Source organism: Lactobacillus sp. ESL0679 (assembly GCF_029433515.1).
Classification (GTDB): Bacteria; Bacillota; Bacilli; order Lactobacillales; family Lactobacillaceae; genus Lactobacillus.
This window is the reverse complement of sequence record NZ_JAQTIG010000005.1, coordinates 1-57,671: the sequence shown is the minus strand read 5'-3', so window position 1 is coordinate 57,671 and position 57,671 is coordinate 1. Positions and strand designations below refer to the sequence as shown.

Below are 57,671 nucleotides of genomic sequence, written 5' to 3'. Positions count from 1 at the left end.
TAATTTTTTAGCTACAATTATAGAAACTGGGATTGTTAGCACCACAACAAAGAAAGATAAAATAAAAATATTCAAGTATGTCAATTTATTGTTCCTTCATTATTTGATAATGATTTCTATAAGGAAGTATAACAAAAAATTTTCAAGAATCTTTTTATTGTTACAAATATGAACGTGCAAATATGAACTTTATTTTTGAACTTTAATTATACATTGTATAATACATTTATTAATGAACTATTTAATTTGGAGAATCTTATGACTATTGGCAAACTACTTAAAAAATATCGTACACAACAACATAAAACACAGGAAAAATGGGTTGGCAACATTATTAGCCGTTCATATTACACAAGAATTGAAAAGGATCTTCATCATCTTTCTGCGGAAGACCTAATAAAATTACTTCATTACAATAATATTTCTGTCATAAATTTTTTTAGTGAATTAGACGAAAGTGATCGACAAAACTATAACCAAGAACAAATATTTAATGAGCTTATCAATAACGCATATTACTTAAATTCCAAAAAAGAATTAGAAAAAGTAAAACTGGATATCAAAAAAAGTAACATCACTAATAAAGACAGACAAATTGCAATTACTGAAGCTGCCATTGCTTTATTAGATAACGACTTAAGCAACTTAAATGATCATACAAAACAATTTATAAAAAATTTGTTATTAGATTTAAGTGTTTTGGACAAAAAATACATAAAATTATATCGAAATTTTATGTTGCTTTATGATATTGATCAAAATATTATAATCGCGCGTAAACTAATTAATCAGTTTAAAAATAATAAAGATATCGAAATTAAAAAATCGCTTTTAGTCGTTATTGCAAATATTCTTTTTCTATGTATTCAAAATAACAAATATAATGAAACAGATTTTTTTGTAAAATCTGCAGAAGTAATCTCAACAAGTCCTGAAGTTTTCTTCTACAAAAATTGTATTTCCCTACTTAAAAATATGATTGCTTATCACTATCAGCCACAAAATTGTTTTTTAGAAAATTGTCGTTGCATTATTAAAATAATCGAAATTAATGGTATGCCTGAATATAGCAATGAACTAGCTAAATTTTTTAAACAAAACATTTAAGTTTTATGATTATTCTACTTTTGACGAAGTTAACTATTAATTAACAAAAAATCCTCTGTCATTACGACAGAGGATTTTTTATGATACCTAAAGTAACCAACTTTAGGACTTACGAGGTTTAACCCAAGAAGCAAAGTAATCTTTAATAATTTTTGCTCTTTATAAATCTGCTTCTGTCATTATTTCTCACCCAATCTTCGTTCACAGAATTTTACAATTTCCACAATTACAATCATGCAAACGCCAGCTAGCAAAACAATCAGCCACTGCACACCGTTTAATTCAGTTACATCAAAGAACTTGGTCATGAATGGCAGTTCTACTGCTGCCATTACTACGGCAGAGATTAATATTGCCCAGTTGAACCACTTATTAGCAAATGTTTGTTTTGTAAAGATTGATCGGTGAATATACTTGGAGTTGAAGGCATGGAACAATTGGATTAGTCCTAAGGTCAAAAAGGCCATCGTTAATGCATCCCCATGCTGCAAACTACTATTACCAAGATGCGGGCCAAAGTTAAGTCCTAATTGGTAAGTTGTCAGCACCAGAATCCCTTCTAAAATACCCTGATAAATGATGGAGCTGGCTACCCCGCCACTAAAAAACGTCGATTTTTTACCTCGCGGGCGCCTGTTCATAATGCCTTTTTCAACTGGTTCAAGTCCCAATGCAATTGCCGGCAGCGTGTCAGTTACCAAATTAATCCACAATAATTGCACGGGAGCTAAAATATCCCAGCCTAACATCGTCATCATGAAGACGGTTAAGACTTCTCCCACATTACAACTCATCAGGTACAAAATTGCCTTCTGAATATTGCTAAAGACTTTCCGACCCTGCTTAACTGCTTCAACGATTGTAGCAAAGTTATCATCAGCCAAGATCATGTCACTGGCACCCTTAGAAACTTCTGTACCAGTAATCCCCATGCCAATCCCAATATCAGCTTGCTTCAAACTTGGCGCATCGTTTACACCATCACCAGTCATCGCCACAATTTTTCCTTGTGACTGCCAAGCTTTGACAATGCGCACCTTATGTTCAGGTGAAACTCGAGCATAGACACTGTAGTCCCCAACATGTTCGTGCAAATAATCATCGCTTAACTCATCAAGTTGGGCTCCCGTAATTACTTGCTGATCTTGTCCCGGCCTGATAATGCCAAGCCGTTGGGCGATTGCCTGCGCCGTTACTTGGAAGTCACCCGTAATCATAATCGTCCGAATACCAGCTTGCTTAGCTTCCTTGATTGCTGCCTTAGCTTCCGGTCTTTCTGGGTCAATCATCCCAACTAAGCCGGCAAAAGCAAGCTCTTGCTCAACATTATTTGTCGATGGCTCATCATAAGGCTGCGCAACTTCCTTATAAGCTAGTCCAAGCACGCGCAATGCTTGTTCAGCCATTGTCTGATTGGCAGCTAAAATAGCTTGTTTTTGAGCAGCAGTAATTGGGACAATTTGACCGTTTTCTTCAATTTTGGTTACTCGCTTTAGCAGTTGGTCCGGTGCACCCTTTACGGCCACTAAGAAATGATCGCCATCCTGATTAACAGTACTCATCAGCTTCCGTTCAGAATCAAATGGCACTTCCTGAACACGGCGATGTTGTGCTAACAACTCTTGAACATTGATTTGATGATCCAGTGCATATTGCACTAGCGCCGTTTCTGTCGGATCACCCAACAACTTTTGTTCATCTGACATTTTAGTATCATTTGCCAGCAGCATTGCCAGTAAGGCAGGATTATTAGCAGTAATTGCTTGTTTAGCCTGATGATTTTGGCCAGCATAATAAATGCGTTCAACTGTCATTTTGTTCTGCGTCAGTGTTCCTGTTTTATCAGAACAAATCACGTCAGTGGCACCTAAAGTCTCAACTGCGGGCAATTTACGCACAATCGACTTGTGCTTAGCCATCACTTGTGTGCCCAATGCCAAAATAATGGTAACAATCGCTGGCAATCCCTCCGGAATCGCCGCTACTGCTAGCGACACAGCCACGAGGAACATATCAATCGCTAACTTATCGGTTGGCTCCGTGCCTTGCTTGGTGAAAAAGCCAACTGCAAATACAATAGCGCAGATTACTAAAATCATAATCGTTAAAGTTTTGCCCAGCTGGTTTAAATTTTGTTTTAGCGGCGTGTCGGTTTCATCAGTGTTATTGAGCAGCGTCGCGATTTTACCAACCTCAGTATTCATTCCCGTTTGGGTAACGATGCCCTCAGCACGGCCATAGGTGACATTCGTATTGGCAAAGGCCATGTTATCTTGATCTGCCAATGCAACTTGCTCTTCTTCCAATTGTCCTGCTTGCTTATCAACAGGTACCGACTCACCAGTTAAAGCTGACTCCTCCACCTTTAAGCTGTTAACACTTGTTAAACGCAAATCAGCTGGTACAACGTCGCCAGCCTCCAGCAGAACGACATCACCAGGAACCAATTCAGTGCTGGGAATTTCTTCGACTTGACCATTACGCCGAACATGCGCACTTGGTGTAGCCATCTTTTTTAACGCGTTAATTGCTTCTTCTGAACGCGCCTCTTGAAAAACACCCAAAATCGCATTTAATAAAACGACAATCATAATAATTGCCGCATCAGTCCACTCTTGAGCGACAAAGCCCGATAATAGCGCCGCAATAATCAAGACAATAATCATAAAATCCTTGAATTGAGCTAAAAAGCGCTGCCAGAGACTGACCTTCTTTTTACCGGCTAAACTGTTAGCACCATATTTTTCTCGGCGCTGCTTTACCTGACTTGCAGTCAATCCTTGAGAAAGTGATGTGCCTAACTCATTCGCTACTTCTTGGGACTGCTGTCTGTAATAATCTTGGGCCATTGTTACCTCCTAATAAAAAAGAGACTTATATGCATACCGCACACAAGTCTCACTAATTAAGATAAGTCCAGAAAGTTTTTTCTTTCGGCTGTTGGGCTTATCGCAAGTAATTGCTGTTACTCCCTTATGATTATGTTCATTATAAATAATTCAGCTTGTTTTAACAAGAAAAATTAATTAAAAACTGGTATTAAATTGCAAAAGTCGCAGCTTGTTCACTATACAAGTCTCATGCTATGGAGTAACAAAAATGATCCTATTGGTAGTAGAATCGTCAGCACTCAGAGTCAGCGCTTGTTAACAGTAGCATTACATTAATTATTTTTGTTTGGTAAAAAATTTTATCAAGCTCGCCAGCAAATTATCAAATCTATATTACTTTTAAAAAAACAAAGAACCTAGTTTCAATCGAAACTAGGTTCTTTATAAGTTATGGAGATACTTTTAAGTTATTTACTTCAAGCCAGTCCATTTCCATTCAGTAACTTCTGGCATATCCTTACCATTATCACGAATGTATTGGTGGTGCTTAGCAAGTAAGTCATCCATCTTGTTAACAAAGCCAGTACTCTTACCAGCTAAGCGTGGAACACTTAAGACAGCATCCTTAGCTAAGTGGAAACGATCGAGTTCATTCACTACCCGCATGTCAAATGGTGTAGTAATGTCGCCTTCTTCTTCGTAGCAGTGAATATGAATGTTGTCACGCTTACGACCGAACCAGATTGATTGCATCATTGCCTTGAAACCATGCCATGCAAAGATTACAGGAACATCACTTGGGAACAAGCGATCAAATTCTTCATCTGAAATTGCATCTGGATTATCCTTAGTGTTCATCAACTTCATAATGTCAATGATGTTAATGTAACGCATCTTCAAATCTGGAAATTCCTTGTGCAAAATATCAATTGCGGCAAGTGATTCCATTGTTGGTTCAGTTTCTGTTGAAGCAAAGACAACATCAGGTTTAGCATTTTGATCAGTTGAAGCCCAATCAATGTATGACAAACCATGTTGAGCAATTTTAGTTGCTTCATCAATTGAGAACCATTGTGGACGAGGTTGCTTAGAAGTTACCAAAATGTTGATACATTCACGATCACTAAAGGCCTTTTGTGAAATTGCTAATAGTGAGTTCGTGTCTGAAGGCAGATATTCATGAACTAAATCTGGACGATTCTTTTCGTACATGTGAGTCAAAATACCTGGGTCTTGGTGTGTGTAACCATTGTGGTCTTGTTGGAATACAGTTGAAGTAGCAACAAAGTTTAACGATGGGTAATCCTTACGCCAATATTGTTCCTTAGCCTTGCGCAACCACTTCATGTGTTGGGTTAACATTGAGTCAACAACACGACCAAAGGCTTCGTATGTTGCAAAGAAGCCATGACGACCAGTTAGGACGTAGCCTTCAAGCCACCCTTCATCTTGGTGTTCTGATAATTGTGAGTCAATAATTCGACCACTTGGTGCCAAGTTTTCATCATTTGGATCATGAATCGGCTCTTCCCATTGCCGCTTTTGCTCATCAAGCAACTTAAACATTCTGTTAGATTTAGTTTCATCTGGACCAAAACCACGGAATGAATCTGGGTTAAGATCAGCAACTTCACTCAAGTATTTTGCCCATTCAGCCATGTCTTGAGCTTCAACTGAACCTGGCTTGTCAAACTTCAAAGCATACTTGCGGTAGTCAGGCAAAGCCAAACGCTTAGGATTCTTACCACCATTAGTAATTGGGTTCATAGCCATTCTTTGGTCACCATGAACCATGTCCTCTTTAACAAGTTCAGTTGGTGCACCATTTTCATCGAATAATTCTTCTGGCTTGTAGCTCTTAAGCCAGTCAACCAACATATCCTTGTGTTCCATATCGTCTTGAGCAACAGGAATTGGAATTTGGTGAGCTCTAAATGAGTTTTCGATTGGGTTACCATCAAGATCAAACTTCGGACCAGTCCAACCCTTAGGTACACGGAAGATAATCATTGGCCAATGTGGCAAAGTAGCGTCATTATTTTCACGAGCATGCTTTTGAATTGCTTTAATTTCTTCAATCACAGTATCCATCAACTTAGCCATTTCTTCGTGAACTTGCATGTGGTCCTTGTAACCATCAAATTCGCCGCCGTCATAAGCAGAAATAATGTATGGGTGCCAGCCCATGCCTTCAAAGTACTTTGTTAGTTCTTCGTCGGTCATTCTGGAAACAATGGTTGGGTTAGAAATCTTGAACCCGTTGATTTGTAAAATTGGTAAGACTGCACCATCTTTAATTGGGTTAATAAACTTGTCACTAAACCAACTAGTTGCAAGTGGGCCGGTTTCTGACTCACCATCACCAACTTCAACAGCAGCAATTACATCAGGATTATCTAAAATTGCACCAGTACCGTGAGAGATAGAATAACCTAACTCTCCACCTTCATGTAATGAACCAGGAGTTTCAGGAGCAGCGTGCGAAGCTGAACCACCAGGAAAACTGAAGCGCTTAAATAATTTAGCCATTCCTTCTTCATTTTGCGGAATGTTCGGGAAGCGTTCGCTGTATGAGCCATCAAGGTAGGCATTTGAAACCATTACTTGACCACCATGACCTGAACCTTCGATATAGAACATATCCAAGTTGTACTTCTTAATTACCCGGTTTAAGTGAGCATAAATGAAGTTTTGTGGTGAAATTGTGCCCCAGTGACCAATTGGCTTTGGCTTAACATCACTAGCCTTCAATTCACGTTTTAATAATGGATTGCTCATTAAGAAAAGCTGTCCAACAGATAAATAATTGGCTGCGCGCCAATATGCATCAACACTCTTTAAAAATTCTTTTGAATCGTAATCAACTGCCATTTTATTTCTCCTTTAGCAATTACTTACTTAATTACTCTTTACACAATATATTATAGCAAGTTTCTCTAAAAGTTCAACCATTTTTATAATTGGTTCGTTCCAATTTTAAAAATCAGCATTTGAAAACTTTAACAGTTGCTACATCAAGGTTATTAGGGGATTACAATTTTCTTTATCAGTGCTTAAATACATAAATACCGATAAATGCTGATAAAAATTCTGACTTTTTAATTAAAATATTTATAATAATCACTAAAGATGATAAATTTATTTTTGGAGGAAGTAGGATGACACAGGAGCAACGATTACATGAAATTAGACAAATGCTCGAGCGGCAAAACCATTTAATTACCCGCGACTTAGCTACACACTTTAATATTTCGTTTGATACCGCTAGACGCGACGTGATTCAGTTAGTTTCGACTGGTCAAGCAATCAGGGTTCATGGCGGCCTAATTAGCAATACCGATGATGAAGGCCGGCCGTTTTTAACACGAAACCAGATTGACTCACCGATTAAAACTAAGATGGCGCAGGTGGCGCAACATTTTATCCATTCCAAGCAATGCGATTTTATTGGGCCATCAACTATCCTTAAAAAATTGTGTCAGCTAATCAGCGGTACCAATTTACAAATCGTTACCAATTCTATTGATAATTCACTTGAACTGATGCGGTCCGAGTTCCCAGAAATCTTACTTTTAGGCGGCAAAGTTAATAAGGAACATCGCTTTAATTACTCCGTTTCAGCACTTGATTCATTAAAAAGAATCAGTTTCAATAACGCTTTCGTTGGTACGGCTAATGTTAAAAGCGATGGTATTTACCTGCCTAAGATTAGCGATGCCGAATTAATCAAAGTAGCGACCTCGCGCGCTAAAAGAATTATCGTTGTTGCCGAAAAGCACAAGTTTAATAATTCGAAAGTTGCCCCTTACATGGCTGTTCCTCTGAGTCAGATTGATGTGCTCATTACCGATGAGCCATTACCTGACCAATTTAAGCAAAATTTTGCGCCAACAACGCGAATTATTTCCGTCCTAAAGAAGTGAACTGATGCATAATTTCCTTCTTTAAACAAAATGTATCCTAACAAAAAGAGCAAGCCTTGGCTTGCTCTTTTGCTATTTATTCAAATTAACAAATGTATTAAAACGCATGTACTGATAATGAACGCGCATCGTTGAAAACTCAAACGGAGTACCATCGTCGAGAAAGAAAATCCCTTCCATTACCCCAACCGGCTCAGTTGGCTTCAGCTGGAGCTGTTTTTGGTCATCCGCACTTGATGGATCAACTGTAATGTTTAAAAAGGCCTTGGTGACTACCTTATTCTGAGTATCTTCCAAATAATTAAACAGTGAGTTCTGCAAATGCTGCGGCTTTAGCTCCGGCACAATCTTGATTGGCAGATAACCAGTCTCAATTAAAAATGGCTGGTCATCCATCAGCCGCAACCGCCGAAATTCATACACAAAATCATTTTTGTTTAAAAATAAGTCCTGCCCGATACTTTCAGAAGCTTTAATAACGTTAAAATCAAGCAACTTAATTTTCTGCGTTTTACCCGGCACTTTCAAACTATCAGTTAACCCCAAATTAGAGCCTTCATAGCGAAATAAGGACTGATTTTTTAAATAAAGGGGATTAATGAAGGTCCCACTGCCACGTTTTTTGAAGACAATCCCTTGCTGTGACAACAATTCCATTGCCCGCTTCATTGATGAGCGGCTAACTTGGTAGTGCTCAGCTAAGCTGCGCTCATCGGGCAGCCGCATCCCATCATACTTATTATTTAAAATATTCTGCTTAATATCATGCATCACGGTCCGATAAACAAAATCTGCCATTTACTGCCTCACTAATTTGCTTGTTTAATTGCCTGAATAATCCAATCAGAAAATACTTTTTGATCTACCTTAACGCCAACTTGGGCATTAGCTGGCTTACCAAAGAAATTGTTAAAGTCCATAATTGATGCTCCATAAGCATGCGGACTTTTGGTATCAACCACAATGTAAGCTGGTTTAAAAGTATACATCTTAGGATTGAGCAGCATCCCTGCAGCTAGCGCATCATAAATCTCACGACCATCAGATTCTGTTTCATCATGGAGATTAGTCAAAATATGGTACAACATGTCACCAGTCTTACCTAAAACCTTGATTTTTTGTAAAGTCTCTTGCGTAATAAAAGCTTGGTGACCTAATTCCAGTGGTGCTACCTTGATTGGCACGCCACCGTCAAAAACAATCTGCGCAGCTTCAGGATCACCTGCAACGTTATATTCACTATATGGTCCCCAGTTACCGCGGCCAATCGCACCACCCATAATTACTAATTCTTCAATTTTAGCAAGGTCATCTGGATATTGTCTAAAGTAGAGAGCAAAATCTGTCGCTGGACCAATTTGCATTAAAGTTACCTTAGTACTACTTTTGGCAACCACTTCATGAATAGCTGACGCAGCTAAACCAGGAAGCAATAACGATTCGTCAGCTTCAGGAAAATCATAGCCAGCCATTCCAGACTTGCCATGAACACTTGAAGCATCGATAGCTGCCCGCAGCAATGGCCTTGTTGCTCCAGCAACAACCGGTATCTTTGTTTGTAAAAAAGTTTCTAACTTTAACGCATTTTGTAAGGTCTTTTCTAGTGTCACATTGCCCCAAGTTGCCGCAATTAGCTTGACGTCTAATTCTTGAGCAAATAATGCAATTGTAATTGCAACTGCATCATCAATTCCGGGATCTGTACTGATAATCAAAGGTTTTTTCGTCATTAAATTTCCTCTTTTAAAAAGTTTATATGTCAATCATACCAAATCTTAGCCCTAGTTGCTTCTTTAAAAAACAAAAAATGAACTGCTAATAGTCACCTCTATCAGCAATTCATCTTGGAATTTTATTTTTTCCGATCCTCAATCTCACCGTTGCGATGCGCGATAATGACTTCATCACACATATCAAGGAACAATCCGTGCTCGACAACACCTACGGTATGATCAAGATAGTCAGCAAGACCGTGTGGAACTGGTATCCGGTCAAGGTCTAAGTCAATAATATAATTACCATAATGAGTTACAAAGCGCTTGCCATCAGCCATTCGCCATTTAGGATTTAACCCCTCAGCAGCAAAGCGGCGGAAATTTTGTTCACAAGAAATTGGTAAAACTTCCACAGGCAACGCAAAGCCACTCAAATGTTCTACAACTTTTGACTCATCAACAATCCACATTACTTTTTTCGAATTAATGGCAACGTTCTTTTCTAGCGTTAAGGCACCGCCGCCACCCTTAATGCCATCAAAGTTTGCTGCAAAACGATCGGCGCCATCAATTGTTAAATCAAGCTGGTCAATCTCGGCAAGTTCGTTAACTTTAAAGCCCCAACTCTCCATTTGCTTCTTACTTCTACTGGAAGTAGTAGCAATGGCGGCTAACTGCAAACCTTCTTCTTGCTTGCGTTTACCCAAGGCATCAATTAGAAAAGCTACTGTTGAACCAGTACCAATTCCTAATCTCATCCCCGATTTAACAAGACTAGCAGCTTTAATTCCAGCTTTTTTCTTTAATTTATCCTGTTCTTCTTTATCCATGGGTTATACTTTCTATTTTTAAATTATCGCCATCTCATAAATCAACCTTATTATAGCAAAGATTAATACATTTGAAGCTAAGAATAACATTACTTAAAGGGTTACTTTACGCTAGTATTTGCCCAATTGCTTGTGCTACACCGGCATGCTCACAATCGGCCGTAATCTGATCAGCTGCCTGTTTAGCTGCTGGTGTCGCATTGCCCATTGCAACACCCAGACCAGCATATTTAATCATTGAAATATCGTTGGCTTCATCACCAATTGCCATGATATTAGCTGCATCCAAGTTTAGATAATTGCACAAAGCGTCAAGTCCAGCAGCCTTATCTAAGCCTTTAGCAACTCCTTCGTAATAAAACGGCTCGGTCTTGGTTAATGAAACCTTATCCTGAACAGCTTGAAATAGTGGGCTAGTCATTGCCTTGTTTAAAAGCTCAGGCTCATCTAAATACATTACTTTATAAATCGGAATATTGGCCATCTCTTCTTTAGTACGATAAGAAATTTCCATTTTAACTACGCGTGAATTATAGACAGTATAATGCCCAATATCACGATCAGCAGTGTAAATTCGTTCAACATCAACAGCTTGAAAATGAAGATGCAACTGGCGTGCAATCTGCTCTAAGCGCAAATAATCATTGTATGGCAAGTGGCGATCAAAAATCACCTGACCACTAGTAGTCTCAACTACTGCACCATTTAGACTAACAATAAACTGATCATCGCAATTAGCCAAACCTAATTCTGTTAGGTACTGCTGCGTTCCCGAAAGCGAACGTCCTGTACAAATAACTACTTTGATTCCTTTCTTCTTAGCAGCTTGAATTGCAGCCTTAACTTGCGGCACTATTTCCTTCTTGGCATTAACCAATGTATTATCAACATCGATTGCTATTAATTTAATCTTTGTCATTTAGACTTAATCTCTTTCTTTTTATTTAAGAATACCGCAGAGTCAGCACCATTCCAAGATAAATTAAAAAGTTTAGCTGCAAGATTTTAACAAACAAAAAAAGCTTGAATCTACTGTATTTTCTCAGTTTAAATTCAAGCTTTTTATTTTAGTATTAATTATTCTGGATCAATTTCTGGTGCCTGATTAATTTCTGCGGACATCATCCAAATTCGCTTTTCAACCTCTGAATGACAAGTCGTAAACATATCATTAGTTGAATAATCACCCTCTGCATCGCTGACTTCCAAGCCCTTTTGATAGTCCTGCTCTAATTGCCGATATCCGGCAATAATCTTGGCATAACGCTCATCAATTGTTTCGTTCCAGTTGGGTTCTTCATCCTTGATTTTAGTCATTTTAGCAATGTCACTAAGAGTTGAAACTGGTGAACCATCTAAGGTAATCAACCGTTCTGCTACTAAATCTTGTTGATCAGCTAATTCATCCATTACCTTATCAAGATATGGGTGCAGCTTCAAAAAGCGCTCACCACGCATGTACCAATGATGTTGGTGCACAATCATGTGCATCTGCGTCAAGTCAGCTACTAATTGATTTAAAACTTCTTTAGTCTTAGGATATTTCATAATAAAATTCCTCCTATTCAAACACTTTTGGTTACATTTGTATCATACCAAAAAGCTAGTTAGATTACTTAAAAGTTGTTTGTGAAAAGAGCATAAAAAACAAGCAGCTTCAAAAAACTGATTGCCTTAATTACAATATGGCCATTAATACCTTGCAAACAAAACTTTATTGTCTAGGGCATTAATGTTAATAACTGTCACTTCATTCAACAAGCGATTATAGCTAGCCTTATCAGCTAAAATTTTGTCAAAATATTCAGACGGGCTTTCTTTATTATCATAGTTATTAACCAACAAATTTGCTAATGGATGTTTGGCGGATAAGCCAATTATCAATATCTGCCCATTAGTATCAAGAAGAATAAAATCATTTAAACTTCTTAAATAACCGATTGGTGCTTGAGGATTAAGTTTGCCTAGTATCAATAGACCACCTTCTGCAAATAATTTATCAATCGTAGCTCTTAAATCATCAGAGTAAGGCATTATTTTTTCGTCAAATTTATAATAATTCCATGCTTTCAAATTTGCAGATTCGGGAATAAATATATTTTGAGGCAAAACTTCACGATTACTGTAATATTGAATATCTTTAGTCCTCTCATTGTTATTAATCAAATAATTATCATTATTGAGATTATTTATTTTTCTTAGCAACAATATAAAATATGATAAGTAATAATTGAAGCCAACGGTATTCATATTAATCAGTATTCGCTTAACTGCACAAAATTGTGCTTCCAGTTTATACCGATCCGTACTATTTGCTATTAAATCTTCATAAGCTTTAAAAATTTGAAATAAGCGCGGATTAGTATACGCCGATGTTGTGCTATCTGAATGTTTATAATAATAATAATAAAGTGCCTGATGAACATACGATATTTTTTTACATCTGCTCATAATGGGAATTAGAATATCTAAATCTTCATACACCATCTTAGGGAACTTATTTGTCTGCCAAATTTCTCTGCGATACAACTTATTCCATGAATAAGAATTACTCTGTCCCTCTGTAATGTATGCAGCTATATCGATCAAGCCATCATCACATTTCATTGACCTAATATCAGCTTCGGCTTTTTCTTCAACAAAAATTTTATGTACATCACATACAGAAATATCGCTTTGGTATTTCGTAATACTGTCAAATAATTCTGAAAGATAGTTAGCTTCTACCCAATCATCAGCATCAGTAAAGCCAATATAGCTTCCTTTAGCAATACTAATACCATTATTTCTTGCCATTCCCTGACCAAGATTTTTTTGTTTTACTGAAATAAATATATCAGGATATGCATCCCTGAATTTTTGAATAATATCAGCAGTACCGTCTGTACTGCCATCATCAACAACTACTACTTCGTACTTACCCGTAAACGTTTGACTGGCCAAAGATTGTAAACAACGCGCTAAATACTTCTCCTCATTAAAGACAGCAACGATAATTGAAACATCTATCATTATTTTATTCTTTCCACAATTATACTTTCGACTTATCCTCTATCATGCCAATATCTATAACTAAAAAGCAACTAGTCATAACCAACTAGTTGCTTTGTTTCAAATTAACTTTTAACCTTGTGCTGCAGCTTCTTTTTCTTGCTTCAGTAAAACATTGTCATAGTGCTTGATAAATGGATACCAAACTAAGAATGCTGCAATTGCACAAACAATTGACAACACTGTACCTTGCCAACTAGCCGTCGCAATAAGTCCGCTCAAACCAATTGGGGTTGGCCATGGCTGTTGCGCAATAATTTTTGGTACTAAGTGAGTTGCAATTCCCAAATATGCAATAAGTCCTGAAACCAATGGAGCCCCAACGAACGGAATTAATAAGTTGGCATTATAAACAATTGGCAAACCAAAGATCAACGGTTCATTAATATTAAAAATTGCAGGAACAATTTCTACTTTACCGATTTCCTTTAATTGTGCCGAACGAGCACGTAATAATAGCCAAATAGCAACACCAAAGGTTGCGCCAGACCCACCAATATTGATAAATGCATTTACTGGATCCCCAGCAAAAACATGATAGGCACCTTTTACATTCTCTGCCAAATTTGCCAAAACAATTGGTGTATAGAAGGAACTAATAATAGTTGCACCATGAATCCCAAACCACCATAAGAAGTGAATTAGGAAAATAATAATTAAAAATCCCCACCAAGTATCCGCAATATTACTAATAAACGAAAATGGAATAAATAAGATCTTAAATAGATCCGTTCCAGCCATAACTAAGGCTACATTGATTGCAGCAACGACTACTGCAATACAAGCAGCCGGAATTAAGGCACTAAACGAGTTCGATACCCCAGACGGAACTGAAGCTGGCATTTTAATCTGCCAATTATGTTTAATAGTATAACGATAAATTTGGACAGTTAGCCAAGCAAGAACTAATCCGATAAAAATACCAACGGCACCAATTCGATAAATACCAGATGTAGAAGCTTCATAACCACCAGCAACCATCTTTGTTTTGGTAAAGGTAGTTAAGAATTGAACTGTACCATTTTGCCAAACAAGTTCTGGAACCGTAATAAAGAAGGCCATTAAGAACATCATTAAGCCATTGACTGGAATTAAATTAACGTGCTCCTCATCACGATATATCTTGGTATATGAATAAGCAAAAGTTCCTGAAAAGACTAATGCCAAAATCCCCATCGTAGCGTTATAAACAGCCTGATATAAATTGTCAAAACGACCAATCGTACTATTATAAAAGCTGGTAAATCCAGGATTTCTAATTACAGTTGGTAAAACTGTCAAAATCAGAAAAAACGCACCGACAATTGAAAACGAAATTACACTATAACCAGCATCCATGATTGCCCGCACAAATCTTGTGCTGGCAAACTTACCGACTATTTTGGTAATTTTATCCTTCATTGGCTTTTTTCCTTCTTCAGCCATAAAGTTTTCCTCCTAACAGTAAAGCCCTTATTTGGCCTTAATTATTCTTTTTAAATGTTGTGATTACCTTGGCATATCGATCTTTTCCTTTAATGATGTTTTTAATTCGTACTTCACAACAACAAGCAAGGACTATCCCAACTAGTAAAATGGTAAGAATTAGTACCTTGCTGCTTTGATCAGAAACAAACGGGAAAAAATACTTTCCTATTGGAAGCTCTAACAAAACAATCAGCAAGACATTTACAATGATTTGAATCCAAAAATAGACTCTGGTTATCGGCACATCTAAGTCATGATTATGCATTTTACTTAGCTGTTCAATAGCCGCTATCGCCACAAAAATTGTCATTATTGCGGCAGTGATAATTCCAACTAGCTTTTTATATGGTAATGAAAAAATCAGCCAAAATATGTTTGTAAACAAATATGCAGTGACCGAATATCTTAACATTAGATACCGACTAAAATAAAGATATTTCAAATTATCTTCATATTTTTTACGAGCTATTTCATCCTTTTCATTGGCCATCCTATCTAAACCTCTAACCGTTAATCAAGTCTTCGGCTTGCTTAAGAACTTTTTCACCATTCATCATGCCATAAGCTTGCATATCAATTACAGCAACAGGAACATCCTTGCCATCTTTGCCCTTGCCTTTAACCTTGCCTTTCATGTCATCTTCCATATAACGAACTTGCGGCCCTAACAATAAGCAATCAATAGTTTCTTGGTCTAAATGCTGAGGTGCTTCTGATGCTGGACATGCAAAAATTTTTGCATCAATGCCCTGCTTTTTTGCTGCTTCCTGCATCTTAGTTACCAACAATGATGTACTCATTCCTGCTGCACAATTCAGCATAATAGTTTGTTCTGCCATAATATTTCCCCCTAAAATGTATCCTATAGATATTGTTCTATGCAATATATTATAAAACGTTTTCAAAAAAGTGCAAATAAATATTAATTTTTTATTTATCTTAAAAGATAATCTTGAAAACATAAGCCTTTATTATACAATGCTAATTGTAAGCGTTATTAACTGATTAAAATTATTAAGTGAGGTTTCTTATGTATTCAGCAAAAATGCCAGATGACTTTTTATGGGGTGGCGCAGTTGCCGCTCACCAATTAGAAGGTGCTTGGAATGAGGATAATAAAGGCGTATCGATGGCCGATGTCATGACTGTCGGCTCTGCGACTAAGCCTAGAGAAATAACCGATGGTGTTATTCCAGGTAAGAATTATCCTAACCACAGCGCAATTGATTTTTACCATCATTATGATGAAGATATTAAGTTGATGGCTGAAATGGGCTTTAAGGCCTTTAGAACTTCAATTGCTTGGACACGGATTTTCCCTAATGGTGATGATCAGGAACCAAACGAAGCAGGACTAAGGTTTTACGATAAGTTATTCGACACTTGCCACAAATACGGCGTTGAACCGGTTGTTACCTTGTCCCACTTTGAAATGCCATTCCATTTGGCTAAAAAGTATAACGGCTTCACTAATCGAAAAGTAATCGACTTCTTCTTACGTTTTGCAACAGTTTGCTTCAAGCGTTATCAAGATAAAGTTAAATATTGGATGACTTTTAACGAAATCGATAATCAATCAGACTATGGCAATGACTTTTCAATGGCCACTAATTCAGGTATCTTATTTAAAAAAGGCATGTCAGATCAAGAAAAAGAAGCTGCAATGTTCCAAGCAGCTCATTATGAATTAGTTGCTTCAGCCTTAGCTGTAAATGTTGGTCATAAAATTAATCCTAACTTTCAGATCGGCTGCATGATTAATTACTCACCAGTTAGACCATTAACACCATCTTCTGATGATGTATTATTAGCCGATAAGTTTGAACAAAGACGTGATTGGTTCTCAGATGTTCATGCTTTTGGTGAATATCCTAAGGAAGTTGAAGCCTACATTGAACGTCATGGCTATCGTCCTGATATTACTGATGAAGATCGGGTTATTTTAAAAGAAGGTACAGTTGACTATATTGGCTTTAGCTACTACCAAACCACAACTGTTTCTGCTAAAAAGGTTAAGCCTGATGAATTAAGCGATCTTGCTCAAGCAATTGACGTTAACCCAACACTAGAACGCAGTGACTGGGGCTGGGAAATTGATCCAGAAGGTTTGCGAATTGCCTTAAATCACTTAACAGACCGCTATCATCTCCCACTATTTATTGTAGAAAATGGTCTTGGGGCTTATGACAAGGTTGAAGCAGACGGCTCAATCCATGATGACTACCGTGTTAACTACTTGCGTAAACATATTTCTGAAATGGAAAAGGCTGTTGCTCTTGATGGCGTAGACTTAATGGGCTACTTACCTTGGGGACCAATTGACTTGGTATCTGCCGGAACAGGTCAGATGGATAAGCGTTATGGCTTTATCTACGTTGACAAAAATGATGCAGGTGAAGGAACTCTAAAGCGGTCACGCAAGGATTCATTCTACTGGTACCAAAAAGTAATTAAGTCAAACGGTCAAGACTTAGATTAGTTATTTAAATAAAAAATAGGATTTACGTACTCATATGTAAATCCTATTTTTTATCGTTATTTTTTACCACATACCCAAAACTTTCATCCATAATGTGCCAATTACACCAAAGATTACTAAATAGACAAGACCAATGATAAAGTTATTCTTCCACCATTCTCCCTGAGTAACATAGCCTGTTGTTGCTAAAATTGATGCTGATGGATTAGCATAATGCGTCGATGAATTGTTAATTACCGTCGTAAAAGCCAATAACATTGCAGCTAGTGGCAATGGTGCGCCAGTTGCAACTGCTACTGACAAGAACGGTAAATACAAAGCTGTCACATGAGCTGTACCGCTGGCAAAGAAATAATGTGTATAGAACATTACTAAAACCAAGATAACTAGGACAACGCCCCAACTAATTCCATGTAAACTCATTTGAATGCTCTTCGAAAACCAGGCAATAAAACCAAATGAAATTAATTTTCCTGCCATAAAGACTAAGATGGACAACCAGACCAGAATATTCCAAGCACCTGCTTGATTAAAAATATCTTGCGCCGTTAAAACACCGGTTAACAACAATAATGTAACTGCTAAAAAGGCAACAAAAGTTGCATCTAATTGTGGAACCTTGATAATTCCTGATAAAATCCATAATAAGATTGACAAAGCAAAAACAGCAGCCATAATTTTTTCAGGAACTGTTACCTTACCCATTTTTATCAAATTATCTTTAGCCCATTGTTTAGCATTCGGTGTTTCTTTAATTTCTGGTGGGTATATCTTATATAAAAGCCACGGAACAATAATTGCTGCAATTGCTACTGGAACAATTGCAACAATAAACCAACTAGCCCAGGTCATTTGGTAGCCTTTTTGTGCCGCCATTTGCTGTGCAACCACATTTGCTGCCGCACCTGTTAAAAATAATGCCGTAGATAAAATATTGGCATGAAAAGCAACCAAATCAATATACGAGCCTATCTTCTTACGTGACGAATCATTTGGCTTAGAATCATAGCTTTCCGAAATTGATTTTGTTAGCGGCCAAACAACACCACCAGTTCTTGCACTATTTGATGGAATCAAAGCACCCAAAATTAATTCTAGACCCGTAATTGCATAACCAATACCCAATGACTTTTTACCAAAGCGTTCAATCATCCAATAGGCAATGCGGTTACCCAAACCAGTCTTAGTAATACCATAAGCCATAATAAAGGCCATAGCAATTAACCACGCTGCTGAATTACTAAAAGCACTCAAAATACCTTTAGTTATTACGCCAGTTTTGGGATTAACCACATTATTAATTGGGGCTAAACCAGCTAACACCATAACTACCAAACCAGTCAAAGTAGTCCCACCAATTGGCAGAGGTTTAGTAATACAACCAACAATTGTTGCCACAAAAATAGCAAACATTTCCCAAGCTTGCGGCGTTAATCCTGTTGGTCGCCACGGCGTAATACACCACAAGATAACGCCAACAATTAAGGGCCAAATAAATCCTTGATAATGTACTTTTTCTAAAGTTTTCATAGTTCCTCTCTTTAAAATTGTGAGTAAATTAATTTCTAACGTAAAATATTATATATTCTTAGCAAGCTATTTACAACAGTAAAAAAATACTTTATTTTTAGAAGAATTATAAATGCTTTAGCTTTATTTAAAGTGAAAACTGTACTTACTACTGTAGACTCTAAATTATCACCAACTACAAATAACCAATGAATACTTGTGATTTTTGCAAATTATATATCAACACTCTCACCTTAATTCAAACTGCTAAATAATGCTATTTATCTAACAGATCTAAAAAGGCTGTAAACCTCAATTTTAGTTTACAGTCTTTTATTATTTTTCTATTACTTCCTGTTGTTTATACAACATATCTAAATCTACTTTCCTAATAAACAAATAGCAAAAACTAGAAAAATCTTTGCAATCATTGAAAATGTTCTTTTCTTGCAGCTCTTAGAAATAGTTATATTATCATACAAAAAAGACCTGCTAGGCCTCTTTTGTATCAAGATTATTCACCATCTTTTTCTAACGCATTAGCTTTGTACAACTTTTCATACAAATCTACCATTTCTCCTGCCAAATCTCTAAAAGTAATGGCATTCATCAAGTGGTCTTGTGAATGGACAACTAGCAAAGTAACATGTGTATGCTTGCCTTGTGCTTCCTTAGTTAACATATCTGTTTGTGAATTATGCGCCTGAAGTAAGGAATCATCAGCTTCCTTTAACTTCGATCTGGCAGTATCAATATCACCTTTTTTAGCAGCGCGAATTGCTTCAAATGCTAAACTTTTGGCATTACCACCATTAGCAATCAAGCCCATCGCTGCCATTAACGTTGCTTGTTCCTGGTCTTCTGGGGTTTCTTCTTTAGCAGTATTTTTTTCTTCAGCCATCTCATTAGTCTCCTAAAATGTATTAAATATTAAGTTTTATGTTTTAATTATAGCGCTTGCAAAAAATAAGTAAACTGTTCATTAATAACATATATCATTATTCACAAGCAAGCTATTTAATCCATTATACCCTTTAAGAAGATTGCTAAAGTTTAAATTCTTTATAAAATATATTTTAGTCTTAAGCTAATACTGAACCAATCAGCATTACAATACCGCCAACGATGAATACGATACTAAAGACTAGCTCCATCCAGTAAGACCACAGCAAAAATGACGAAGTCTCTTTGCTAGCATGAGTTTTATTAAAACCAATATTTTTATGCATTGCAAAAGCTTCCCAAACGCCAGCACAAAGTAACAATATACCAAAAACGATTCCTATCAACATATTATTCATAAATATCACCTTCAACTTTTATTAAAAATATTTTTATACATACATTATAGGTACATTTATCAAAAAGGCAATATATTTTTGATGAAAATACTACTCTTTTAACAAGCGTTTAGCCAAGGCAAAATTACCCACTGTTGCCGAGCCATTACCAGCAATTGCCGGCATTACAATATACTTATCCAAATCTGGCACATTAACATACCCATTTAGCATTTGGGCAAAATCACGGCGGACTTTTTGCAAAAATGCTTCGCTAGTTACCCCGCCACCAAAGACTACCTTATCTGGTCGTAAGATTAACGTCACCTGCAAAACCGCTTGCGCCACGTAATAACTCATAATGTCCCATACGGGATCGGTTAATGGCACATCCTTGCCTTTTTTATTTAAGCGTGCTTCAAATGTTGGCCCAGAAACAAGTCCCTCAAGGCAATCATGATGATATGGGCATACACCCTTAAATTCTAAATCATTAGGATGGCGCTTAAGTAAAACGTGGCCCATTTCAGGATGCCCCAAAGAACCAACTAGTTTACCATCAATAATCGCACCACCGCCAACACCAGTTCCAATCGTGTAATAAACCAATGAATCAATATCTTCATTAGATAATAGCGACATGACATATTCTCCGTATGCTGAGCCGTTAACATCAGTTGTGAAAAAGATTGGTACATCTATTTGCTCTTTTATAAAGCCGACGAAATCTGTATTCTGCCAGCCCTTTTTGGGAGTGGTTGTAATATAACCATAATTAGCTGCCGTTTGCCGAATTTCAACCGGCCCAAAAGATGCAATACTAATAGCTGCTATGTCAAATTGTTTAAAATAATCGGCTGCTTTTTGCAATGTTTCTTGCGGGGTTGTTGTCGGAAACGAAATTGAATCTTTAACCTGATAATTTTCATTACCTACTGCACAGACAAACTTTGTTCCGCCACCTTCAATTGAGCCAAATAACATTTTTATCTCCTTGATACTTAACATTTTAATAACTTTATTATTTTAACTATTTAAGTTTAACTCAATCAGGTTCAAAAATAAAAGTTACATTCAAAAAATCTCGAAGTTTTACCTTCGAGATTTAGAAAATAAATTTATTGCTCTTTAAAAATCTTCATCATTAGTATCAGGTTTAGCAGCCTGATAGCGATATACACCTACTTTGCCTGCATCAACAATTGAATCAACCAGTTCAGATACTGCCATCTGTCCGCGATTAATAAATAATTGTAACAACATTGGAATGTTTACACCGGTGACTATCTCCATTTGTGGATATTTTTGAGTTAACCTAACTAAGGTATTAAATGGCGTGCCACCTTTTAGATCTGTTAAACAAAGAACTGTATCATCTAGCAAACTAATTTTTTCATCAAGCTCTGCCTGCAATTTATCTAATGACTCACCAACTGCAAATTTAACAGTTTCACAATTCTTTTGTTCACCACAAATCATCTCGGCTGATTTAAGTAACTCCTGAGCAGAATTACCATGGGTACAAATTAATACTCCGACCATCTTCGCCTCCAATTAGTATGGTAAGGCGCGATAGTAACGACGAATATCCATTGGGTGACGATTAATATGCTCAATATGAACATCAATCCGATTATTAATTGCATGGAAAACAAATGGTGACAATGTACCACGATACTTTTCAGAAATTCCAGGCAAATCATAGTCTTTCGAATCAATAATTGTATAATTGCCACAAATTTGCGGTAAGAATTTTGCAACTCTTTCGCTCAAAGGACGTTGTGTATCTTCACCAACATAAACAGTAACTGGAGTATCACGGTCGACGATTTCAAACATCCCGTGGAAAAATTCTGCTGCTTCTATTGCACGAGTTCTAATCCAGTGTTGCTCTTCCCAGTAGCACATCGCATAAGAATAAGTGGCACCCCATTGATTGCCGGCACCAACAAAGTAATGAATTGCATCATCATGGTGTTTTTCAGCAAAATCTTTAGCAAAATCATCAGCACCTTCTTGCACATCAGCAATATCTTGAGCAAAGTGCTTGTCCATTTCCTGATAAAATTCATCATAATCTGGAAATTCGCCATTGAGATACATCAAACGGTCGCCAACCATGAAGAACTTCAATTGTTCATTTTCTGGATAAGAAATGCAATAAGTTAACATTGATGCCAATTTCGCCTTTGGATCATCCATAAAGCCTAAGACAATCGCACCAACTTCATTTAGCTTCTTAACAGCATCAACCATTTCCTTGGTGTTACCAGTAACTGAAGAAATAATTACCAGAGTTTTATCAGTAATTCTCTTGTTACCTGTCACGATATATTCAGCAGCATTTTGATAAAAAGTTTCTAGAGCTGTCTTTTCCTTCATGTGAATAACAGCTTGCATAGCAGAAGCATAAGTTCCACCTATTCCCAACCAGCAAATATTAGAAATACCTTTTTTATATAATGGATCAATTACTTCATTAATCTGTGGTCTTAATTTTAAAGCACCATTCATACTGTCTACTAATTCTTGTTTGTTAAATTTACGCATTTTTATTCTCTCTTTCACTAATAATTATTTTTACACTAAACTCCAAGTACGCCCCAGACAGTTAGCAACACTCCAATAACAGTTGCCCCTAAAAGTTGCCACAGGACATTAACTTTTTTCTTGTTCAAAACATAAAAGATATATAGAACAACTAACGATAAAAGTCCTGGAAGAATACCATCTAAGATGCTTTGAAGTGACGTAGCTGTTTTACCAGTACCAAATTTAGCTACTACCTTTACAACAACCATATTTTGCGTCATGGCACCGATAACCATAACTCCCAAGATACCTGCCGCATCCTTAAACTTGTCCATCAGTCCAGAAGCTTGGATTTTATTTAAGTAGCTAGTACCCATATTGTAACCAGCCTTTACACCGAAATATCTAACGATATAAGCTGGAACATTATAGATTAGTAAAAATAGTATTGGCCCTAAAATATTGCCTTTTAAGGACAAGGAAGCTGCTATCCCAATTGCTAATACTCTCAAGGTTCCCAAGAACAATGAATCGCCGATACCAGATAGAGGCCCCATCAGTGCAGTTTTGATTGCACTAATTGTTGAAACATCAAAATCCTTTTCTTTTGAATTTTCTTCTTCCATTGATGCCACAACGCCACCAATAAATGGTACAAATTGTGGCGTACAATTAAAGAATTCCATCTGTCGTTCCAGCGATTCAGCGTATTCCTTTTGATCATCGCCATACAATTTCTTCATTAATGGCGCCATCATATAGGCAAAGGCCAAGTGCATTTGACGCTCATAGTTCCAACCAAATTCCATGGTAAGTGAACGCCACATAATCTGTCTTAAATCTTTATCAGTTACCTTTTTTTCATTAGAAGTCATCGTCATCATCAATATCCTCCTCTACAGATCCATTAGCACTAACAGCTGGTTTACTCTTATCGTTATGAAGTTTTACAACAACTATGATTAAGCCGAACAACGCAACACCTAGTACTGGAACCTTTAGATAAGCCGATAATAAAAATCCAAGGAAGAAATATGGTAGTACAGTATCGTTAATAATCATTTGTAATAGAATTGCAAATCCAATAGCAGGCAACATGTTAGCTGCAACTTGAAGGCCATCAATTACATTTTGTGGAATCATTCCTAGTAATGTCTTCATCCCTGCATTACCAACGAAGTACCCTAAGAAACACAATATTCCCCGACGAGTACATTCAATTAAACCAATTCCCCATAATGATGCCGTAATTCCTCCCGGCTTACCTTGCTTAGCATATCTATCACCAATATGTGCAATCGCTGGGAAAATGACACTTGTTAAATTACCAATCGCTAACGAAAGCATGGCAATTGGCATCGCAATTGCGATTGCGGCACCAACACCTTTACCCAAAGAAATCGCAAAGGCTGTTCCTAAAACACCACCAACAATAACATCAGGAGGTAAATAGGCACCAACTGAAATCGCGCCCATAAAGACTAGTTCCAAAGATGCACCAATGATTATTCCCTGTGTCAAATTTCCTAAAACAAGACCAACTAATGGACCCAAAATGATAGGTCTGTTTAGCATGTTAGACCCGATAACAAAGTCCAGTGGTCCCATAAACCCTATCAGGCCTATTAATAAAGATGTTCCCACATTACTCATGTTTATTTCTCCCATCTATTTTAAAAACGGATTTAAAAACCGCAATGCTTTTCGTTCAGTTTCCGCAGGATTTAAAAAATACTTGGATTGACCAAATTCAAAAGTAAAATATCCTTGATAGCCATAATAATTAAATACATTGAAGTCTTCTCCGGGATTACGCTCACCTTCACCCCAGCAGCGATGCCCTACAGGGTTACCATCAACGAAATGACAATGAATTATTTTTTCGCCCAATGATTCAAAATATTGTGCAATAGTCTCATAATTTCTAGCCATGGCACCTAAATCCAAGTTGACACCAACATTATCCTTATCTACATCTTTTAGATAATGCTTTAAATCAACAATCGAATTCACTAGATGCGATTCATCTGGTTGTAACGCTTCAATGGCAATTTTAACTTCACGATCCTTCGCATAGTCAGCAACCTTCTTTAGCATTGCAACTGATCTGTCCCAAGCTTCTGCAGGGTCTTCATCATAAAAATCCCAGCCAGAGTTAAGAGCAACTAGATGTACATTTAACTCTGCTGCACTATCAATTAGATTTTTAAAATAGCCAAATGAATCTTTGCGCAATCTTTCATCCTTGGCCGCTAAGTTATACGGATTAGGATTACTCTGCTGCGGTGTCAAACAAATAATTTGTAAATGATGGGCTGCTACTTTTCTTTTTAATTCCTTAACATCTTGGTGACCATCTTTTTCAATCCAAAAATGTTGCGGACTAGTCCATAATTCAATATTCGTTAACCCATCTTGACTAACTGAGTCTAAAAAATAGTCCAACGAAAAGTTGCGATAGTAATAATTCATCGCTGATAATCGCGTTTTACTAATTTTGTTGTTCATAAGTCATTCCTATTCAATATCCTTGAAGAAAACTTTTTTATCATTAGGAACTTGCCTGATTTCAATTTCACAACCCTTCTCAATAAGTTCATTTAATTTACTTTCATCGTCTGGAGTAAGATTAACTGCCTTACTGATTTGTTTTGTTCCATCAGCTGGCTTAGTACCACCCAAATTAATTTGTTTTATTTTGGGGTATGCTGTCGCTAACGCATATGCATCCGCTACTGACTCAACAACAATAAACAATTTATACTTATCCGTAACGCCACTTTGCAGGGCCTTGATAGAGTTCTCAACATTCTTAATTACAAGCTTGACACCCTGTGGTTTAGCTAATTTCATCGCTGTCTTACGAATATCATTGTTTGGCACATCATCATTCGCAATCAAAATGCAGTTAACACCTAGCTCTTGTGTCCATGAAAAGGCAACTTGACCATGTAATAACCGATGATCTACTCGCATAAGTCTAATCAAAGTAATTCCTCCTTTAAAATTATTAAATTCGCACTTCAAACATATATAAGCAATTTTCGTGCCAAGTTTCTGTCAAAAAAAGCGCAATCATGATTATGATTGCGCTTTTAATAAATCATTTTGTACTTTTTAGATATAATTTGACACTATTTTATTTGAAAAGTTACTGTCAAAAATCATCATCTTTTGTATAGTCTAATTGATTATTCTTAGTCTTAAAAATCAATTCATAGATATACTCGACTTCCACAAGTGGAATCTTAATATTATAAACTTGCTCAAGTAAACGTAATGCCTTCTTGATATAGTTAAAGTTGTCCTGACTATTCTTATCTATCTTAAAATCTATCGGCTCAATTTCTAAAACCTGATTGCGAATTATTCTTTCAATCATGCAACTGATATGTACATACAATGCCATAATTGTTTGGTTAGGCAACCTTGTATCCAGATACTCATCTATTTTCTTGATACACAGGTCAATATTTTTAATTACTTCTTTTGTATCTAGTATTGTTAGTGAATTAATTACCCTTTCAATACTGAAGTTTTTCAAAATCAAATCATTAAATCTGTATAAATCATCTACACTCAAGCTATCTTTTAACGTACCTTGCAGCAAACTGATTTTAGAGCCATTAACTAATTGATCTAAAGAAATAAATGGGACGCTGCTATATTTAGGATCAATCGTCCCAATCACAACTAAAACATTATATTTTCTTTTAATTGCACTTTCCTGATCCTCAATTTTTAGCCATTCATACGAACATGCCATAATCTTAATATCAACGTCTTTTGGCAAACTTTCCTGAATCATTTCCTTTATCTTATTTGCCGTCCCCACACCAGTTGAGCAGCAAACAATAATAACATTTTGCTTAACCATCTTGGGATAAACAATTCGATAATCATTATGAATTACTTTGTCCATCTTCTGTACAATCGTGTCAATTGGCCGACGCTCTTTAACATAACTTGCCACAAACAGTGCTAATTGAGTAGAAACATTATTAAAAATAACCACAGGAAAGTTTAAATCTTTTTTGAGTAATTCCGGAATTTTCTCTAAAGAACCCATATCGGCCATTAAGATTAAGCCATTAGTTACGTGCCGAACATGAATATAATTCGAAACTTTTTGGGCAATATCTTCTGTTTGAATATCAATCGGCATGTCAAAGGCATCCAAAAGCGGTTCTCCAGCAATTTTATTAACTGTGTCCGCAATACTACTAGCAGTCGAATAGCCATGAGCCAGCAAAATACAATGTATCAGGCCAGAATTTTTCTTACGTTGTACGCCACTAAGATAGATCGTCAAAAAAAGATTATCAATTTCATCAGTATGCAAATTTAGCATTTTACTTACAACATTAATAACCGTTTGAACAACCTGAGCAGTATAATTACTTTCATTCATTTTAGTAATTATCTCGGTTGCCAGTTGTCCCTCATGTGGTGAAACGGACCAGCAACTTTCTTGCCTAAAATAAAAATAATAGGAAATAGCAACGATAAGATTACCATTAAAGTCATTACGCAAGTCATCCTGCAAGTATCCTATTTCACTATTAAGTGACTTTTTAATAAAATCCAGCGGCAGCTCACCAATATCTAAAACATCTTTTTTAAAAACTAAGTAATCACATAAGGCATTAACTTTAGAAAAAGCCTTAACTTGAAAAGAGGAAAAATCCTCCTGCTCATACATGGAAAAAATATTTTCAAAAGTTTGCTTAATATAGTTAATGCTTTGGCGGTTATTCACAAAATCGGTTAACTTACTTTCTGGGTTAATGACAATATCGCTCTGCGATTGCGACATCCCCTGCTTATCCAAATTAACCTCAGAAAGCAAAATATCTTGCGGAAGATCCCCAAGTTTAACTTGCACTGTGCCAGCTGAGTCAGCTTCGCCCAAAGCACTGGCAACAGACAGTAAAACGGCATTTTTCAATTGACCAATATTACTTTTGAAATCCATGTTCATCAGCGTCGCAAAGACTTGATTATTAATTTGTAAACTTCGCCCAATTTTCTTGGCATGTTGGATATAAAAGTAAATTATTAAAGAACGGATTTCGTTAGAAGTCCTTTCCTTCAACGGTGGCATTGTAATCTGAACTGGAATCCGGCGAATAAAGGTCGATAAAAAGCTGCTCTGAATATCTTCGGTAGTAGCACAAATTAAGCGCACATTTACCTGTCTTTTTTCCGCGGCTTCACCTAATGAGGAGACTGTTCCTGTATCAAGATAAGAAAATAGTTTTTCTTGACCCTTAGGATCTAGTCTGTGAACCTCATCCAAAAATAGCATGCCATTATCGGCCTCATCAAACAATCCTTTATGGGCTTCGTCGGCACCAGTGAATGCTCCTTTGGCATAACCAAATAATGTACTAGTCAATAATTCCGGATTATCCGCGTATTCCGCACAGTTAAAACTGACAAATTTTCCTTGTGCGGCAATATATCCTTTTTCTACACAATAATCAAAAAACTTTCGCGCAATGTAGCTTTTACCCGTTCCTGTTTGACCATTAATTAAAATTGGCAACCTCCCAGGATAAGACGCTGCTGCTTTCAGCTTTCTAATCTGGCTATAAAGTGACTGGTCATGGCCAATCACGCTTTTAAAAGTATCAGAACCAGAAAGACCCTGCTTCAATTCCGCAATACTTGCATACTCCTGCTTCAACGGCTGATCGCTGTCTTGCCCGACATTAGAGCGATCTACAAAAATCACAGGCCGAGTGTTAATTTTAATAATCTGATTTTCTTTTACCAATTGATTAAGATAATGGCTGACCGTATTTCTTTTAACATTTAATTTATTTGCTAAGTCACTAGTTGATAAAAAGTGTCCTTCAGATTGATTATTTTCCTTAATTAAAGATAATATTTTCGCTTTAATATTCATACCACTTGCTCCGTAAATTCATTTCACAATTATGTTAGCGGTTTTACAAAAACTGTTCAAGGCGAAATCGGTTATTTTAATTTAAAATCTGCTATTTATCACTTTATCAGTGGTATTTCAACTCAAACTAAAGTAGAATGTTATGTGATAAAAAAGGAGAGTCTGAATGTCTAAACTTGAAAAACCCGTCGTAATTGGGATTACCGGCGGTTCGGGCAGTGGAAAAACAACGATTGCCCACAAAATTGTTGACCAAATGCAGGAAAATGAACACGTCCTAATTATGACGCAGGATTCATACTACAAGGATAATACCGGTATTCCGATGAGCGAACGGATGAAGATTAATTATGACCATCCCGATGCATTCGATATTCCCTTGCTTAAGGCACAAATCAACGACTTACTTAACTACAAGCCAATTGAAATGCCAGTTTACGACTTTAAAGAACACACAAGAAGCAGTGAAACTATTCATATTGAACCTGCTGACATCATCATTCTTGAAGGAATTTTGGTTTTAGGAAGCGAAGAAATTCGGGACTTAATGGACATCAAGGTCTACGTTGATACCGACGACGACATCCGCTTCATCAGACGACTTGAACGCGACATTAATGAACGTGGCCGTTCAATTGACTCCGTAATTAGCCAATACTTAAGCACAGTTAAGCCAATGTACCACCAATTCATTGAGCCAACCAAGCGTTACGCTGACATCATTGTTCCCGAAGGCGGCGCAAATGATGTTGCAATCGACATGTTAACCACTAAAGTCCACGCAATTTTACGAAAAGAAGTAACTAATTAAAAAGGCCGAGGAATTATCCTCGACCTTTTTGTCTACTTAAAATTATTCTATTCTTGGCTGTAACGCCCGATCAAACAGGTTAGTAATTAATTTGACCAACACTCCGTCAAACAAAAGTGCAGATAAGATATCAATTATTAACAACATTATTTGTAATTGCCATTGATAGTAACCCAGACCATAAATAATATAACGTCTAATAAACGAACTTACGCCTGCACAGGCTGCCCCAATTAAAACACTCTTCCATGTAAATCTTTGGTAGCGGGACTTTTTCGAGAAAAAGCCAATTTCATTGGTTGCACCTTGAATAAGTCCTGAAAAAATTGTCATTGCACCCCATTGACCACCTAAAAGCATTTCTACAACAGAAGCTAAAAATTCTCCAATGATACCTGCTCCAGGCAATGGTACAAAGTACACCGCCAGTGGTGCTGCAATTAACCATAACCCTGTAAATAAAGCATCGGCCACTGGTGCAAAGCCCGTTGGCAGCAGCAAAATCTTACCTAAGTTATACAAATTATCTACACCAAATTCATAAATAAAACCAACTATTATTCCAACTAAGACAACTAAAATAATTGCCTTGATATTCCATTTTGAATATTTAGTAATCATTTTATCTATTTCACTTTTGGCTTTAATACGCGATCAAACAGGTTAGTAATTAATTTAACCAACACTCCGTCAAACAACACTGACGAGATGATACTGACAAAGAACATCACAATTTGCACATTAACCGCAAATTTATACCAACCATACATTAGATAGCACGGTATAAAAAAGCCAAAACTAGCAAAAAATGAACCAGTCAAAACGCTGCGCCAAGAAAATCTTTGGTAGCGGAATTTTTTCGGGAAAAAGCCAATTTCATTCGTTAAGCCTTGCATTAATCCAGAAACTACAGTGGTGACACCCCACTGGCCGCCACAAGCCATTTCTACGATTGAAGCCAGCAATTCGCCCACTAATCCTGAGCCAGCTGTCGGGACAAAATACATCGCAAGCGGTGCCGCCATTAACCATAAGCCAGCAAAAAAGGCGTCGGTTGCCGGAGCGTACCCCGTTGGCAGCAGCAACATTTTAACCAAATTATAAAGCCAATTGGTACCATAGGTATAAAAGATACCCATCAAAATCCCAATTAAGGCGACTAAAATAATAGCTTTGATATTCCATTTTGATGATCTTGTAAACATAATTGGCCTCGATTTATGCAAGGTGCGGCTTTAGCGTGCGGTCAAACAGATTAGCGATTAATTTAACCAGCACACCATCAAAGACAAGTGCCGAAATCATGTTAGTAATAAACATAACAATTTGCACTGTCATATTAAATTTACCCCAACCATAAAGAATATATGACGGAATAAAGATTCCTAATCCGGCAAAGAAGGCACCAATCATCACACTCTTCCAAGAAAAGTTTTGGTAACGTGCGGTTTTCGGGAAAAAGCCAATTTCATTCGTTGCTCCCTGAATCAAACCCGAAATAACCGTTATTGCGCCCCATTGACCACCAATTGCCATTTCTACAATTGAAGCCAAAACTTCACCAATTGTACCAGAGCCAATTGTCGGGACAAAGTACATTGCAAGTGGTGCTGCCATTAGCCATAAGCCCGAAAAGACGGTGTCCGTTACCGGTGCAAAGCCCGTAGGTACAAGTGCCATTTTAATGATGTTGTAGGCCCAATTAAAGCCGTAAGTATAAATTACTCCCATAATAATTCCAATCAATGCGACCAAAATTACCGACTTAACATTCCATTTTGATGATCTTGTAAACATAAAAATACTCCTAACTAACTTTTAAGTCAGAAGGAGTACAAATTAAATGCTTGTTCAAACACTTCCCTAACGCAGGCATTGTCCTGTTCAGGTTCCGAGGGTAATTCTCAGCTATTGGCACCCCTAGTGACTAATTTTTAATTAAAAATAGTATACCACAATGATAACAAAAGTAACTTAAAATTTACTTTGATAATACTTATCTTGGCAAAACCAGTTACACAATTATACAGATATTGCTTACTCTAAATAAAATCTTTTAAATACAAATTAAATTATCAGTTTTAAAGCCACCACAAAGCAATTATGATATTAATGATAGCAGTTTCATTTTTGGCTATAAATCATCTAGCTTTACAGTAACAAACATGGTTTAATTAGTATTAATATATATTTCATTAGGAGGAGAACCATTGATTAAAGTATTTCCTAGAATTAAAAAATTCGAGAAAATGGGTATTGGTCTTTTCATTCATTGGGGTTTATACTCACAATTATCTCAAGGAGAATGGACAGAATATATTCATCATATAGATCGGGACAAGTATGAGAAATTAATTAATACTTTTAGCGCTAAAGATTTTAATGCTAAAAAAATAGTAGCTGTAGCAAAACAAATGGGGGCAAAGTACATCGTTTTAACCACTAAGCATCATGAAGGCTTTTTCTTATATGATACTCACGGACTATCAAACTTTGACGTTATGCATAGCCCAGCGCACAGGGATTTAATCCAAGAATTTGTGTCAGCTTGTCGAGATGCTGACATCGCTCCCTTCTTTTATGTTGCAACTTATGACTGGCACTCTGAGCTTTATCATGATCATTTTAATGAATATTTAGATTATTTATTAAAGTCAGTTAAATTGCTTTGTAAAAACTATGGTAAAATTAGTGGCTTCTGGTTCGATGGCAATTGGGATAAAAAAGATGCAGATTGGCAGTTGCCAAAATTATATGGCACTATCCGCAAATATCAGCCTAAAGCAATCATTATCAACAACACTGGATTAGAAAATGGCGGTCAAATTGTTGATCCAGAAATTGATGTAGTTACTTATGAACGACAAACTCCCAACAAGATAAATCATGGATTTAATAATAAATATTTAGCTGGTGAATCTTCAATAACAATGAATAATCACTGGGGATATGCTCAAAATGATCTAAACTTTAAATCGGTTAAAGAATTAATTGAAAATATTGTTCATATTCGTGGTATTGGTGCAAATATCCTAATTAATATTGGACTAACTGGCACAGGTACAATCCCACTAACTAACCAAGCTATTATGCAAGAAATTGGTAAATGGACTAATACATACTCGGAAGCAATTTATAATACTCACCCTCTTAAAGATGTTAGTGCGAGTGGTCATACCAAAGATTTAGTACTGGGTAACACAAATAACAGTTATTTGTTTATTCATGATCTAAATATTGTTGGTGATAAAAATGTTGTCCTAGGTGGTGAAGGAATTAATTTACGCTCGTTCACAGGATTTTTCAAAAAAATAAAGCGAATTATCTGGCTTGACAATAATGCCGAACTTTATTTCATGCATGATCCAAATTCAGGTATATTGACAATTGACACCAGTGGATACACCTATGGGACAGATTGGTGTGTTAGAGTAGCTAAAATTATTTTTGAAGATTAAATCAAATTAAAAATAATAATACTTCATCCTATTGATAAGATGTTATCAATAGGATATTTTTGATGTAAAAATTTATAAATTTACATCAAAAAACACTTTAAGCATAATCACTTAAAGTGCATAAAATTGAATATTTTTTATAGAGTTTAATTAACTATTAACGAGCAGTAAAGCCAAACTTAGTCCACGGTTGTAAATACTTTAATAGCGATAACTCATTAGGATCAATACTTGCAACTTTATTTTTACGTGGATCACTATGTGGTTGCAAAACTACTTGTAATTCATTCTTATAAATACCAAAGTTATCATTTCCAATCAAAATATCACCAATTTCAAATTGTTGAGTATTATCATGAACAAGATTTTTATCATCATGATGCCAAACACGAGGCATTGTTGATCGTGCTACCAGCGCATTGCTATCTCCACGACGGAAATGGGCATCTTTTAACAATATCTGTTTTTCTAACGGATTGATCTTCGGCATTATATCAACATCAAAGTATAGCTTATACCGATCAAGCTCGCTTAATCGACGCAGTTCTTCTTCGCTAGCATAAGAATTACCAATAATGACATCATCAATCAAGTTAGTCATAAATAAAGACTTAGCTTGAACCTCAATTGGTAAATTACGGTCAGACTCTCGTGTTGGCAAGCCATCATTAACGTCCCATGGACCATGTTTACCACATTGACTTGAAACAAACGCAGCAGTATGAATACCATGTTTCTTGAAGTTCTTAGTGGCAGCAATAAAGAAATCATCGTCTAGTCCACAACCAACCTGAGGATAAAAGTTATGACAACCATATATAAAGGGTTCATTAGCCTGATAGCTTAAAATATTATCCAAATACCCAGTGTTATTGCTCATATTCAATTCAATTATCATGTGCTCTGGATTATACGATAATGCTGCTTCAGTTAAGCCATCGAAACCTTCATCCAGCCTAATTGCTGCAGCTCCAATTTCTTTAAAGAAAGAAAGATCAGTATATGAAATCCCCAATTGCTTAAAGATTCGTGGAGCAACATCAAGAGTTGTCTTAAAGCCATGCTGATTACCAAATTCAATAATATGTTGATATTTTTTCTTTGTTGCCTCAACATCTTTAGCTTCCAGCATACTCATAAAGATTCTGCTAAAGCCATATTTTTCGCCTAATAAAAGGTATTCTTCATCCTTTTTTACATCACTATGATCAGGATATATTGATAATCCTATACTTCGCATTGTCATAGCTACACTCTCCCATTAATTCAAACTTACTTTGCTAATTCTTCATTAACCAAATCAAGTAATTTACCAACAGCAAGTGGATTATACATCGTCCTTGGAATCATTACGAATTTTACATCATGATTACCAGCTTCTTCTTCGACCACTTTTCTGCGATAAACAGCCTGTGGTGCAAGCAAGACAACATCATAGTCAGCATTATTTAAATCATCAGCAACATTTTCGGTTCCTGTAGCTTGAACTTTAAGATCAATTCCACGTTTTTTGCCTTCTTTTTCGAGGCCGTTCGCAATTAATGATGAACTCATACCACCACTACATGATAATAAAATTTTCATTATATTTCCTCCTGAATTTTAATTAAGCTTCAACCGTAGCTCCAGCTTCTTCTTCAGCCTCAATTTCAGCTTCAACCTTAACTTGATGTCTATCCCACATCTTAAAGAATGGGAAGTAAATTATCATTGATACAATAATGTTAATGATACCAATAACAATTGCTCTCCAGTCATAACCAGTAGCAAAGAATGCTCCGATTGGCCCAGGCAAAACCCAAGGAACGATTGCTGTTGTCTTATTAAGTAATCCTGCAACTGTTGCAGCCCAAGTAATGATACCGTCAGCCATTGGAGCTAAAATAAATGGAGCAGCAAAGTATGGGTTCAACACAATTGGCAGACCAAAGATAATTGGTTCATTAATGTTAAAAATACTTGGTACTAATACAACTGCACCCATTGCCTTACCGGTTTTAGACTTTGATAGGAAAGCTAACAAAATACACAAACCTAAAATCGAACCAGAGCCACCAATATAAACAAAGAATTGTAAGAATTGCTCAGTCATAAAGTGAGGCACTGTTGCAGCAGTTGCACCGTGGGTAATTGCTGCCATATTAGCATTCAAGTGTGCATACCAGTATGGTACAACAGGAGTTGAAGTAATCGCACCGTGAATCCCAAACATCCAAAACAGTGAGTTAAAGAAGATTGGTACTAAGACAGAAATCAAATTGTCTTTACCAAATTGTGCTAGTGGTTGCAGCAAGTTAAGTAAAGCTGTATTAAGATCGAAGTGTAAGGCAGCCTTGATAAACCATGCAACAATAATTAATACAGCTGCTGGGATCAATGACGTAAACGCACTGGAAACTGCAGGTGGCATCACATCTGGCATCTTAATAACTAAGTTCTTTTCCTTAAAGAAATGAATCACCCAAACACAAACACAAGCTGATAACATGGCTGTGAAAAGCCCGTAAGAACCAAAGTTAGTCGTTGGAAAAACAGTTCCTGCAGGTAAGCCTGTCGCTTTAGCAGCTTGCGGCGTAATTGTTTCTGGCGTAATAGCTAACAGCAGATAGACCATGACCGAAATTACAGCACTAGAATTAGTATCAAGTTTGTAAGACTTTGCTAAATGCGCAGCGATTGAATAACAAGAATATAGTCCCATTAAGCCAATTGAAAACGTAACTGGCAGCTGCAATGCAGCCAAGTTTTGTTTAATAAATGGTAACGGTATTTGTGCAATTAAAGTAAAAATCGAGCTAGCAATTGAAACAGGAATAATAACAGACATCCCGTTAGCAATAGCCTGCATGTAACGGTTCCCGGCTATTTTAGCCATTCCGTTAGCTATTTTTTCTGAATTAAATTTCATGTGTACCTCCTTCTAAAGTAAATACATTTATTAAAATTATTTTGTCTTATCTTCAAGCCCAACTAATTTTTTGTTCAAATTGACAATATATTGGGCTAAATCACGAATTAATTCTGCCGCCATCATTTGATCTTCAGCGTGTACTAATAAGATACTAAATGGCAGTTTTTTCTGATTTGCTTCGGAGCTAATCACCTTTAAATGCACATTTTGTGCGGTCTTCAAGCATTCATTTGCTTGTTTAAAATCAGCTTCGCAGTTGTCAAAATTCCCTTTGTCAGCATCATCAATTACCTTCATCAGTAATGATCGTGCTTCCCCAGTATTGCTAATCATTTCAAAAGCAATCTGCTCAATTCCATCCATTGGCCTCACCTTCTTTCGTTGTTTATTTTACTACCAACTATATATATAAAACAGCACAGCTGTTATTATTATTCACAATATGAGCATCGATTTGTGGATAGCTTTGCATGACTTGCTTAAGTAGTCGCTGTCTAAATTGTGCATTATTAACTAAGACTGATCCCGATAATGCTAGCTGCGTTGGTACAGACTTTTTGTAACGATTTAGTAAACCGATTACTTCAGTAGCTAACGCATCCGCCTGCTCATCGAGTGCTTGCTTAGCCAAAAGGTCGTTTTCAGCCAAGCGGGCAATTTTTTTCGCAAAAGCAGCAATTTGGTCGCGAGTCAGTTCATAGCATTTTTTCACTAATGCCGGCATCGTAGTTACCGCTGCTAACTGCATTAATAATCTTCCTAAAGAAGTAGTCTGACCCTCATCATATTTACGCAGTGCGAGTTTAATCGCTGTTATTGCAATTTGATAGCCGCTACCAACATCATCAAGCAAGTTGCCCCAACCACCAAACCGATAGGTCTGATTTTGATTAACGCCATAGACAATTGAACCAGTGCCGGCAATTACCAGCGTGCCATCCTGACCGTGCAATCCATTGATTAATGCTAACTTAGCGTCACTAACTAGCTGAACTTTAAGCTGCAATTTTGACTCTAGTTCTGCTGTTACCTCCGCCGCATTGCCGCTGGTTTCCAGTCCGGCAATGCCGACTAAAATTTTGGTGCAATCTTCTTTGCCAAGCGATGAAGTCAATTCATTAATTACTTGAATCAAGTTGCTAATTGCTGTTTGTGAATCTAGAAAAATATTTCCAACGCCAGCTGTCGCTTCTTTCAAGCACTTACCTTGGCTATCAAAACCGCGGGCAACAATATGGGTGCCGCCGCTATCAATCCCAATCCGATATTTCATTGTTATGCCTCATTGCTGTTTACAAAATTTTTGATTTTTTGTCCTAAAGCAGAATCTAAAACATTTTTTGCCGCTACGTCTTGCTGGCTGCGATCAACTAATGTCTGATAAATAGCGGCCAAGTCATGCTTATCAGCCAAAGTTGCTAATTCAGGCTGCTGACTTAACTGCTGGTATCGCGTCTGAATTAGCCCCCATAGCTTCTGGTTATTTGCGGCAAAACTATCACCATCAAGTGCCGAATAAACCAAACTAACAATGTCACCATATTTGCCAACTAAATAATGATCACCGACAAAATCCTTCTTTTGCCCATCAATGAGCGGCGAATTACGCTTGTTAGTTAACAAAATAATCACAGTCTGTTGTTCAAAGTCTACTAAGCTCAATGTTCCAGTCCAACCAGTATGGCCAATCGTATTAGCAGTCGGAGCATTAGAAAAAATCCGCGCATAGCCTGAATCTGCCTGCCGCCGCCAACCCAAGCCAAAGGTAGGATCGGTCGACTTCGGCTTAGCAAACTCTGCCAAAGTATCAAGGTCAAATAGTTGCTTTCGACCGTAGCCACCATGATTGAGTACCAACTGCGCTAAAACTGCTAAATCCGTCGCATTGCTAAACAATCCGGCATGTCCACTAATGCCCTTCATTGTGTAATAGGCCTTAGAGTCATGCACTTCTCCTTGAATTGTCGTCGTACGAACATGATTAAAATCTGCCGTCCCAGCAAAGGTATTACCATCAAGTTCAGTAGCAGCAGTTTCCGCACGCTGAAAGCCATGTTGCAAAGGATTAAAAGCAATATGTTTAAGTCCCAATGGTTGATAAATATTCTCTCTTACGTAGTCATCTTCTCGTTGACCCGTGATTTTTTCGATAATCAAGCCCAAAAGCATGTAATCAACGTCCGAATAAATTGTCTTTGTTCCCGGTTGATAACTTAGTGGGGTTGCGATAATTTTAGCTAAAATTTCGTCACGATTCTGCGTATAAATTTTATCAGCTAATTCGTTATGATTATCAAAATATTGGGGATCAGCAGGGAAGCCAGCCTGATGTTCCAAAATATCTTGAATTGTTAAATCATCCTTGCCCTTAATTTTATCTTGCGACTGATCCTTAAATTCAGGAAAAATATCAGCAACTCTACTTTTAATTGTCAATTTTTTCTCATAGACCAACTTTTGCAGCGCCAAGTTGGTAGCCCACATTTTAGTATTGGAGGCAATGTCATAGAGAGTTTCATCAGTTACCTTGGGCGCAGTTGTCAGTCTTTTGCCATCTGGCGAATAGCTATTAACTCGGCCATAAGTAGACTGTTTAACGATTTGGCCATTATGAACCACAACCAATTGCGCTGATGGAAAGCCAAACTTAATTTGGTTATTAATCAGGTTATCGATTAAGTTAAAGCCATCATTATCACGATTTTCCGTATCTTCAGCGTGATTTTGCAACACTAGAAACGGAATTTTAAGATGTACTTTACCTTCATTAAACGTACCAGCAAGCTGCAATTTATTTCGACCATTAACGGTCAACTTAGACAAATCCAGCGCCAGCCAAACCTTAACAGGTAATTGGGCAAGGCTAATTTCCTGGCCATTGATAAACAATGACAAATCAACTGGTTTCTCCAGCAAGATATCCAGCTCGCCTTGACCTTGATATGAAGTAAAATATTGCATTTGGTTGTTAAGTAGCGCCGTCGCCACATTAGCCAATGGCACTTTCTCTGGATAAATTGCGTTGACTTGAAAAGCTCCTTGCGGCTCACCTTCAAGCCGCTTAAATGTTACTTGTTCAACCATTACACTACTTCCTAGCCTTCTTAAATTGTTTAATAACCCACTGGTAAGCTTGCGGTGCTACCTTTGCCCAATAAGTCCAATTGTGGTCGTCAATGTTATCCTGAATGAACTTGGTCTTGACTTGATGTTGCGTTAATTTGTTAACAAATGAAGCAACATCAGCGATTGGTACCACCGTATCTTTAGCTGTAGACTCAACATAAAAGCTGACATCCTGGCCTTTTTTGAGATAATTTGTTGGAAAGACTTGTTCATAAAATTGTTCAGACCAAGCTTCCTTAGCACTTTGCCATGCATGCAACGTCTTTCTAAACTTATTATCTAATGGCAAATGTTGCCAAACAGCCGGCGAAATCAAAATCGCACTGGACCAGTAATCCGCATACTTCAATGCCAAACGAGCCGCACCATAGCCGCCCATCGAGATACCGCCGATTGAATGTTGCGACCGCTTTTGCGCAATCTGATAATTTTTCTCAATCAGCGGTACTAAATCTTGCATCACAGCATCTTCCATCTGCATCCCGCCATTTTGCCCATTGATATAGAAAGAATTAAAGCCATCAACAAAAACAACAATCAGCTTTTGACCTGTTTGCTTAACCAGCTCATCAAGCATTTGTTGAGAGTCAAATCGTTCTAATAAATTACGATGATTACCGCCTAGTCCATGCAGTAAATATAATACAGGGTATTTGTCCCCCGACTTCTCATCATAGCCGCTAGGCAAATAAACATCGTAATTCCAGTCCAATTTTAAACTAGGAGAATAAAACATTTCCGTTTCAATTTGACTATTATCAATCATATTAATTAACTCTCATTTTGTTTATTTAGTAATCGCTTACAAAATAATTATATTATATTTAAAATACTGTTACAACATTTTTTAAAAAATTTTGTAAAAATATTTCACTCAACAACCAAAAAAGCCATTATTCCGGGTCTTGTAGCTCGATCATAATGGCTATTATTTTTAGTTATTTGTTAAATTTTTTAATCCTGGCAAGCTAATCATAATTAACAGGCTGATAACATACAAGCTTGATAAAAAGCCCATTACAACCGTTAAATTATAGTAGTCCATTAAAATGCCAATGACGACTGATGAAAAGCCACCGACGGCGCGGCCGATATTGACAATAATATTATTAGCGCTCGATCTAATTTCCGTTGGGTATAGGCGGCTAATCACTGCACCGTAGCCACCAAACATCCCGTTAGAAAAGAAACCAACAATCGCGCCAATGATTAGCAGTGTGATCATGTTAGTTGCCAAGCTCAAGGTATAAACCATGATGGCTGAACCAATTAGGAAAATAGCAAATGCACGGCGCGGGCCAAAATGATCGAAGATGGTACCAAAGGTCATCATTCCAATGCTCATGCCAACAATGGTTGCAATCATCCACAGGCTAGAATTTGCTACGTTTAAATTTAATTGCTTTTGCACAATCGTCGGCAGCCAATTCATTAGACCAAAGTAGCCAGCGATTTGGACTGTCATCATAATCATTAAGCCCAGACTTTGCCAAGCTAGCCGCGGTGTCGCAAACATCTTATGAGCAACATTGGCTAGCAGCGAGCCTTTTTCTTCTGCCTTAGCCGTTAAAAATTGTTGACTTTCGTGCAGGTGTTTTCTAATGAAAACCGTGAGCACAACTGGCACAATTCCAACCAAAAATAACATGTGCCAGCCAGCCGTTGGAATAATCCAAGCCGCAATTAAAGCCGCAAAAATCGCTCCTACCTGACCGCCAACTGCCGCAATTGAGGTCATTTTACCAATTTCCTTTTTGGGAAAAGCCTCGGCGATTAATGCAATCCCAACTCCGTATTCCCCACCGGCACCAATTCCGGCCAAGAAACGGAGGACATAAATCAAATAAATGTTATTGGCGAAGGCCATGCAGGCAGTAGCTACTGCAAAAATAATCACGGTGTGGCTAAAGGTTTTCACCCGGCCGATTTTATCGCCCAAAATGCCAAATGAAACGCCGCCAAACAGCATTCCCAAATTCGTAATCGATGAAATTAAGCCCGCAGCACCACCAGATAGGTGCAAATCAGCAATCATCGAACTCATCGCAAACGATAAAAAAAGTACATCCATGTTCTCTAACATAAAGCCCGATGAAGTCGACGCGATGGTCCACTTCTGGTCTGTAGTTAGTGCATGACTGTACTCATTAGTTGTATCCATATTTAATTCCTCCGAAACAAGCGCTCTCTGTCGCCTAATTATTTCTTTGGAAGACTATTTTACTCGTTTACGAATTTTTTGCAATAAAAATATTAAACTTTTTTAAAATTGACTAAAACTAGCCAACTTTTCGTTAGTTAAGTCGCGAATAATTGCCACCGTCATCTCAACGGCTGCCTTGAAATCTTGGTAAGCACTGAAGCAATACGGTGAGTGCTCATAACGAACTGGAATGCCAATTACAATTGTCGGTGCCCCATTTTCATAATAAATTGCCGCGCCATCTTGACCGCCACCGGTTCTAACTGAACGCGTATATGGAATATGATTTTTATCAGCAATATCGCAGGCATATTGTTGGAACTTTGGATTCGGCAAGAACGACGTATCCATATCACGCATCATTGGTCCATGCTTTAAGGCAGTTTGCGACAGCCATGCGGGAGTAAAGGTATCATCAGCCGGACAAGATTCCAAGACGATTCCCAAATCTGGCTTAACAGTGCGCGCAGTAACATACGCACCACGCAAGCCAACTTCTTCCTGACTTGACAACGCAGCAACAACATTAAATGGCGTTTCTTCACCGTCTAATGTTTCCAAAACATCGGCCATCGCTGCAGCACCAAAGCGGTCATCGAAGTCCTTGCCAAAGAACAAGCCCGACTTTTCGTTATATTCACACTTAACGTCAACAAAAATTGGACAGCCAGTATCAATCTTATAGTCGTTTAATGTTTCTTCACGTGAGCTCGAACCAACATCGATTGACATATCGGCAACATCAGGGACGTTATTACGTTCAGCCTGCGTCATAAAGTGCGGTGGCTTAGTTGCCACAACTCCCGGAACATATTCGCCATCACGATTTTTAACCCGAACTCGCAAAGCCGGAATATTGTACTTAACCCAGCCGCCAAGCGGAACAAACTTAATCATCCCATTAGGTCTAACTGCCTGAGTAATGAACCCGACTGCATCAGAGTGCGCATCAAGTTGAATAACGGGCCGCCCCGCCTGATTTTCTTTCTTAGAAGCATAAACATTCAGCATTCCGTCAACCTTAACGTTGGCAAAATCTTTGACCGTTTCGGTAAACAGCTTAACAAATTCGCCTTCAAAACCTGAAGTTGAGTTTGCATCTGAAAAGGCCTTCAACATCTTTATTTCTTGTTCTTTTTCCATTTTGCTTAACCTTTCATGCGAAAAATATTTATTTCTATTGTAGCAAAAATAACTACTTAATAATTAAAAAACTAAGCTAATTTTCAGATAAAAAGCAGATTTTTTAATTTAAGTAAAATATTAACGCCTAAATCAGCTAGAAACCGCGTAAAAAGTGTAAATCAAGCTACTTTTTATGCGAAAGAATGATATAATCGAATCTATTAGAAATCTTGAATTAGTTGAAGTGAAGGGTAGATAAATGCCAAAAAGCGACAATATTAATAGAATTATTGATCATAAATTATTTACTGAAGATGATATTCATCAAATGTGTGTCCGCCTGGGCAAGCAATTGACCGAAGATTATGCCGGTAAAAAGCCACTAGTTGTTGGCGCACTTAAGGGTGCAATTTTCTTTTTAACTGATTTGGTCCGCGAAATGGACGTTGAAGAAGAAATCGATTTTATGGACGTTTCCAGTTATGGCGCTGGGTTAGTTTCCTCAGGTAAGGTTGACTTAATTACCGACCTGACTACTGATGTTAAGGATCGCGATGTCTTAATCGTTGAAGATATTGTCGACACTGGCCTTACTTTGCAATACATGAAGGATATGCTTAAAAAACGCGGCGCCAGGAGTGTTAAGTGCTGCGTGCTCCTTAACAAGGAAGCCAACCGCACAACTGACGTTCAGATTGAATACTATGGTTCAAAAGTTGGTAATGAATTTGTCGTTGGTTATGGCCTAGACTTTATGAATTCTTTTCGTAATATCAACTATATTGGCGTCTTAAAGCCTGAGGTAATCAAGCTGGCCAATAACAAATAATTAAACATATAAAAAAGCGTTACTTCAATCGGAGTAACGCTTTTTTTGTCTAATTTTGTTCTTCTTTATCGGCCACTTTTTCTTTGACTACTGGCTTAACGATAAACCAGCGCATAAAGCCTTGTTCAATACTATCCAGCTTAAACGAAAAGCCTTCAAGTTCAACTGCTTCATCCTTTTTCAAGTCCGGATAATGTTCCATCATATAACCACCGATAGTGATAATGTCACTATTCTGAAAGCTCTTTAAATCCGCTCTGAAATAACGCTCAAAGTCATACAGCGTGGTTTTACCAGAAACATGAATATTGCCTTCCTTGTCCTTGATAATGTAATCATCGGAAACATCGTCAATTTCATCCTTAACTGTACCGAATAATTCTTCATAAATATCTTTATCTGTTACAATCCCACTTGTTCCGCCATATTCATCAACCACCAAGACAATCGGGGTGTGCTTTTTAATCATTAAATGTAAAATATCCTGAATTGGCATCGACTCAGGCACCGTAATCATTGTCCGAATAATCCGCGTTACTGGCACATGGGCGTCAAGCTGACTCTGTTGCACCACATCAAACGCATAGATATAACCAACAATGTCATCTTTATTATTATCACGCACGACCGGCAAGCGACTTGATCCTTCTTCAAGGTACATTTGCAGAGCTTGAGCAATCGTATCGGTTGAGTCAATCACAATTAGCCGCGTCCGGTCCGTCATAATATCTTTGGCAACCTTATCATTTAATTCAAAGGCGCGCTTCATGTAAGTTAAATCATTTTTATCAAGTGACCCACCGTGAACCGCCTTACGCGATAATTTAATAATTTCTGACTGTGAATAAACCTGATTTTCCTCATCAGCGGGCTCAAAACCCAGCACTTTTAACAATCCATTTGAACTCGTATTCAGTAGCCAGACAAACGGATAAACCAAGGTATGAAAGGCTTGCAGTGGTGTCACCAGCTTCAGCAGCATTCTAACCGGCATATCAATCGCAATATTTTTAGGAACAATTTCCGTAATCACAACCTCTAAATACGTTAAGAAAATAACGCCTAGCAATGCGCTTACCGACTTTACCAGTGAGAGATTTAAGTGAGCTAAGCTCAACAGATTTTCAAACAAAGTCGCAAATGTATCAGCAGAAAACCAACCTAAAACAACCCCCACAAGCGTTGTACCTACCTGTGTGGTTGATAAATATTCATTTAAATTATGTACCATGTGCAGCGCGCACTTTATCTTGCGGCGATTACCGGTATTGTTCGTCAGCATATCTTCCAGCTGACTTGATCGAGTTTGGACTAATGCAAACTCTGCAGCGACAAAAAACGCCGCAAAGACAAAAATCACCAAAGTCGCTATTAAGTAAGTAATTATTTGGGCTGTACTCAAAATTCGTCACCTTTTTGTTAAAAAAACTTCTATGTTCCATTTTAACATCAATAGCAATCTTTTAATCATCAAAATTAATCTTACTTAACCAATTTATAAATTTTTTCAAATGGTAGTCTTGGTGGATAATATTTAGGATCATTTACTTCGGCTGAATTATCTTTATAGCCAATACCAATCGCCATTCCCACGAGCTCATCTTCTGAAATTTGGGCATATTTACGAACTAATTCGGGATAAGAAACCATCGAGTGCGCCGGCATAATTGATAAGCCTTCATCAAGTGCTAGCAACATGATGCTTTGAGCAAAAATCCCCAAGTCAAACACCGACCAAGCAGGTGACGCCTTCGGAATTGTTAAAAACGCAACATCCTGAGCGTTAAACATCGTGTCATTAGCATTAGTAAATAGTTCCGATTTATTATTAAAAAAGTATGGTTGCGATGCACCCATCGTCGCTAAGCTTTGACTCGGATAAGCATCCCAATTAAGTGATAAGATTGTCGCAAAATCTTCATGAGGTTTAATCCCATCCTTAATATTCTGCTCAAAGTCTTTCCTCAAATTACTAAGTGCATCACCGGTTACCATATATACCCGCCAAGGTTGTGAGTTAAGTAGTGACGGCGATTGCTGTGCCTTGTTAATGACTCTGGCAAGCATCTTTTCGCTGACTTTTCTATTAGAAAACTTACGCGTTACACGCTCTCCACTATATACATCCTTAAATTTCATTAAAACCCAAATCCTAACATTTTAGCTTACTAAATATTATTTTTTCTACTAAAAATAGTATCGCCTAGATGATACCATCGCAAAGCATTTGCTTAATTAATTTTAACTAAAACAACTAAGCACGATATTGCCTAACATATGAGCAAAGCATACAAATACAATATTAATAAATAATGCATAATATTGCAAAAATAATAACTAAAAAGTAAAAAATATTTTCAGGGTCAAATAGACGCTAAGTTAATATTTAGCTATCCAAAGTGGAATTATATCACCTATTATTTGTTATCGATAATAATATTTTAATTATTTTAAAATTATATTATATATAAAAAGCGTTTTGACTAATATTAATTAATCAAAGCGCTTCTTTAAACTTTATACTGGCGCCGAAGCTCACGCTCCTGGTCACGCTTTTTAATGGTTTCGCGCTTATCGTATTGCTTTTTACCCTGACCCACACCAATTAAGACTTTGGCAAAGCCATGCTTCAGATAAACCTTAAGCGGTACAATCGCTACTCCACGCTCTGATTGCTCTTTAGTTAATCGAACTAATTCCTTTTTGTGCAAAAGTAACCGGCGACTACGAAGCGGTTCATGATTATAACGATTGCCTTGCTTATACTCGCTAATATGCACGTTTTCTAAAAAGGCAGAACCATTAATTACCTGCACGTAGCCGTCACGCAGACTAACTCGCCGCGCACGCACGGACTTAATTTCTGTTCCGGTCAGTGCAATTCCAGCTTCATACGTTTCTTTGATGAAATAATCATGATGTGCCTTTTTATTTTGCGCAATCAAATTTTCATTTTTTTCTTTCATCAGTTTTCAGTCCTAATGCTTATACTTGCTAAAATGCGGATGGTTACCATTCTTACGGGAACCATTCCGACTACTGCCATTGCGCCCGCCGCGATGACCATGATCATTATGGAATCCGCGACTGCCACGAGTACGATTATTATTGCCACGATTATGATGCGGATGCTTTGGAGCATTAGGATCATAAACTTCAAAGTCTAACTGGTGTTGCTCAATGTTGGCATTAATTAAAGTGACCTTAATTGGCATCCCGACGCGGTATTGCTTGTGCGTACCACGACCAGTCAACGTTAGACTCTTTTCATTAAAGCTGTAAAAATCATCGGTTAAGTTTGAAATGTGGATCAAGCCTTCAACCGTGTTTGGCAACTGGATAAACATCCCGAAGCTTGTCACAGAGGAAACAACTGCATCAAAATGTTGCCCAACTTGATCAGCCATAAACTCGGTCATCTTCAAATCATTGACTTCACGTTCGGTATCAACTGAAACCCGCTCCTGAGTCGAAGTTTGTTCAGCGACATCCGGTAAGTAACTGGCAAAATGCTGCTGTACATCCTGGCCTGTCCCTTGATCGCTATAAGCATGAATCATCCGGTGCACCATGAGGTCAGAATATCGTCTAATTGGTGAAGTAAAGTGGGTATAAAACTTAGCAGCTAGGCCAAAGTGACCCAATGCTTCTTCAGAATAATGGGCCTGCTTTAAGCTGCGCAACATCATCATTTGCACAACTGCTTCTTCAGGTGTTCCCGTTGTCTTAGCGACTACCTTCTGCAAGTCAATTGGTTTGACGTGGTTAGGATCAGCCTTAATATCCAGACCAAACGCACTACAAAACTCAAAGAAGCTCTTAATCCGCTCACCATCTGGTGTTTCGTGAACCCGGTACAAAAATGGCACATGCTTTCTGAAAAAGTCTTCAGCGACAGTTTCGTTAGCAACCAGCATGAATGATTCAATCATTTTTTCTGCGGTACCACGGTTATGTAAGACAATATCGACTGGTTTACCTTGCTCATCAACAATAATTTTAGCTTCTGGCTCTTCGAAGTCAATCGCACCACGTTGGTGACGCTTCTTGTATAAAGCGTTATGTAATTCGGCCATGTCTTGCAGCATCGGTTGCAATTTAACATACTTTTCTTCTAATTCATCGGTGTTATTAGGGTCTAACGCTTGATTAACCTTGTTATAAGTTAACCGACCGTGTGACCGCATTACTGACGGATGGATGCGGTAATTTACCCGCTCACCTTCCGGCGTAAATTCCATTTCACAAGATAAAACTAGGCGGTCTTGGCCCTCATTAAGTGAACAAATACCATTTGATAGCCGGAACGGTAACATTGGAATTACACGGTCAACTAAGTAAGTACTGTTGCCGCGCGCAAAAGCTTCTTCATCCAGCGGTGTTTTTTCCGTAACATAATGAGAAACATCAGCGATATGAACACCCAAATGATAATTGCCATTAGGTAATTGCCATAAAACTACGGCATCGTCAAAATCTTTAGAATCATCACCGTCAATCGTAACTGCTGGCTGATCCGTTATGTCTTCACGATTATTGCACTCTTCTTCTTCGATATGATCGGGAATGGCATTAGCTTGAGCCATCGCATCTTCTGGCCACTCAGTGCGAACATCATGAGCAGAAACGATCGACATAATATCAACGCCGGGATCGTTCTTGTTACCGATAATCTCAATTACCACACCAGCCATTGAGTCCGGATTGTCTTCACTCGGATAGTTAGCAATTGAGACCTTAACCATGTCGCCCATTTGCGGGTGCAGGCCATTTTCACCAACATAAACGCGATACTTATGCAGCTTCTTATTGGTACTCAAAACATAGCCTAAAAAGTGGCTAACCTTAACTTGCGCATCAGTCAATGGATGAAATTCGCCAACTAAGGTATCAAGGCTGCGCTCAATAATTTCCTCAATTTGACCTTCTGGCCCCTTACCGTTCCACGGATTACCGCCAGCTGTAATCTTAACGCGCACCTTATCGCCATCAACAGCGTACGCGGTATAATCGCTAGCAATAAAAATATCATCGGCTTCTTCATCTTCAAGTTTGACAAAGCCAAAGCCCTTGTCATTAGCTCGAAATGACCCTTCAACAACCGTATTTTCTTGGGCTAATTGATAATGACCGTTGCCATCAGTAATAATTTTCTTTTCTTGCTCCAAAAAAGAAAGCGCCTTGACAATATCAGAAAAACTGCCGAGGCGATCACGCCGCAGCATTCTGTCAATTTGCTCTACTTGGTATTGTTTTTTGGGATTATGGCGAAAGATTTCTAAAACATTAGCTAAAATTTTTTCGTTTTGTGCCATGCACTAATCTCCGTTCCTTATTAAAAAATATAAAAAAAGTCCTCCCTAATATTTGATCGGGAGGAACTAAAACTTACTTTGAAGACAAATAAGCTAATACAATAGCAAAAGCGAAAAAGAGAACCAGCAAGACTGCTGTAACTTTTTCCATAAATGCTTCAAAACCACGTTTCTTCGTTTGGCCACTAAAAACTGCGCCGCCGGATAAGGCATTCAATGCATCCTGTTGCTTTTGCGGCTGCATCATTGTTGCAATAACAATTAAAATTGAAACAATAATTAGTAGCGTCATAAATAAATTGTACAATGCGCTGCCTCCAATATACAGATCGATTACTTACAAAGTTTATCATAAAAGACGGCCTTTTTCGAGTATTTATTTTTCAAGTTCTGGAGCATCCGTCTTAAATTCCTTCTGTGTCGTCTTCTGATGATTGTGATACCACAAAGAAGTTTTGTTAGCACTAAATAGCTTCTTCAGTGCCTTATCCTTATTATAGTCATAATCACTAGCTTTGACCTTTTTAAACCACTTAGGCTTATAAAAACGTAACAGATTGCCATCAATTACCCTATCAGACAAGGATAATTGTGTAGTTACCTTGTTAGAAATTGCCACCAGCTGCATCTTCAGCTTTTTATCAGGCTTGGCAATTTCCGTTCCCGTCTTAGTATCATAGTAAGTGCCGCTGACCTTTGCGTATTGCGGCGTGATAAAATCACCGTTACGCTGCGCTACAATCTGCGGTGCGCCTTTACTAAGCAGGTCATGGCCAAATTGAATGGTGCCCTTGTCGTTAATCCCCAATAAGTTAAGCAAAGTTGGCAAAACATCAATTTCGCCGCCGTACGTTTTCTTAATGCCACCCTTCAGTCCCTTCATATGGAACATCAGCGGCACCCGTTGAAACTTCAAATTATCAAAATCGGTAAATTCGTCCTGATTTAATAATTGGGCACTGGCCTTATGGTGATTACCGGAAATACCGTAATGGTCACCATACATCATAATCAAAGTATTCTTATCAAGCCCCGTCTTCTTCAGCCACTGCATTAATTCGCCAATTGCTTGGTCGAGGTAATGCGCGGTCTGGACATAACCATCAACGGTTTCATCTTCCGTATCGGTCTTGTTAATCGACTGGTTTTTCTTGTCAATTTCATAAGGATAGTGGTTAGTTACCGTAATCATTTTTAAATAAAATGGCTGCGGTAGACGCTCAATATACTTAATCGACTGGTTAAAAAAGATTTTGTCCTTCAAACCATAACCGATGTAATACTTGGGCTTGTTCTGATAATACGACAGCGGCATAAAGTACTGGTACCCAAACTGCTTGTAGGCGTTGTTACGGTTCCAGAACGAACCAGCACCGCCATGCATTACAGCCGTTGTATAGCCGCCCTGCTGGTTTAAAATCGCTGGCGCACTCTCAAAGGTGTTCGATGTACCGTAACTCGACATTGCCGACCCCGATTGTAAGCCGTAAAGCGAATTTTCCAGCATCATTTCCGCATCCGATGTCTTACCTTGGCCAACTTGATTATAAAAATTCGCAAAACTCAATGTGTCTTTAGCATGATACAACTTGTTAAGGTTCGGCGTTACGGCCTTGCCCTTCCATTTGTAACCAATTAAAAATTGCTGGAAGCTCTCAAGGTGGATAACCAACACGTTTTTGCCCTTGGCTACGCCGGTATATTGCGGATTAGGCTTAACATAATTAGCCTTGAGATATTTTTGCACAGAGCCAAGATCAGAAACGTTCGCCTTAGCCATCTGCGCACTTGTTTGCGCGGTCTTAAAGCCGTCGTAAACCGCGTACTCATTCATTCCTAAATACTTGACGATATAATTATTATCAAATGTCCGGGTTAACAAGCCCGACCGGTCCTTCTGCGCCATCAGCAGGTTTAAACCAATCATCAAAACGGCCAAGGCTTCAACCAGCACGTTGAACTTAAATTTAAGCGGCCGCAAGTCGTACTTAATAAGTTTGCTGCACAACAGAGCAACAATAACGGCAACATCAAGTAAAGCCAAGAAGTCGGTTGCATGGGTTATTCCCACGATACTTTTGCCCAAATTATCCGCGGTCGAGCCCGAAGTTTTAATAATCGATAAGGACAAAAAGTTGGAAAACTCACGGTAATATAAGATGTTGGCAAACAGCCACAGGCTTAATACTAGATCAATCGCAATAATAATCCAATACGACTTACGTCCCTTAAAAAACAAACCGATTCCTAAAAGCAATACTCCCGCCGGCAGCGGATTAAGTAGGAGCAAAAAGTTCTGCATTGAACCAACTGCACCCAAGTTAAATTTAGTTAAGTAAATTGCGTATGTTTTTAGCCAAAAAGCTACTAAAACAATAATGAAAAAGCCTAGCTTGGTCTCTGTCAGCCACTGCAAAAAAGACTTGATCCTTGTCATTCTATTCTCCTCTCACCATGCTAATATATTACGCCAAAGCGCGATTAAACAAAGTGATTTTAGCAAAAATTAATTATTTGGCGGACTCAAGACTTTTTGCGGTTTGAAAATCCAGCCAAAGATCCCCAGTATCATTCCAAAAAAGTACGTCACAAACCGCCACAAAAACATCCCTAAAATTAAGGTGCCATTGGATGAGATAAAGGTCGAAAACAACGTTTGAAAGCTGTATTCTGCCCCACCAGACGCACCAGGAATCGGAATAATTGCCATAAACATGATAATCATAATATTCATTTGCGTTACACTAACCCAATCAGCTGGGACATTAAGCGCCACTAGCACCATGTAAGGAATTGAATAAAAGCAAGCCAGCTGCAAGATCGTAAACACGGCGCTTAACAGCAGCTTCTTTTTTTCTTGTTTTAATTTTTGACTTTCACGGTAAAAGGTATCAATTTTCGCCATCGTATTTTGCCGCCAAACTGCTACCCTTTCGGGATTAACTATCTTGGACAGCAAATTCATCAGCCAGTTAGCCGTATTTTTGGTCCACTGGTAAGCAAATAGCGCCGCTAATAACAAGACGATTGAACTGACATGGATTAAAAAACCAATTGCAATGAAAAACGCAAGACCACCAAATTTCGTGGCAACCATGTGAAAGCCGCTGATAATCGTGATCACATAAGCAATAAAAACCACAATTTGATAAATGATAAATTTCATCAATAACAGTGAAGTTGCACGACCGCCCTCTATTCCTATCTGTACCATTGCCGCCAGTTGCGACGGTTGACCGCCAGTAGACATTGGGGTAATGGCATTAAATAGAGCTTGAATTATCGGTATCCGTAAAAATGACCAGCGTGAACGCCTCGGTTCGTTTTTTCGTTTTGCCAAAACTGCCAAAATACTGGCTTCAAAAACGTAAGACAAAAGCATTAATCCAAAAACAGCGACTAAACCGCCAAAATTAATATTCTGTGCTGCTGCCCAAAGCTGAGCAACTGGTGTTTCTTTCAAGTCAACAAACAAAACACCGCCACTGATTAATAACACAACCAGAATGCCCCATAAATGCTTTTTGTTCATTAGCGAATCTGTCCTAACTTTTTACCAAGTTCGTATTGTTCATGATAAAATCCATCCCAAATTTGGGCTAAATGGTCTTCCGAATATTTTTGACTGGCCAAATTTGATAAATTACTGTACTTATTCATTACCGACTCATCGCTTGCTGCAAGCTGCAGCTGAGCGTTCATTTCCTCAAAATCACGACCACTCATGTAATAACCACTAATAATTGCCTGATATAGGTCTAAATCACGCAGTAGCACCGGCGTACCACAGCTAAAGGCTTCCAGTACCGACATTGGAAATAACTCGTCGTAAGACGGTAAAACGAACAAATCGGCAATGTTGAGGTAGTCCACCAATTTAGATCGGTCAATAATTCCCGTAAATTTGAGATTTTGTGGTGGATTGTCAACTAACTGTTTGAAATGTTCATAGCCATCCGTAATTTTGCCAAAAGAAAAGCCTCCAGCCCAAATGAACTGAATACCGGGATTCGCCTGCGCCATTTTAGCAAAGTCATCGACGCCCTTACGCGCCTGTACTTGCCCATCACCAAAAACGACAAATTTGTCTAACGGAATCTCCAACTGATGCCGAAAAGCATTCTTTTTTTCTTGGCTCTCAACATAAAATTCACTCTTAGAGACAAAATTAGGAATATATTTAACGCGATCACGCCTAACACCATATTTAACCAATTTATCGATAAAAATCGGATTTACGACAACAATCTGATCCATCCGCTTGTAAAAGTCGATAACATACTGATAAAAAATTTTTTTGGCAAAACCTGGCAATTTAATCGAGCCTTCCAGTGTTTCTGGCAAAAAATGCACATAGCCAATTTTACGTCCCCGGCTGGGTAAAAAACTGTTAGCAAAATAAGTAGGATTAATCGTATGGTAGTGCGTTAAGTCGCTTGCCCCATACTTGTTGTTAGTCACATAAAATTCGTCAACTAAATGCGTTCTTAACAACCTCATTAACTCGTTATAGGCCGAACCAACACCTTGTCCCTTAACTGATGCAGCTTGTGAGAACATATTTATTCTAATCATTTGAATCCTCTTTGTGCTTTTCTTGATAATTGGCAATTATATCTTGGTAAAACTGATAAACACTGCTGCCAAAATGCTCTGCCGATATTTGCTTGAGTTTATCAGCCAATTTGGCCTGCGGAATTTGATAGTCTCCCTTTTGTAAATAAGTTATAATCTCTGTCAACATCTCACTAGGCCTTGTAAAGACCTGCCCCAGATCAGGATCATCAAAGACATGCTCCGTATAATCCGTATCATATACAACGCACTTAGTACCGGCAGCCAAGGCTTCAATGTAAGTTAATCCTTGAGTCTCTGTATCACTTGCTGAAACGAAAACATCGGCCATTTGGTAATATGCACCAACATCTTCATGAGGTACGTTTCCTGCAAAAATAACATAGTCTTCAAGAGTTAGTCGCTCAACTTGCTCTTTTAACACGTCAACATCAGGCCCATCACCGGCAATTACCAAACGAGTTTTAGGGAACTCATCAACAATTTCCGGCATGATATTCAAAATACGGTCGATTTTTTTCTCACCAGCAATCCGGCTTAAAGTCAATAAAATAGGACCATCAGGCGCTATTCCTAACTCCTGTCGAATATTACGCGTTGACTTCTGATTCATCTCATTAATGGCTACACCAGTAGGAATAACTCTCATTGGGATAGTTACGCCATAGCGATGTAATAACGCCTCTACGCGCTTGCTAGGGGCAATTACGCCGTCCATATTCTTGAGAAAAACATTGGTAAACTGCTTAACATGATATGGTCTAAGTAAATGACCATTCAAAACGTAATGCAAATAGTCTTCATACATCGTGTGGTAAGTATGGATTGCAGGAATCTTAAGCTGATGCGCAACATATTTACCAATCATGCCTAATGCAAATTCAGTTTGCGTGTGAACAACGTCTAGTTTAACTTCACGTGCCACTTTAGTCGCTTCAAAAAAGCCGCGAAATGCAATTCGCCGATCAGTAAACGAAATAAAAGGAACACTACTAAATCGAAAAACGTTAGCTTCAACTGTTCCCTTTTTAACGTGCGGATCAGTTGTCGTAAAAATAAATACATTGTGTCCCTGTGCTTCTAAAGCATCTTTGAGTGTCTTAATCGATGTTGCAACACCACTAATTTGTGGGAAATATGTATCGGTAAAAATACCAATATTCATCTGACTACCTCCATATACTGGTATTATAAAGATTCCGCATTACTTGTGCAATTTTTATAAGGAAAATTATTAATTGTAAAACAAAAGCAGCTCCTAAAAAGGGAGCTGCTTATCATGATAGCGGTGATCGGGGTCGAACCGATACGTCCGAAAAGGACACCAGATTTTGAGTCTGACGCGTCTGCCAATTCCGCCACACCGCCATGATATTAAATTATTAAATAATAGTTCTAGTAATGAACCAAAAGGCGGGGATCGGATTTGAACCGACGATTAAGGTTTTGCAGACCTCTGCCTTACCACTTGGCTACACCGCCATCAGCTATTTATAATAGATTGGGATAGCTGGATTCGAACCAGCGCATAATAGAGTCAAAGTCTAGTGCCTTACCGCTTGGCTATATCCCAATGCTAGGGCGGAATATGGGATTCGAACCCATGTATGCCGGATCCACAAACCGGTGTGTTAACCCCTTCACCAATTCCGCCATGAAGGTAAACAGGGATAGTAGGAATTGAACCCACACTAGCGGTTTTGGAGACCGATGTACTACCTTTATACGATATCCCTATTATGGAGGAGGGTGGATTCGAACCGCCGAACTCAGAGAGAGCGGTTTTACAGACCGCCGCGTTTAGCCACTTCGCTACTCCTCCAGGTTGATGGCGCGGGACGGAATCGAACCGCCGACACAAGGAGCTTCAATCCTTTGCTCTACCAACTGAGCTACCGAGCCATCTTACGGTCCATATCAGATTTGAACTGATGATCTTCTCCGTGACAGGGAGACGAGATAAACCACTGCTCCAATGGACCATATTGCGGGAGATGGATTTGAACCACCGACCTTCGGGTTATGAGCCCGACGAGCTACCTAACTGCTCCATCCCGCGATGTTATAAAGGAGGATGTGGGATTTGAACCCACGCACGAGAAACCCGTCTAACGGTTTTCAAAACCGTCCCCTTAAGCCACTTGGGTAATCCTCCATAATGTAAAAATAAAAATACCAATATTTATTGTTGGTAATGACCCGTACGGGATTTGAACCCATGTTACCGCCGTGAAAGGGCGATGTCTTAACCACTTGACCAACGGGTCATATTCGTTTTCTTCTTAAAACATAAGACGCTTAATTATAATACCTAATATTGATTAAAATGTCAACTGTTTTATTTTGAAATTTTTAGCTATCAGGCAATACCTGAATCACAACGTTATTAATAATACAGGATTAGCAGCTATCTTGCAAGACTTTTATCCAAAAATATTTTGTTTTTTTATTTAGAAAGCGCATTAACCCTAATTTATCAATCTCTGTTATAGCATCTTTTTTGCTCGATTGCCTACTGTTAATTCTATAATGTCGCTTCATTAGCGATAAAACTAATCACAAAAATAGAGATCACGGCCGAGTTTCAAATTTTCTAATACTCAAGATTGAATTTTTCCTATATCTCCAATTGATAAAGTTTACTTGATATTAAAGATCTTAATCTAACTTTTTCTCATTTTTGGTAATCTTCTTTTAGTTGACAAGCCCATTCTGCATTTTACTTAGTCCACAGTGGCCATTATTTCTTGCCTGCAGTATTTAGCCTTGGATGTCTCTAAACTACTTTAAATTAAGCTTCATAAGCAGCGGCTATGCTCTACCACAACTGTCATCATTCTTTAATGGCTAATAGTTCCTTAGTTGACAAGCTTTGTTTTATCACTAATCTAGTAAAGCAAAAGTCATTCAGGATTTAACCACTGATCGTCCATTAACAGAAATTACATAGGCTACAATATCTCTGCCAACACTGTTTTACTTACTGCTTTTAGACTTAAAATGTTGCTGCAGATTAATGACTACCGATGACTTATCCTCCGAACACATTGACGTTGATGAATTTCGATGTGTCGACCGACAACTACCTTTATTTACATTAATTATGGAACACATGAGATTACTAAATAGCCAGTTTTTCAAAATTAAATCAGATAAACAAAAAAGAACCTTGAATAAACAAGATTCTTTATGACGGAGACTGAGGGATTCGAACTCTCGCACCGGAATAACCCGATCTACACCCTTAGCAGGGGCGCCTCTTCAGCCACTTGAGTAAGTCTCCAATGGGCCTAAATGGACTTGAACCATCGACCTCACGCTTATCAGGCGTGCGCTCTAACCAGCTGAGCTATAGGCCCATTAAAGCGGGTAACGAGAATCGGACTCGCGACTAAAGCTTGGAAGGCTTTCGTTTTACCACTAAACCATACCCGCAACAAACAAATTATCAATAATGGCGCGGGACGGAATCGAACCGCCGACACAAGGAGCTTCAATCCTTTGCTCTACCAACTGAGCTACCGAGCCATCTTACGGTCCATATCAGATTTGAACTGATGATCTTCTCCGTGACAGGGAGACGAGATAAACCACTGCTCCAATGGACCATATTGCGGGAGATGGATTTGAACCACCGACCTTCGGGTTATGAGCCCGACGAGCTACCTAACTGCTCCATCCCGCGATGTTAAAAAAATAAAAGTACAAAATCCAGTTTATGGACCTTGTAGGACTCGAACCTACGACAGGACGGTTATGAGCCGTCTGCTCTAACCAACTGAGCTAAAGGTCCAAGCTCTAATATAGCGGCGGGGGGGATCGAACCCTCGACCTCCCGGGTATGAACCGGACGCTCTAGCCAGCTGAGCTACACCGCCAAAAAAGTAATCGCTAAATTATATATTAAGATTACAATCGGGAAGACAGGATTCGAACCTGCGACCCCCTGGTCCCAAACCAGGTGCTCTACCAAACTGAGCCACTTCCCGAGATAATGCGCCCTGAAGGATTTGAACCTTCAACCTTCTGATTCGTAGTCAGACACTCTATCCAGTTGCGCTAAGGGCGCGTCATTATATGCCGAGGACCGGAGTCGAACCGGTACGGTTGAAACCAACCGCGGGATTTTAAGTCCCGTGCGTCTGCCAATTCCGCCACCCCGGCAAGTAATGAAGCGGAAGACGGGATTCGAACCCGCGACCCCCACCATGGCAAGGTGATGTTCTACCACTGAACTACTTCCGCGTAATATATAAATGCCGATTATACGATTTGAACGTACGACCCCCTGTTTACAAGACAGATGCTCTACCAACTGAGCTAAATCGGCAATATGTAAATATGGTATATAATATTGGCAAATACGGGTGGTGGGACTTGAACCCACACGTCCTGAAACACTAGAACCTAAATCTAGCGCGTCTGCCAATTCCGCCACACCCGCAAAATGGGGCCATGAGTCGTGACGGGCTTGAACCGTCGACCCTCTGATTAAAAGTCAGATGCTCTACCGACTGAGCTAACGACTCGGTATGGAGGATACAGGGCTCGAACCTGTGACCTCCTGCTTGTAAGGCAGATGCTCTCCCAGCTGAGCTAATCCTCCAAAGCACGGCAGCGTCCTACCCTCGCAGGCAGTCTCCCACCAACTACTCTCGGCGTGAAGAAGCTTAACTACTGTGT

50 protein-coding genes, 27 tRNA genes and 1 riboswitch (1 of these 78 running past the window's edge) are annotated in these 57,671 nt (G+C 38.2%); of the genes, 6 read left to right on the top strand and 71 right to left on the bottom strand.

What is annotated here, in order from left to right; all coding sequences use genetic code 11:
* Positions 1–84: the 5' end (the start) of an MraY family glycosyltransferase gene (locus PT287_RS07245; protein WP_277133788.1), read on the bottom strand. 858 nt of this gene lie to the left of the window's left edge; 84 of the gene's 942 nt are visible here — the first part of the coding sequence; it begins with the start codon at positions 82–84; the stop codon falls past the left edge of the window.
* A gap of 174 nt (positions 85–258) precedes the next feature.
* On the opposite strand from PT287_RS07245, the gene PT287_RS07240 reads away from it, so the two are divergent.
* Positions 259–1,107 (top strand): Rgg/GadR/MutR family transcriptional regulator, encoded by an 849-nt coding sequence (locus tag PT287_RS07240; RefSeq protein WP_277133787.1) that lies wholly within the window; start codon positions 259–261, stop codon positions 1,105–1,107.
* A 179-nt stretch (positions 1,108–1,286) separates the two neighbouring features.
* Here the strand turns inward: PT287_RS07240 and PT287_RS07235 are convergent, their stop codons facing one another.
* Positions 1,287–3,956, bottom strand: coding sequence for a calcium-translocating P-type ATPase, PMCA-type (locus tag PT287_RS07235; RefSeq protein ID WP_277133786.1), 2,670 nt, complete (start codon positions 3,954–3,956; stop codon positions 1,287–1,289).
* A gap of 453 nt (positions 3,957–4,409) precedes the next feature.
* On the bottom strand, positions 4,410–6,809 hold the full coding sequence (locus PT287_RS07230) for a phosphoketolase family protein (protein WP_277133785.1): 2,400 nt from the start codon (positions 6,807–6,809) through the stop codon (positions 4,410–4,412).
* A 287-nt stretch (positions 6,810–7,096) separates the two neighbouring features.
* On the opposite strand from PT287_RS07230, the gene PT287_RS07225 reads away from it, so the two are divergent.
* Positions 7,097–7,861, top strand: coding sequence for a DeoR/GlpR family DNA-binding transcription regulator (locus PT287_RS07225; RefSeq protein WP_277133784.1), 765 nt, complete (start codon positions 7,097–7,099; stop codon positions 7,859–7,861).
* Positions 7,862–7,933: 72 nt separating this feature from the next.
* On the opposite strand, the gene PT287_RS07220 is transcribed toward PT287_RS07225, so the two are convergent.
* The 9 genes from PT287_RS07220 to PT287_RS07180 all read right to left on the bottom strand — a co-directional run bounded on the left by PT287_RS07220 (position 7,934) and on the right by PT287_RS07180 (position 15,763).
* Entirely contained in the window at positions 7,934–8,659 is a 726-nt protein-coding gene (locus tag PT287_RS07220) for a GntR family transcriptional regulator (protein WP_277133782.1), read from the bottom strand.
* An 11-nt stretch (positions 8,660–8,670) separates the two neighbouring features.
* The gene (locus PT287_RS07215; protein ID WP_277133780.1) at positions 8,671–9,591 is read right to left on the bottom strand and encodes a nucleoside hydrolase; all 921 of its coding nucleotides are present in this window, start codon (positions 9,589–9,591) and stop codon (positions 8,671–8,673) included.
* Between the two features lie 122 nt (positions 9,592–9,713).
* Complete coding sequence (gene rpiA, locus PT287_RS07210; protein ID WP_277133779.1) at positions 9,714–10,406, bottom strand: ribose-5-phosphate isomerase RpiA; 693 nt, start codon at positions 10,404–10,406, stop codon at positions 9,714–9,716.
* 106 nt (positions 10,407–10,512) lie between these two features.
* Positions 10,513–11,325, bottom strand: a complete 813-nt coding sequence (locus tag PT287_RS07205; RefSeq protein WP_277133778.1) for a Cof-type HAD-IIB family hydrolase — start codon at positions 11,323–11,325, stop codon at positions 10,513–10,515.
* 158 nt (positions 11,326–11,483) lie between these two features.
* Complete coding sequence (locus PT287_RS07200; RefSeq protein WP_277133777.1) at positions 11,484–11,954, bottom strand: DNA starvation/stationary phase protection protein; 471 nt, start codon at positions 11,952–11,954, stop codon at positions 11,484–11,486.
* A gap of 144 nt (positions 11,955–12,098) precedes the next feature.
* Complete coding sequence (locus tag PT287_RS07195) at positions 12,099–13,418, bottom strand: glycosyltransferase (RefSeq protein ID WP_277133776.1); 1,320 nt, start codon at positions 13,416–13,418, stop codon at positions 12,099–12,101.
* Between the two features lie 111 nt (positions 13,419–13,529).
* Positions 13,530–14,882: a PTS cellobiose transporter subunit IIC gene (gene celB, locus PT287_RS07190; protein ID WP_277133775.1), complete on the bottom strand. Its 1,353-nt coding sequence runs from the start codon at positions 14,880–14,882 to the stop codon at positions 13,530–13,532.
* A 37-nt stretch (positions 14,883–14,919) separates the two neighbouring features.
* Complete coding sequence (locus PT287_RS07185; protein WP_277133774.1) at positions 14,920–15,414, bottom strand: PTS cellobiose transporter subunit IIA; 495 nt, start codon at positions 15,412–15,414, stop codon at positions 14,920–14,922.
* Positions 15,415–15,427: 13 nt separating this feature from the next.
* Entirely contained in the window at positions 15,428–15,763 is a 336-nt protein-coding gene (locus PT287_RS07180) for a PTS sugar transporter subunit IIB (protein ID WP_277133773.1), read from the bottom strand.
* Between the two features lie 191 nt (positions 15,764–15,954).
* Between PT287_RS07180 and PT287_RS07175 the strand changes: the two genes are divergently transcribed.
* A complete protein-coding gene (locus tag PT287_RS07175; protein WP_277133772.1) occupies positions 15,955–17,403 on the top strand; it encodes a 6-phospho-beta-glucosidase in 1,449 nt (482 codons plus the stop codon).
* Positions 17,404–17,466: 63 nt separating this feature from the next.
* Here the strand turns inward: PT287_RS07175 and PT287_RS07170 are convergent, their stop codons facing one another.
* The 11 genes from PT287_RS07170 to PT287_RS07120 form a co-directional block, all read right to left on the bottom strand.
* The gene (locus PT287_RS07170; RefSeq protein WP_277133771.1) at positions 17,467–18,933 is read right to left on the bottom strand and encodes a DASS family sodium-coupled anion symporter; all 1,467 of its coding nucleotides are present in this window, start codon (positions 18,931–18,933) and stop codon (positions 17,467–17,469) included.
* A gap of 493 nt (positions 18,934–19,426) precedes the next feature.
* Positions 19,427–19,813 carry a PTS lactose/cellobiose transporter subunit IIA gene (locus PT287_RS07165; protein WP_277133770.1) on the bottom strand — a complete coding sequence of 129 codons (387 nt, stop codon included), beginning with the start codon at positions 19,811–19,813 and terminating at the stop codon, positions 19,427–19,429.
* Positions 19,814–19,994: 181 nt separating this feature from the next.
* A complete protein-coding gene (locus PT287_RS07160; RefSeq protein WP_277133769.1) occupies positions 19,995–20,213 on the bottom strand; it encodes a hypothetical protein in 219 nt (72 codons plus the stop codon).
* 90 nt (positions 20,214–20,303) lie between these two features.
* Complete coding sequence (scrK, locus tag PT287_RS07155) at positions 20,304–21,176, bottom strand: fructokinase ScrK (protein ID WP_277133768.1); 873 nt, start codon at positions 21,174–21,176, stop codon at positions 20,304–20,306.
* A 144-nt stretch (positions 21,177–21,320) separates the two neighbouring features.
* Positions 21,321–21,734 (bottom strand): PTS sugar transporter subunit IIA, encoded by a 414-nt coding sequence (locus PT287_RS07150; RefSeq protein WP_277133767.1) that lies wholly within the window; start codon positions 21,732–21,734, stop codon positions 21,321–21,323.
* 12 nt (positions 21,735–21,746) lie between these two features.
* Positions 21,747–22,742, bottom strand: a complete 996-nt coding sequence (locus PT287_RS07145) for an SIS domain-containing protein (protein WP_277133766.1) — start codon at positions 22,740–22,742, stop codon at positions 21,747–21,749.
* 35 nt (positions 22,743–22,777) lie between these two features.
* On the bottom strand, positions 22,778–23,608 hold the full coding sequence (locus tag PT287_RS07140) for a PTS system mannose/fructose/sorbose family transporter subunit IID (RefSeq protein ID WP_348635185.1): 831 nt from the start codon (positions 23,606–23,608) through the stop codon (positions 22,778–22,780).
* The gene (locus PT287_RS07135) at positions 23,589–24,377 is read right to left on the bottom strand and encodes a PTS sugar transporter subunit IIC (protein WP_277133764.1); all 789 of its coding nucleotides are present in this window, start codon (positions 24,375–24,377) and stop codon (positions 23,589–23,591) included. The genes PT287_RS07140 and PT287_RS07135 overlap by 20 nt, the downstream gene beginning before the upstream one ends.
* 15 nt (positions 24,378–24,392) lie before the next feature.
* Positions 24,393–25,232 carry a sugar phosphate isomerase/epimerase family protein gene (locus PT287_RS07130; protein ID WP_277133762.1) on the bottom strand — a complete coding sequence of 280 codons (840 nt, stop codon included), beginning with the start codon at positions 25,230–25,232 and terminating at the stop codon, positions 24,393–24,395.
* Positions 25,233–25,241: 9 nt separating this feature from the next.
* Positions 25,242–25,712: a PTS sugar transporter subunit IIB gene (locus tag PT287_RS07125; protein WP_277133760.1), complete on the bottom strand. Its 471-nt coding sequence runs from the start codon at positions 25,710–25,712 to the stop codon at positions 25,242–25,244.
* A 169-nt stretch (positions 25,713–25,881) separates the two neighbouring features.
* Positions 25,882–28,635 carry a sigma 54-interacting transcriptional regulator gene (locus tag PT287_RS07120; RefSeq protein ID WP_277133758.1) on the bottom strand — a complete coding sequence of 918 codons (2,754 nt, stop codon included), beginning with the start codon at positions 28,633–28,635 and terminating at the stop codon, positions 25,882–25,884.
* A gap of 166 nt (positions 28,636–28,801) precedes the next feature.
* Here PT287_RS07120 and udk point away from each other — a divergent pair, with 166 nt between their 5' ends.
* Positions 28,802–29,446 (top strand): uridine kinase, encoded by a 645-nt coding sequence (gene udk, locus PT287_RS07115; RefSeq protein WP_277133757.1) that lies wholly within the window; start codon positions 28,802–28,804, stop codon positions 29,444–29,446.
* 42 nt (positions 29,447–29,488) lie between these two features.
* On the opposite strand, the gene PT287_RS07110 is transcribed toward udk, so the two are convergent.
* Genes PT287_RS07110 through PT287_RS07100 form a run of 3 tightly spaced genes read right to left on the bottom strand, consistent with a single transcriptional unit; the run spans position 29,489 to position 31,243 of the window.
* A complete protein-coding gene (locus PT287_RS07110) occupies positions 29,489–30,067 on the bottom strand; it encodes an ECF transporter S component (protein WP_277133755.1) in 579 nt (192 codons plus the stop codon).
* Between the two features lie 5 nt (positions 30,068–30,072).
* Positions 30,073–30,651 (bottom strand): ECF transporter S component, encoded by a 579-nt coding sequence (locus PT287_RS07105; protein ID WP_277133753.1) that lies wholly within the window; start codon positions 30,649–30,651, stop codon positions 30,073–30,075.
* Between the two features lie 13 nt (positions 30,652–30,664).
* Positions 30,665–31,243: an ECF transporter S component gene (locus PT287_RS07100; RefSeq protein ID WP_277133751.1), complete on the bottom strand. Its 579-nt coding sequence runs from the start codon at positions 31,241–31,243 to the stop codon at positions 30,665–30,667.
* 46 nt (positions 31,244–31,289) lie between these two features.
* Positions 31,290–31,378: riboswitch (TPP riboswitch) on the bottom strand.
* Positions 31,379–31,656: 278 nt separating this feature from the next.
* On the opposite strand from PT287_RS07100, the gene PT287_RS07095 reads away from it, so the two are divergent.
* On the top strand, positions 31,657–32,904 hold the full coding sequence (locus PT287_RS07095; protein WP_277133750.1) for an alpha-L-fucosidase: 1,248 nt from the start codon (positions 31,657–31,659) through the stop codon (positions 32,902–32,904).
* 157 nt (positions 32,905–33,061) lie between these two features.
* On the opposite strand, the gene PT287_RS07090 is transcribed toward PT287_RS07095, so the two are convergent.
* The 9 genes from PT287_RS07090 to PT287_RS07050 all read right to left on the bottom strand — a co-directional run bounded on the left by PT287_RS07090 (position 33,062) and on the right by PT287_RS07050 (position 42,287).
* Entirely contained in the window at positions 33,062–34,150 is a 1,089-nt protein-coding gene (locus tag PT287_RS07090; protein ID WP_277133749.1) for a MupG family TIM beta-alpha barrel fold protein, read from the bottom strand.
* Positions 34,151–34,176: 26 nt separating this feature from the next.
* Positions 34,177–34,488, bottom strand: coding sequence for a PTS fructose transporter subunit IIA (locus tag PT287_RS07085; RefSeq protein ID WP_277133748.1), 312 nt, complete (start codon positions 34,486–34,488; stop codon positions 34,177–34,179).
* A gap of 22 nt (positions 34,489–34,510) precedes the next feature.
* Positions 34,511–35,812: a PTS transporter subunit EIIC gene (locus PT287_RS07080; protein WP_277133746.1), complete on the bottom strand. Its 1,302-nt coding sequence runs from the start codon at positions 35,810–35,812 to the stop codon at positions 34,511–34,513.
* A gap of 36 nt (positions 35,813–35,848) precedes the next feature.
* Complete coding sequence (locus PT287_RS07075) at positions 35,849–36,178, bottom strand: PTS lactose/cellobiose transporter subunit IIA (protein ID WP_277133745.1); 330 nt, start codon at positions 36,176–36,178, stop codon at positions 35,849–35,851.
* 37 nt (positions 36,179–36,215) lie between these two features.
* Positions 36,216–37,088: a BadF/BadG/BcrA/BcrD ATPase family protein gene (locus PT287_RS07070; RefSeq protein WP_277133742.1), complete on the bottom strand. Its 873-nt coding sequence runs from the start codon at positions 37,086–37,088 to the stop codon at positions 36,216–36,218.
* 2 nt (positions 37,089–37,090) lie between these two features.
* Positions 37,091–38,899, bottom strand: coding sequence for a penicillin binding protein PBP4B (pbp4b, locus tag PT287_RS07065; protein WP_277133740.1), 1,809 nt, complete (start codon positions 38,897–38,899; stop codon positions 37,091–37,093).
* A 4-nt stretch (positions 38,900–38,903) separates the two neighbouring features.
* On the bottom strand, positions 38,904–39,707 hold the full coding sequence (locus PT287_RS07060) for a YqiA/YcfP family alpha/beta fold hydrolase (RefSeq protein WP_277133738.1): 804 nt from the start codon (positions 39,705–39,707) through the stop codon (positions 38,904–38,906).
* A 168-nt stretch (positions 39,708–39,875) separates the two neighbouring features.
* A complete protein-coding gene (locus PT287_RS07055; protein ID WP_277133736.1) occupies positions 39,876–41,102 on the bottom strand; it encodes an MFS transporter in 1,227 nt (408 codons plus the stop codon).
* Positions 41,103–41,204: 102 nt separating this feature from the next.
* Entirely contained in the window at positions 41,205–42,287 is a 1,083-nt protein-coding gene (locus PT287_RS07050) for a M42 family peptidase (protein WP_277133735.1), read from the bottom strand.
* Positions 42,288–42,528: 241 nt separating this feature from the next.
* Between PT287_RS07050 and hpt the strand changes: the two genes are divergently transcribed.
* On the top strand, positions 42,529–43,098 hold the full coding sequence (hpt, locus tag PT287_RS07045) for a hypoxanthine phosphoribosyltransferase (protein WP_277133733.1): 570 nt from the start codon (positions 42,529–42,531) through the stop codon (positions 43,096–43,098).
* A 49-nt stretch (positions 43,099–43,147) separates the two neighbouring features.
* On the opposite strand, the gene PT287_RS07040 is transcribed toward hpt, so the two are convergent.
* The 36 genes from PT287_RS07040 to PT287_RS06865 form a co-directional block, all read right to left on the bottom strand.
* A complete protein-coding gene (locus tag PT287_RS07040) occupies positions 43,148–44,500 on the bottom strand; it encodes a hemolysin family protein (protein ID WP_277133731.1) in 1,353 nt (450 codons plus the stop codon).
* 80 nt (positions 44,501–44,580) lie between these two features.
* Positions 44,581–45,237 (bottom strand): nitroreductase, encoded by a 657-nt coding sequence (locus PT287_RS07035; RefSeq protein WP_277133729.1) that lies wholly within the window; start codon positions 45,235–45,237, stop codon positions 44,581–44,583.
* Positions 45,238–45,608: 371 nt separating this feature from the next.
* The gene (gene smpB / locus PT287_RS07030) at positions 45,609–46,064 is read right to left on the bottom strand and encodes an SsrA-binding protein SmpB (protein ID WP_277133727.1); all 456 of its coding nucleotides are present in this window, start codon (positions 46,062–46,064) and stop codon (positions 45,609–45,611) included.
* A 12-nt stretch (positions 46,065–46,076) separates the two neighbouring features.
* Entirely contained in the window at positions 46,077–48,413 is a 2,337-nt protein-coding gene (gene rnr / locus PT287_RS07025; protein WP_277133726.1) for a ribonuclease R, read from the bottom strand.
* A 73-nt stretch (positions 48,414–48,486) separates the two neighbouring features.
* Positions 48,487–48,720 (bottom strand): preprotein translocase subunit SecG, encoded by a 234-nt coding sequence (gene secG / locus PT287_RS07020; protein ID WP_038521563.1) that lies wholly within the window; start codon positions 48,718–48,720, stop codon positions 48,487–48,489.
* A 69-nt stretch (positions 48,721–48,789) separates the two neighbouring features.
* Positions 48,790–50,850 carry an LTA synthase family protein gene (locus PT287_RS07015; RefSeq protein WP_277133724.1) on the bottom strand — a complete coding sequence of 687 codons (2,061 nt, stop codon included), beginning with the start codon at positions 50,848–50,850 and terminating at the stop codon, positions 48,790–48,792.
* Positions 50,851–50,919: 69 nt separating this feature from the next.
* Positions 50,920–51,945 (bottom strand): lysylphosphatidylglycerol synthase transmembrane domain-containing protein, encoded by a 1,026-nt coding sequence (locus PT287_RS07010; protein ID WP_277133722.1) that lies wholly within the window; start codon positions 51,943–51,945, stop codon positions 50,920–50,922.
* Entirely contained in the window at positions 51,945–52,988 is a 1,044-nt protein-coding gene (locus tag PT287_RS07005; protein ID WP_277133720.1) for a glycosyltransferase family 4 protein, read from the bottom strand. The genes PT287_RS07010 and PT287_RS07005 overlap by 1 nt, the downstream gene beginning before the upstream one ends.
* Positions 52,981–54,153, bottom strand: a complete 1,173-nt coding sequence (locus PT287_RS07000) for a glycosyltransferase family 4 protein (RefSeq protein ID WP_277133719.1) — start codon at positions 54,151–54,153, stop codon at positions 52,981–52,983. The genes PT287_RS07005 and PT287_RS07000 overlap by 8 nt, the downstream gene beginning before the upstream one ends.
* A 118-nt stretch (positions 54,154–54,271) precedes the next feature.
* Positions 54,272–54,356 (bottom strand) — tRNA-Leu (locus PT287_RS06995).
* A 43-nt stretch (positions 54,357–54,399) separates the two neighbouring features.
* Positions 54,400–54,470 (bottom strand) — tRNA-Cys (locus PT287_RS06990).
* Positions 54,471–54,489: 19 nt separating this feature from the next.
* Positions 54,490–54,561, bottom strand: a tRNA-Gln gene (locus PT287_RS06985).
* Positions 54,562–54,568: 7 nt separating this feature from the next.
* Positions 54,569–54,641 (bottom strand) — tRNA-His (locus PT287_RS06980).
* A gap of 12 nt (positions 54,642–54,653) precedes the next feature.
* Positions 54,654–54,724 (bottom strand) — tRNA-Trp (locus PT287_RS06975).
* A 4-nt stretch (positions 54,725–54,728) separates the two neighbouring features.
* A tRNA-Tyr gene (locus PT287_RS06970) sits at positions 54,729–54,810 on the bottom strand.
* A 7-nt stretch (positions 54,811–54,817) separates the two neighbouring features.
* Positions 54,818–54,890 (bottom strand) — tRNA-Phe (locus PT287_RS06965).
* A gap of 6 nt (positions 54,891–54,896) precedes the next feature.
* A tRNA-Asp gene (locus tag PT287_RS06960) sits at positions 54,897–54,970 on the bottom strand.
* Between the two features lie 3 nt (positions 54,971–54,973).
* Positions 54,974–55,047 (bottom strand) — tRNA-Met (locus tag PT287_RS06955).
* 9 nt (positions 55,048–55,056) lie between these two features.
* A tRNA-Ser gene (locus PT287_RS06950) sits at positions 55,057–55,143 on the bottom strand.
* Positions 55,144–55,183: 40 nt separating this feature from the next.
* Positions 55,184–55,255, bottom strand: a tRNA-Glu gene (locus PT287_RS06945).
* A 926-nt stretch (positions 55,256–56,181) separates the two neighbouring features.
* A tRNA-Ser gene (locus tag PT287_RS06940) sits at positions 56,182–56,271 on the bottom strand.
* Positions 56,272–56,273: 2 nt separating this feature from the next.
* Positions 56,274–56,347, bottom strand: a tRNA-Ile gene (locus PT287_RS06935).
* Between the two features lie 5 nt (positions 56,348–56,352).
* Positions 56,353–56,423, bottom strand: a tRNA-Gly gene (locus PT287_RS06930).
* Between the two features lie 20 nt (positions 56,424–56,443).
* Positions 56,444–56,516, bottom strand: a tRNA-Phe gene (locus PT287_RS06925).
* A 6-nt stretch (positions 56,517–56,522) separates the two neighbouring features.
* Positions 56,523–56,596 (bottom strand) — tRNA-Asp (locus tag PT287_RS06920).
* A 3-nt stretch (positions 56,597–56,599) separates the two neighbouring features.
* A tRNA-Met gene (locus PT287_RS06915) sits at positions 56,600–56,673 on the bottom strand.
* Positions 56,674–56,707: 34 nt separating this feature from the next.
* Positions 56,708–56,781: transfer RNA gene (locus PT287_RS06910), tRNA-Ile, on the bottom strand.
* Between the two features lie 11 nt (positions 56,782–56,792).
* Positions 56,793–56,866 (bottom strand) — tRNA-Met (locus PT287_RS06905).
* A gap of 37 nt (positions 56,867–56,903) precedes the next feature.
* A tRNA-Pro gene (locus tag PT287_RS06900) sits at positions 56,904–56,977 on the bottom strand.
* 6 nt (positions 56,978–56,983) lie between these two features.
* A tRNA-Arg gene (locus PT287_RS06895) sits at positions 56,984–57,057 on the bottom strand.
* 9 nt (positions 57,058–57,066) lie between these two features.
* A tRNA-Leu gene (locus PT287_RS06890) sits at positions 57,067–57,152 on the bottom strand.
* 9 nt (positions 57,153–57,161) lie between these two features.
* Positions 57,162–57,233, bottom strand: a tRNA-Gly gene (locus tag PT287_RS06885).
* A 12-nt stretch (positions 57,234–57,245) separates the two neighbouring features.
* Positions 57,246–57,318, bottom strand: a tRNA-Thr gene (locus PT287_RS06880).
* A 32-nt stretch (positions 57,319–57,350) separates the two neighbouring features.
* Positions 57,351–57,432 (bottom strand) — tRNA-Leu (locus PT287_RS06875).
* A gap of 12 nt (positions 57,433–57,444) precedes the next feature.
* Positions 57,445–57,517: transfer RNA gene (locus PT287_RS06870), tRNA-Lys, on the bottom strand.
* A 4-nt stretch (positions 57,518–57,521) separates the two neighbouring features.
* Positions 57,522–57,594: transfer RNA gene (locus PT287_RS06865), tRNA-Val, on the bottom strand.
* Positions 57,595–57,671: the final 77 nt, after the last annotated feature.

Excerpts from the sequence above, each read along its gene's own strand:
- PT287_RS07240 (WP_277133787.1), top strand. The coding sequence starts at position 259 with ATGACTATTGGCAAACTACTTAAAAAATATCGTACACAACAACATAAA.
- PT287_RS07235 (WP_277133786.1), bottom strand. The coding sequence starts at position 3,956 with ATGGCCCAAGATTATTACAGACAGCAGTCCCAAGAAGTAGCGAATGAG.
- PT287_RS07230 (WP_277133785.1), bottom strand. The coding sequence starts at position 6,809 with ATGGCAGTTGATTACGATTCAAAAGAATTTTTAAAGAGTGTTGATGCA.
- PT287_RS07225 (WP_277133784.1), top strand. The coding sequence starts at position 7,097 with ATGACACAGGAGCAACGATTACATGAAATTAGACAAATGCTCGAGCGG.
- PT287_RS07220 (WP_277133782.1), bottom strand. The coding sequence starts at position 8,659 with ATGGCAGATTTTGTTTATCGGACCGTGATGCATGATATTAAGCAGAAT.
- PT287_RS07215 (WP_277133780.1), bottom strand. The coding sequence starts at position 9,591 with ATGACGAAAAAACCTTTGATTATCAGTACAGATCCCGGAATTGATGAT.
- rpiA (WP_277133779.1), bottom strand. The coding sequence starts at position 10,406 with ATGGATAAAGAAGAACAGGATAAATTAAAGAAAAAAGCTGGAATTAAA.
- PT287_RS07205 (WP_277133778.1), bottom strand. The coding sequence starts at position 11,325 with ATGACAAAGATTAAATTAATAGCAATCGATGTTGATAATACATTGGTT.
- PT287_RS07200 (WP_277133777.1), bottom strand. The coding sequence starts at position 11,954 with ATGAAATATCCTAAGACTAAAGAAGTTTTAAATCAATTAGTAGCTGAC.
- PT287_RS07195 (WP_277133776.1), bottom strand. The coding sequence starts at position 13,418 with ATGATAGATGTTTCAATTATCGTTGCTGTCTTTAATGAGGAGAAGTAT.
- celB (WP_277133775.1), bottom strand. The coding sequence starts at position 14,882 with ATGGCTGAAGAAGGAAAAAAGCCAATGAAGGATAAAATTACCAAAATA.
- PT287_RS07185 (WP_277133774.1), bottom strand. The coding sequence starts at position 15,414 with ATGGCCAATGAAAAGGATGAAATAGCTCGTAAAAAATATGAAGATAAT.
- PT287_RS07180 (WP_277133773.1), bottom strand. The coding sequence starts at position 15,763 with ATGGCAGAACAAACTATTATGCTGAATTGTGCAGCAGGAATGAGTACA.
- PT287_RS07175 (WP_277133772.1), top strand. The coding sequence starts at position 15,955 with ATGTATTCAGCAAAAATGCCAGATGACTTTTTATGGGGTGGCGCAGTT.
- PT287_RS07170 (WP_277133771.1), bottom strand. The coding sequence starts at position 18,933 with ATGAAAACTTTAGAAAAAGTACATTATCAAGGATTTATTTGGCCCTTA.
- PT287_RS07165 (WP_277133770.1), bottom strand. The coding sequence starts at position 19,813 with ATGGCTGAAGAAAAAAATACTGCTAAAGAAGAAACCCCAGAAGACCAG.
- PT287_RS07160 (WP_277133769.1), bottom strand. The coding sequence starts at position 20,213 with ATGAATAATATGTTGATAGGAATCGTTTTTGGTATATTGTTACTTTGT.
- scrK (WP_277133768.1), bottom strand. The coding sequence starts at position 21,176 with ATGTTATTTGGCTCAATTGAAGGTGGCGGAACAAAGTTTGTCTGTGCA.
- PT287_RS07150 (WP_277133767.1), bottom strand. The coding sequence starts at position 21,734 with ATGGTCGGAGTATTAATTTGTACCCATGGTAATTCTGCTCAGGAGTTA.
- PT287_RS07145 (WP_277133766.1), bottom strand. The coding sequence starts at position 22,742 with ATGCGTAAATTTAACAAACAAGAATTAGTAGACAGTATGAATGGTGCT.
- PT287_RS07140 (WP_348635185.1), bottom strand. The coding sequence starts at position 23,608 with ATGATGACGATGACTTCTAATGAAAAAAAGGTAACTGATAAAGATTTA.
- PT287_RS07135 (WP_277133764.1), bottom strand. The coding sequence starts at position 24,377 with ATGAGTAATGTGGGAACATCTTTATTAATAGGCCTGATAGGGTTTATG.
- PT287_RS07130 (WP_277133762.1), bottom strand. The coding sequence starts at position 25,232 with ATGAACAACAAAATTAGTAAAACGCGATTATCAGCGATGAATTATTAC.
- PT287_RS07120 (WP_277133758.1), bottom strand. The coding sequence starts at position 28,635 with ATGAATATTAAAGCGAAAATATTATCTTTAATTAAGGAAAATAATCAA.
- udk (WP_277133757.1), top strand. The coding sequence starts at position 28,802 with ATGTCTAAACTTGAAAAACCCGTCGTAATTGGGATTACCGGCGGTTCG.
- PT287_RS07110 (WP_277133755.1), bottom strand. The coding sequence starts at position 30,067 with ATGATTACTAAATATTCAAAATGGAATATCAAGGCAATTATTTTAGTT.
- PT287_RS07105 (WP_277133753.1), bottom strand. The coding sequence starts at position 30,651 with ATGTTTACAAGATCATCAAAATGGAATATCAAAGCTATTATTTTAGTC.
- PT287_RS07100 (WP_277133751.1), bottom strand. The coding sequence starts at position 31,243 with ATGTTTACAAGATCATCAAAATGGAATGTTAAGTCGGTAATTTTGGTC.
- PT287_RS07090 (WP_277133749.1), bottom strand. The coding sequence starts at position 34,150 with ATGACAATGCGAAGTATAGGATTATCAATATATCCTGATCATAGTGAT.
- PT287_RS07085 (WP_277133748.1), bottom strand. The coding sequence starts at position 34,488 with ATGAAAATTTTATTATCATGTAGTGGTGGTATGAGTTCATCATTAATT.
- PT287_RS07080 (WP_277133746.1), bottom strand. The coding sequence starts at position 35,812 with ATGAAATTTAATTCAGAAAAAATAGCTAACGGAATGGCTAAAATAGCC.
- PT287_RS07075 (WP_277133745.1), bottom strand. The coding sequence starts at position 36,178 with ATGGATGGAATTGAGCAGATTGCTTTTGAAATGATTAGCAATACTGGG.
- PT287_RS07070 (WP_277133742.1), bottom strand. The coding sequence starts at position 37,088 with ATGAAATATCGGATTGGGATTGATAGCGGCGGCACCCATATTGTTGCC.
- pbp4b (WP_277133740.1), bottom strand. The coding sequence starts at position 38,899 with ATGGTTGAACAAGTAACATTTAAGCGGCTTGAAGGTGAGCCGCAAGGA.
- PT287_RS07060 (WP_277133738.1), bottom strand. The coding sequence starts at position 39,707 with ATGATTGATAATAGTCAAATTGAAACGGAAATGTTTTATTCTCCTAGT.
- PT287_RS07055 (WP_277133736.1), bottom strand. The coding sequence starts at position 41,102 with ATGGATACAACTAATGAGTACAGTCATGCACTAACTACAGACCAGAAG.
- PT287_RS07050 (WP_277133735.1), bottom strand. The coding sequence starts at position 42,287 with ATGGAAAAAGAACAAGAAATAAAGATGTTGAAGGCCTTTTCAGATGCA.
- hpt (WP_277133733.1), top strand. The coding sequence starts at position 42,529 with ATGCCAAAAAGCGACAATATTAATAGAATTATTGATCATAAATTATTT.
- PT287_RS07035 (WP_277133729.1), bottom strand. The coding sequence starts at position 45,237 with ATGAAATTTAAGGATGTATATAGTGGAGAGCGTGTAACGCGTAAGTTT.
- smpB (WP_277133727.1), bottom strand. The coding sequence starts at position 46,064 with ATGAAAGAAAAAAATGAAAATTTGATTGCGCAAAATAAAAAGGCACAT.
- rnr (WP_277133726.1), bottom strand. The coding sequence starts at position 48,413 with ATGGCACAAAACGAAAAAATTTTAGCTAATGTTTTAGAAATCTTTCGC.
- PT287_RS07015 (WP_277133724.1), bottom strand. The coding sequence starts at position 50,850 with ATGACAAGGATCAAGTCTTTTTTGCAGTGGCTGACAGAGACCAAGCTA.
- PT287_RS07010 (WP_277133722.1), bottom strand. The coding sequence starts at position 51,945 with ATGAACAAAAAGCATTTATGGGGCATTCTGGTTGTGTTATTAATCAGT.
- PT287_RS07005 (WP_277133720.1), bottom strand. The coding sequence starts at position 52,988 with ATGATTAGAATAAATATGTTCTCACAAGCTGCATCAGTTAAGGGACAA.
- PT287_RS07000 (WP_277133719.1), bottom strand. The coding sequence starts at position 54,153 with ATGAATATTGGTATTTTTACCGATACATATTTCCCACAAATTAGTGGT.